Source organism: Edaphobacter sp. HDX4 (assembly GCF_036877565.1).
Taxonomy (GTDB): Bacteria; Acidobacteriota; Terriglobia; order Terriglobales; family Acidobacteriaceae; genus Edaphobacter.
In genome coordinates this window covers 1-57,671 of the sequence record NZ_JAEDXW010000016.1, presented here as the reverse complement: position 1 = coordinate 57,671, position 57,671 = coordinate 1, and the positions used below count along the sequence as shown (strand labels likewise).

The 57,671-nt window shown below is 58.1% G+C and carries 47 protein-coding genes and 2 tRNA genes (1 of these 49 running past the window's edge); 25 read left to right on the top strand and 24 right to left on the bottom strand.

Annotation, left to right across the window (positions count from 1 at the left end; genetic code table 11):
* The 14 genes from JAO29_RS15590 to JAO29_RS15525 all read left to right on the top strand — a co-directional run.
* Nucleotides 1–112 carry the final stretch of a DUF763 domain-containing protein gene (locus tag JAO29_RS15590; RefSeq protein ID WP_334269170.1) on the top strand. It extends 1,109 nt beyond the left edge of the window, so only the last 112 of its 1,221 coding nucleotides appear in the window; the start codon falls outside the window, past its left edge; it ends in the stop codon at nt 110–112.
* A 192-nt stretch (nt 113–304) separates the two neighbouring features.
* Nucleotides 305–2,287, top strand: coding sequence for a DUF3857 domain-containing protein (locus JAO29_RS15585; RefSeq protein WP_334269169.1), 1,983 nt, complete (start codon nt 305–307; stop codon nt 2,285–2,287).
* A 31-nt stretch (nt 2,288–2,318) separates the two neighbouring features.
* On the top strand, nt 2,319–4,370 hold the full coding sequence (locus tag JAO29_RS15580; protein WP_334269168.1) for a DUF3857 domain-containing protein: 2,052 nt from the start codon (nt 2,319–2,321) through the stop codon (nt 4,368–4,370).
* 341 nt (nt 4,371–4,711) lie between these two features.
* Nucleotides 4,712–5,518 (top strand): c-type cytochrome, encoded by an 807-nt coding sequence (locus JAO29_RS15575; protein WP_334269167.1) that lies wholly within the window; start codon nt 4,712–4,714, stop codon nt 5,516–5,518.
* Nucleotides 5,515–6,501, top strand: coding sequence for an SMP-30/gluconolactonase/LRE family protein (locus tag JAO29_RS15570; RefSeq protein WP_334269166.1), 987 nt, complete (start codon nt 5,515–5,517; stop codon nt 6,499–6,501). The genes JAO29_RS15575 and JAO29_RS15570 overlap by 4 nt, the downstream gene beginning before the upstream one ends.
* Nucleotides 6,498–8,186 (top strand): pyrroloquinoline quinone-dependent dehydrogenase, encoded by a 1,689-nt coding sequence (locus JAO29_RS15565; RefSeq protein WP_334269165.1) that lies wholly within the window; start codon nt 6,498–6,500, stop codon nt 8,184–8,186. Before JAO29_RS15570 ends, JAO29_RS15565 begins: the two co-directional genes overlap by 4 nt.
* 313 nt (nt 8,187–8,499) lie before the next feature.
* Nucleotides 8,500–11,985: a TonB-dependent receptor gene (locus JAO29_RS15560; protein ID WP_334269164.1), complete on the top strand. Its 3,486-nt coding sequence runs from the start codon at nt 8,500–8,502 to the stop codon at nt 11,983–11,985.
* Between the two features lie 92 nt (nt 11,986–12,077).
* Nucleotides 12,078–13,442, top strand: a complete 1,365-nt coding sequence (locus JAO29_RS15555; RefSeq protein ID WP_334269163.1) for a hypothetical protein — start codon at nt 12,078–12,080, stop codon at nt 13,440–13,442.
* Nucleotides 13,443–13,639: 197 nt separating this feature from the next.
* A complete protein-coding gene (locus JAO29_RS15550) occupies nt 13,640–14,392 on the top strand; it encodes a gluconate 2-dehydrogenase subunit 3 family protein (protein ID WP_334269162.1) in 753 nt (250 codons plus the stop codon).
* Nucleotides 14,393–14,427: 35 nt separating this feature from the next.
* The gene (locus tag JAO29_RS15545; protein WP_334269161.1) at nt 14,428–15,999 is read left to right on the top strand and encodes a GMC family oxidoreductase; all 1,572 of its coding nucleotides are present in this window, start codon (nt 14,428–14,430) and stop codon (nt 15,997–15,999) included.
* 80 nt (nt 16,000–16,079) lie between these two features.
* Nucleotides 16,080–16,778, top strand: coding sequence for a cytochrome c3 family protein (locus JAO29_RS15540; RefSeq protein WP_334269160.1), 699 nt, complete (start codon nt 16,080–16,082; stop codon nt 16,776–16,778).
* Between the two features lie 1,026 nt (nt 16,779–17,804).
* Nucleotides 17,805–18,104 (top strand): hypothetical protein, encoded by a 300-nt coding sequence (locus tag JAO29_RS15535; protein ID WP_334269159.1) that lies wholly within the window; start codon nt 17,805–17,807, stop codon nt 18,102–18,104.
* Nucleotides 18,105–18,113: 9 nt separating this feature from the next.
* Complete coding sequence (locus JAO29_RS23570; protein ID WP_442886411.1) at nt 18,114–18,533, top strand: P-loop NTPase fold protein; 420 nt, start codon at nt 18,114–18,116, stop codon at nt 18,531–18,533.
* Nucleotides 18,485–19,219, top strand: coding sequence for a hypothetical protein (locus tag JAO29_RS15525; protein ID WP_334269157.1), 735 nt, complete (start codon nt 18,485–18,487; stop codon nt 19,217–19,219). The genes JAO29_RS23570 and JAO29_RS15525 overlap by 49 nt, the downstream gene beginning before the upstream one ends.
* Before the next feature lie 33 nt (nt 19,220–19,252).
* Here JAO29_RS15525 and JAO29_RS23565 read toward each other — a convergent pair whose 3' ends face one another.
* From JAO29_RS23565 to JAO29_RS15505, 5 genes are all read right to left on the bottom strand, one after another.
* Complete coding sequence (locus JAO29_RS23565) at nt 19,253–19,417, bottom strand: helix-turn-helix domain-containing protein (RefSeq protein ID WP_442886410.1); 165 nt, start codon at nt 19,415–19,417, stop codon at nt 19,253–19,255.
* 343 nt (nt 19,418–19,760) lie between these two features.
* The gene (locus JAO29_RS15520) at nt 19,761–20,162 is read right to left on the bottom strand and encodes a hypothetical protein (protein WP_334269156.1); all 402 of its coding nucleotides are present in this window, start codon (nt 20,160–20,162) and stop codon (nt 19,761–19,763) included.
* A 239-nt stretch (nt 20,163–20,401) separates the two neighbouring features.
* Nucleotides 20,402–20,905 carry a hypothetical protein gene (locus tag JAO29_RS15515; protein WP_334269155.1) on the bottom strand — a complete coding sequence of 168 codons (504 nt, stop codon included), beginning with the start codon at nt 20,903–20,905 and terminating at the stop codon, nt 20,402–20,404.
* Nucleotides 20,902–22,695 carry a hypothetical protein gene (locus JAO29_RS15510; RefSeq protein ID WP_334269154.1) on the bottom strand — a complete coding sequence of 598 codons (1,794 nt, stop codon included), beginning with the start codon at nt 22,693–22,695 and terminating at the stop codon, nt 20,902–20,904. Before JAO29_RS15510 ends, JAO29_RS15515 begins: the two co-directional genes overlap by 4 nt.
* Before the next feature lie 66 nt (nt 22,696–22,761).
* Nucleotides 22,762–23,052: a hypothetical protein gene (locus JAO29_RS15505; protein ID WP_334269153.1), complete on the bottom strand. Its 291-nt coding sequence runs from the start codon at nt 23,050–23,052 to the stop codon at nt 22,762–22,764.
* A gap of 462 nt (nt 23,053–23,514) precedes the next feature.
* Here JAO29_RS15505 and JAO29_RS15500 point away from each other — a divergent pair, with 462 nt between their 5' ends.
* Nucleotides 23,515–23,766 (top strand): hypothetical protein, encoded by a 252-nt coding sequence (locus tag JAO29_RS15500; RefSeq protein ID WP_334269152.1) that lies wholly within the window; start codon nt 23,515–23,517, stop codon nt 23,764–23,766.
* A gap of 433 nt (nt 23,767–24,199) precedes the next feature.
* Here the strand turns inward: JAO29_RS15500 and JAO29_RS15495 are convergent, their stop codons facing one another.
* The 6 genes from JAO29_RS15495 to JAO29_RS15470 all read right to left on the bottom strand — a co-directional run bounded on the left by JAO29_RS15495 (nt 24,200) and on the right by JAO29_RS15470 (nt 34,271).
* Nucleotides 24,200–26,890, bottom strand: coding sequence for a DEAD/DEAH box helicase (locus JAO29_RS15495; RefSeq protein WP_334269151.1), 2,691 nt, complete (start codon nt 26,888–26,890; stop codon nt 24,200–24,202).
* Nucleotides 26,887–28,611, bottom strand: a complete 1,725-nt coding sequence (locus JAO29_RS15490; RefSeq protein ID WP_334269150.1) for a site-specific DNA-methyltransferase — start codon at nt 28,609–28,611, stop codon at nt 26,887–26,889. Before JAO29_RS15490 ends, JAO29_RS15495 begins: the two co-directional genes overlap by 4 nt.
* 24 nt (nt 28,612–28,635) lie before the next feature.
* Entirely contained in the window at nt 28,636–31,497 is a 2,862-nt protein-coding gene (locus JAO29_RS15485) for an SNF2-related protein (RefSeq protein ID WP_334269149.1), read from the bottom strand.
* Nucleotides 31,498–31,585: 88 nt separating this feature from the next.
* Nucleotides 31,586–32,143, bottom strand: a complete 558-nt coding sequence (locus tag JAO29_RS15480; RefSeq protein ID WP_334269148.1) for a recombinase family protein — start codon at nt 32,141–32,143, stop codon at nt 31,586–31,588.
* 183 nt (nt 32,144–32,326) lie between these two features.
* Entirely contained in the window at nt 32,327–33,277 is a 951-nt protein-coding gene (locus JAO29_RS15475) for a hypothetical protein (RefSeq protein WP_334269147.1), read from the bottom strand.
* A 280-nt stretch (nt 33,278–33,557) separates the two neighbouring features.
* Nucleotides 33,558–34,271, bottom strand: a complete 714-nt coding sequence (locus JAO29_RS15470; RefSeq protein WP_334269145.1) for a uracil-DNA glycosylase family protein — start codon at nt 34,269–34,271, stop codon at nt 33,558–33,560.
* On the opposite strand from JAO29_RS15470, the gene JAO29_RS15465 reads away from it, so the two are divergent.
* Entirely contained in the window at nt 34,270–34,425 is a 156-nt protein-coding gene (locus JAO29_RS15465; protein ID WP_334269144.1) for a hypothetical protein, read from the top strand. The two genes, JAO29_RS15470 and JAO29_RS15465, sit on opposite strands and share 2 nt — an antisense overlap.
* On the opposite strand, the gene JAO29_RS15460 is transcribed toward JAO29_RS15465, so the two are convergent.
* The 3 genes from JAO29_RS15460 to JAO29_RS15450 all read right to left on the bottom strand — a co-directional run bounded on the left by JAO29_RS15460 (nt 34,400) and on the right by JAO29_RS15450 (nt 37,042).
* Nucleotides 34,400–35,764: an LAGLIDADG family homing endonuclease gene (locus JAO29_RS15460; protein WP_334269143.1), complete on the bottom strand. Its 1,365-nt coding sequence runs from the start codon at nt 35,762–35,764 to the stop codon at nt 34,400–34,402. The two genes, JAO29_RS15465 and JAO29_RS15460, sit on opposite strands and share 26 nt — an antisense overlap.
* 205 nt (nt 35,765–35,969) lie before the next feature.
* Entirely contained in the window at nt 35,970–36,719 is a 750-nt protein-coding gene (locus tag JAO29_RS15455; RefSeq protein WP_334269142.1) for a hypothetical protein, read from the bottom strand.
* A 71-nt stretch (nt 36,720–36,790) separates the two neighbouring features.
* Nucleotides 36,791–37,042: a hypothetical protein gene (locus tag JAO29_RS15450; protein WP_334269141.1), complete on the bottom strand. Its 252-nt coding sequence runs from the start codon at nt 37,040–37,042 to the stop codon at nt 36,791–36,793.
* A 15-nt stretch (nt 37,043–37,057) separates the two neighbouring features.
* Between JAO29_RS15450 and JAO29_RS15445 the strand changes: the two genes are divergently transcribed.
* The 3 genes from JAO29_RS15445 to JAO29_RS15435 are packed head-to-tail and all read left to right on the top strand — an operon-like array spanning nt 37,058 to nt 40,651.
* On the top strand, nt 37,058–37,357 hold the full coding sequence (locus tag JAO29_RS15445; RefSeq protein WP_334269139.1) for a hypothetical protein: 300 nt from the start codon (nt 37,058–37,060) through the stop codon (nt 37,355–37,357).
* A 37-nt stretch (nt 37,358–37,394) separates the two neighbouring features.
* On the top strand, nt 37,395–39,134 hold the full coding sequence (locus tag JAO29_RS15440; RefSeq protein ID WP_334269138.1) for an ATP-dependent nuclease: 1,740 nt from the start codon (nt 37,395–37,397) through the stop codon (nt 39,132–39,134).
* Nucleotides 39,131–40,651: an ATP-dependent helicase gene (locus tag JAO29_RS15435; protein ID WP_334269137.1), complete on the top strand. Its 1,521-nt coding sequence runs from the start codon at nt 39,131–39,133 to the stop codon at nt 40,649–40,651. The genes JAO29_RS15440 and JAO29_RS15435 overlap by 4 nt, the downstream gene beginning before the upstream one ends.
* Before the next feature lie 1,032 nt (nt 40,652–41,683).
* On the opposite strand, the gene JAO29_RS15430 is transcribed toward JAO29_RS15435, so the two are convergent.
* From JAO29_RS15430 to JAO29_RS15420, 3 genes are all read right to left on the bottom strand, one after another.
* The gene (locus JAO29_RS15430; RefSeq protein WP_334269136.1) at nt 41,684–43,069 is read right to left on the bottom strand and encodes a tyrosine-type recombinase/integrase; all 1,386 of its coding nucleotides are present in this window, start codon (nt 43,067–43,069) and stop codon (nt 41,684–41,686) included.
* A 147-nt stretch (nt 43,070–43,216) separates the two neighbouring features.
* A tRNA-Ser gene (locus tag JAO29_RS15425) sits at nt 43,217–43,309 on the bottom strand.
* A gap of 195 nt (nt 43,310–43,504) precedes the next feature.
* On the bottom strand, nt 43,505–44,068 hold the full coding sequence (locus tag JAO29_RS15420; protein ID WP_334269135.1) for an inorganic diphosphatase: 564 nt from the start codon (nt 44,066–44,068) through the stop codon (nt 43,505–43,507).
* Between the two features lie 134 nt (nt 44,069–44,202).
* Here JAO29_RS15420 and purS point away from each other — a divergent pair, with 134 nt between their 5' ends.
* From purS to hemG, 4 genes are all read left to right on the top strand, one after another.
* A complete protein-coding gene (gene purS, locus JAO29_RS15415; protein ID WP_334269134.1) occupies nt 44,203–44,448 on the top strand; it encodes a phosphoribosylformylglycinamidine synthase subunit PurS in 246 nt (81 codons plus the stop codon).
* A gap of 175 nt (nt 44,449–44,623) precedes the next feature.
* Nucleotides 44,624–45,727: a uroporphyrinogen decarboxylase gene (gene hemE / locus JAO29_RS15410; protein ID WP_442886407.1), complete on the top strand. Its 1,104-nt coding sequence runs from the start codon at nt 44,624–44,626 to the stop codon at nt 45,725–45,727.
* Nucleotides 45,724–46,737 (top strand): ferrochelatase, encoded by a 1,014-nt coding sequence (locus JAO29_RS15405; RefSeq protein WP_334269133.1) that lies wholly within the window; start codon nt 45,724–45,726, stop codon nt 46,735–46,737. Before hemE ends, JAO29_RS15405 begins: the two co-directional genes overlap by 4 nt.
* Nucleotides 46,737–48,128 carry a protoporphyrinogen oxidase gene (hemG, locus tag JAO29_RS15400; RefSeq protein ID WP_334269132.1) on the top strand — a complete coding sequence of 464 codons (1,392 nt, stop codon included), beginning with the start codon at nt 46,737–46,739 and terminating at the stop codon, nt 48,126–48,128. The genes JAO29_RS15405 and hemG overlap by 1 nt, the downstream gene beginning before the upstream one ends.
* On the opposite strand, the gene rbsK is transcribed toward hemG, so the two are convergent.
* The gene (rbsK, locus tag JAO29_RS15395; RefSeq protein ID WP_334269131.1) at nt 48,111–49,049 is read right to left on the bottom strand and encodes a ribokinase; all 939 of its coding nucleotides are present in this window, start codon (nt 49,047–49,049) and stop codon (nt 48,111–48,113) included. The two genes, hemG and rbsK, sit on opposite strands and share 18 nt — an antisense overlap.
* Nucleotides 49,050–49,219: 170 nt before the next feature.
* On the opposite strand from rbsK, the gene JAO29_RS15390 reads away from it, so the two are divergent.
* On the top strand, nt 49,220–50,152 hold the full coding sequence (locus tag JAO29_RS15390) for a tetratricopeptide repeat protein (RefSeq protein WP_334269130.1): 933 nt from the start codon (nt 49,220–49,222) through the stop codon (nt 50,150–50,152).
* A gap of 310 nt (nt 50,153–50,462) precedes the next feature.
* On the opposite strand, the gene JAO29_RS15385 is transcribed toward JAO29_RS15390, so the two are convergent.
* Complete coding sequence (locus JAO29_RS15385; RefSeq protein WP_334269129.1) at nt 50,463–51,617, bottom strand: acyl-CoA dehydrogenase; 1,155 nt, start codon at nt 51,615–51,617, stop codon at nt 50,463–50,465.
* 191 nt (nt 51,618–51,808) lie between these two features.
* Here JAO29_RS15385 and JAO29_RS15380 point away from each other — a divergent pair, with 191 nt between their 5' ends.
* On the top strand, nt 51,809–53,044 hold the full coding sequence (locus JAO29_RS15380; protein ID WP_334269128.1) for an MFS transporter: 1,236 nt from the start codon (nt 51,809–51,811) through the stop codon (nt 53,042–53,044).
* A gap of 170 nt (nt 53,045–53,214) precedes the next feature.
* Here JAO29_RS15380 and JAO29_RS15375 read toward each other — a convergent pair whose 3' ends face one another.
* The 5 genes from JAO29_RS15375 to alaS form a co-directional block, all read right to left on the bottom strand.
* Nucleotides 53,215–53,538, bottom strand: a complete 324-nt coding sequence (locus tag JAO29_RS15375; protein WP_334269127.1) for a GDSL-type esterase/lipase family protein — start codon at nt 53,536–53,538, stop codon at nt 53,215–53,217.
* A complete protein-coding gene (locus JAO29_RS15370; protein ID WP_334269126.1) occupies nt 53,523–53,855 on the bottom strand; it encodes a hypothetical protein in 333 nt (110 codons plus the stop codon). Before JAO29_RS15370 ends, JAO29_RS15375 begins: the two co-directional genes overlap by 16 nt.
* Nucleotides 53,856–54,127: 272 nt before the next feature.
* A tRNA-Arg gene (locus tag JAO29_RS15365) sits at nt 54,128–54,204 on the bottom strand.
* Between the two features lie 314 nt (nt 54,205–54,518).
* Complete coding sequence (locus JAO29_RS15360; RefSeq protein WP_334269125.1) at nt 54,519–55,112, bottom strand: hypothetical protein; 594 nt, start codon at nt 55,110–55,112, stop codon at nt 54,519–54,521.
* Nucleotides 55,113–55,362: 250 nt separating this feature from the next.
* Nucleotides 55,363–57,671: alanine--tRNA ligase (gene alaS / locus JAO29_RS15355; protein ID WP_334269124.1), on the bottom strand; the 2,309-nt coding region annotated here is incomplete at its 5' end.

Sequence of the window (57,671 nt, the reverse complement as noted above, 5' to 3'; positions counted from 1 at the left end):
GGCGCACGAAAGAACGATCTCTGCATCCCATGGCGGGAGGACGGTCTTCGACGACCAACGCGCAAAATCTCCCTCGAATCGAAAGGCACAGCTCGATCTTTTTTCTGATTAGCCGCGGGCAGCACGTAGTTTCTTCGGCCGGAACCTCCTCCACCGAAGTCCGAAGGCGCCAAAATTCCAAGTTGCCTTACTTTTTTCTTGAACACGAACATAGCCCGTCGTATAACAGCCTGACGCAGACAACTAAAGCACACCGGAGCAGAGACAGCTTCTCCGATTGGTGAGCCTGCGCGTAAGAGGCTGAATGATTTGGAACCTTAATTTTCTGCTGCGCAAATCGAACTCCAGGTTTGTCCTTTTCTGTTGTCTGCTTTCACCATTGTCGGCTCGCGCGAAGGAAAGCGTCCCGGAGTGGGTCAAGGCCGCTGCGACTCAGGTCCTTCCCGCCTATCCGCCCGACACGAAGGCAGTGGTACTGCTCGACGACACGACCTACACCGTCAATCTGGACGGTACAGCAATCGAGCACTCACGTACTGTAATCAAGATTCTTCGTCCACAAGGAAGAGATCAGGGGCTGGTTTTTGTTCCCTTCGACAAGGACAGGAAGATCCTTTCGATGCACGTATGGAGTATCGGCCCTAGCGGTCAGGAATACGCTCTTAACGACAAAGAAATGGTCGAGTTGGGGTATCCGGGACAGGGAAACCTGTACGAGGATGAGCGCATTCGCGCAGCCAGACCTCCCGGTCGCGATCCGGGTGGCGTAGTCGCCTATGAGTACGAGCAGCGCATGTTGCCTTACATTGCCGAAAAGACGTGGTTCTTTCAGGACTCCAGCCCCAGACTTCATCAGAGCTTCACGCTTGAGCTTCCCGCTGGCTTCAGCTACACCACCGTGTGGACCCATCACTCCAAGATTCAGGAGTCCGACCCGGAAGATCGCCGACGATGGCGTTGGGAGATCAATAACACTCCTGCCATCGATCTGGAACAGGTTCTTCATCGTCCGTCAGCACTCTCACTTGCAGGAAGAATGACAGTCAGGTTCGGCCCTTCGTCTGCGGTCCCAAAAGATGGCTGGCAAGGAATCGGAGAGTGGTATGAAGGCCTCTCGCACGATCGCCTGACAGCAATCCCGGAGATGGTAACCAAGGCCAGGGAACTTACGGCGGGCAAGACAGACTTCTACGATAAGACTGAGGCAATCGCCGAGTTTGTTCAGAAGGACGTTCGCTATTTCGCCATCGAGATGGGAATTGGCGGTTACCAGCCCCACTTTGCTGCCGACATCTATCGCAATCGATATGGCGATTGCAAAGATAAGGCGACCTTACTTTCTTCCATGCTGTCCACCGTAGGAGTTCACGCGGCACTCCTGATGGTCGACAGCCGTCGCGGGGTCATCGATCCCGACTCGCCTTCTATCGTGGGAAACCACATGGTTACTGCGATCGAGATTCCCCAGGGCTATGACTCTCCGAAATTGCGTAGTGTTTTCACCGCGAAGACGGGCCGCCGCTATCTCGTCTTTGATCCAACCTGGGAGAAGACGCCTTTTGGTCAGGTCGAGCATGAATTGCAGGGCGGCTATGGCGTTCTCATGGAGGGGCCAGACAGCCAGGTCATTCAGATACCCCTGCTGCCGCCTACGTTCAACACCATCTATCGGGTAGGCCACCTTCAGCTGGCGGCGAACGGCTCACTCAAGGGAAGGGTTACGGAAGATCGATTCGGGGACGTCTCGGATCGTCGACGTGCACTTTACACTCACGGCAGTGCCCAGGAGCAGAACGAAAATCTTGATCATGTTCTCGAACAAGACTTCTCCACGTTCAAGGTCTCGGATGTAAAAGTAGAGAACGCAGAGGCGCTCAATAAGAAACTGACACTCTCATACAACATTGACGTAGATAGCTACGCACGGGCTATGGGCCCACTTCTTGCAGTCCGACCGCGCGTTCTCGGCGAAGATGCGCCCGAAGTCGATCAAAAGGACCGCAAGGTTCCCATAGATCTACGCCAGACGATACAAGTCAACGACGAATACGACATCGAGCTACCCGATGGCTTTGCTGTCGATGAGACACCCAATGCCGTTGCCTTGGATGTCGGCTTCGCCTCTTACACAAGCTCCACCAGTGTCAAAGGAAAGACTCTTCATTACTCTCGCACCTACACCGTCCGTCAGATCGTCCTCACGCCTCAGAAATACGGGGACCTGCGAAAGCTTTCAAGCTTGATCGCTACCGATGAACAGAGCAGGGCCGTTCTGAAAAAGCAATAAAGCAGGCTGGCTAAAAAAAGGAAATAAGAAAGTGAATATTAGATCGCATCTCTTCTACGCCGCAATTCTAACGGGCCTTGTTAGCATCACCCCGCTGCTGTTCGCGGACCAGTGGACCACGCCTACGAAGGAAGAGTTATCAATGACTTCGCAGGACGGCTATCCCGGTATCGCCGCGGTTTATCTCGACCGTGACGAAATCACAGAAGACAAACTCCACGTTTGGAGTGTCTATGTGCGCCTTAAAGTTCTAACGGAAAAAGGCAAAGATTATGCCAATGTCGAATTAGATTACGGTTCTTCGAGCAACGGTGGTGGTTATACGGTAAACGACATCTCCGGACGCACCATTCACCCGGATGGCACCATCATCCCCTTCACTGGAAAGCCTTACGAGAAGCTCATCGAAAGGACACACGGAGCGGAAGGCTATAAGCACATGGCTAAGGTCTTCACCATGCCGGATGTGGAGGTAGGCAGCATCATTGAATATCGCTACACGTTGCGATATGACGACTACTGGTATATTTCGCCGACCTGGTATATCCAGTCCGACCTCTATCTTCGTAAAGGCCGCTACGTTTGGAAACCCACTAATAAACAACTGATCAGCAAGAGCGCTGGCCGCGAACACCTTACGAACAGCATCGGTTGGCTTCCTATCCTTCCTCCTGGTGCGGAGGTAAAGCAATCACGACTTCCACCTGTACAGTCAGAGGTTGAGGGCCAACTCATCTTGGAGCTCAATGTGCACGACATTCCTCCGGCCCCGCAAGAGGAATACATGCCTCCAATCGGCAGCTTCACGTATCGTGTGCGCTTTTACTATTCCCCGTATCGAACCACGGAGGAATTCTGGAAAGCCGAAGGGAAATACTGGGCGAAAGATCGCGACAAATTTATCGGCCCTGGCCCGAAAGTTGCTGCGGCTGTTCGTGAACTCTCTACGCCAGCCGACAGTCAGGATCAAAAACTCCAGAAGTTCTACGCTGCCGTTATGGCTCTCGAGAATACCGACTACAGCCGAGAACATGATCGTACTGAAGATCGGGCGGCTGGCTTACGTGAAGTCCACAATACCGACGATATCCTTGAGCGGAAACGCGGCACGTCGGATCAGCTCACCGAACTTTTTGTAGCGATGGCCAGAGCTGCAGGGATGAAGGCCTACCTCTTTGCGCTTACCCGTCGCGATCGCAGTATCTTTACCAACTACTACCTCAATCTGTCACAACTGGACGACGACATCGCAGTCGTGAATGTGGGCGGCAAGGAAAGATTCTTCGATCCCGGATCCAGATACTGCCCTTACGGACATCTTGACTGGATCCATACGTATGCGGGTGGCATTCGCCAAACAGAAGATGGAAGTGTGATCGCAACGACTCCCGGTGAAGGATATAGCTTCTCACGCACCCAGCGGATCGCTGACCTGAAGATGGATGATCACGGGGAAGTCAATGGAACCGTCAAGATCACCTACATGGGAGAAGATGCGCTCAGTTGGCGTCATCGATTGCTCAGGGGGGATAATCAAAGCCTTCAGAAAGAACTTCGCACCAATTTAGAGCACCTGTTTCCAGGCGGGATGAATGTACAAGTCACTTCGATCTCCCAACCGGAGGACTACGAGAAACCGTTGACTGTGGAGTACAGCGTCAAGGGTGCGATCGGAGCGCCAACCGGTAAACGCCTGTTTGTTCCCGCCGATATCTTCGTGAGTAACTCAAAGGCTGTCTTCCCTCATGAGAAGCGACAGCTTGCCGTTTACTTCCCCTACCCGCACATGCTGCAGGACGCGGTCCGTATCCATTTACCTTCCAGCATCAAAGCTGAATCTGTACCAGCAGCAGACAAACAAATGTTCGAGACGTCTGCACTGTACGTGCTTACGAGTGAGCAGAAGCCCGACTCTGTGACCATCCGTCGCGATCTCAGCCTGGGAGACTTCCTCTTTCCACCCAAGGATTATCCGAACCTGCGTTCCTTCTACACCAAACTTGAGACAAAAGATCAGGAGAATATCGTTCTGACGAACGCTCAGCCGATAGACCGGGCGAAGTCCATCTCTCCTTCGAACTGATCGTCTCTCCACCAACGTCCTCTGCAGTGCCAGATTTACCTTCTTTGACAAGGTGAATCTGGCAGCACTCCCCCAGGCACGCTGGTCGGTCGCAACTGCAGGTGCTAGGCTATTTGGCCTACAAAACACCTCGTCATCTGACCGATGTATTTCATCGAAATATAACATTCAATGAAGCCCATCAACTTTTGATGTTCAACCGCTCGCAGCTCCAACGCTCCAAAAGAGGAGTTAAGCTGATTGCGTGGCGGCGTTTCCACAAGTGACAACGGCATGGCAGGCTTGTCGAGATGACGAGTGAGTACATGACTACCGATTAAGGTCCGGCGGGCAGGGCTTCCATGAGATGGTCTCTACAGAACGGCACGGTCTTCCTTGCGTTGCTGGTAGGCGTGTCCTACCATTCGCCTGCCCAGAGCCCTGACGCGCAGGCGGGAAGTCGAATCTTCTCTACCAACTGTGCTGGTTGTCATGGATCGGACGGACGCGGTGGGGAGCGAGCGCCGAATATTGCCACCGCGCGGAATGTATCCGGACTGAAAGACGCAGACCTAGTCAACTTCGTTCACAACGGAATCCCCGGCGCGGGAATGCCCTCTTTCTCTTTCCTTGGGGATCGCGGTATCTCGGACGTAGTGGCCTATCTGCGTGTCCTGCAGGGCAAGACGGAGAACGTTGAAGTAACAGGAGATGCTGAGGCAGGGCATGCGCTTTTTTTCGGGAGTGCCGGATGCTCGAAGTGCCACATGGTGCACGGCGAGGGAGGATTCATCGCCTCCGACCTCACAGACTACGGCAACGGAACCCCACCAGACCAAATTCGCACGGCCATTGTCGAACCGGAGAAGGTAGTTGGTCGAAGGTCTGAGGTGGTGGAGGTACGTTCGTCTGGAGGAGACAGCGTACGGGGGGTCGTACGCGCCGAGGACAACTTCACTCTGGTTCTTCAAACGGAAGACGGGCAGTATCGCCGGTTCAAAAAAGACCGACTGGCTGAAGTTCACCGTACCGGCCAATCCCTCATGCCCAGGGACTATAAGGATCGCCTTTCACCCAAAGAACTCGACGATCTCGTCGGCTATCTAATTCGTGCCGCAACATCGATTGAGCCGAAGCCAGCCCGCAAGAGGCGTGGAGGCGGCCAATGAATCGCTCCGGTCTCGTGCGTACGCTTCTGGCTGGAGCGTTGGCATTGGCGAGTTGCGCCGATGCCCAGCAAAGGACCAGCGGTCACGAATTTGCGCTCAAGGAAGATTCAGCCAGCTTCTGGAATCTGATAGCCAAGGATACCGAGCTCAAGGTCATTGGCAAGGACTTCGGCTTCACGGAAGGGCCGGTGTGGGAGCCAGCTGGAACCCTGCTCGTAAGCGATGAGGGGAAGAACGAACTCTGTCGACTATTTCCCGATGGCCATCACGAGACCGTGATGAAGCTTGGGGATCCGGACGGAAACACTCGTGATGGCAAGCAACGGTTAATCGTCACCGCCAGCGTGCTTCGAGCGCTCATTCGCCTTGCTCCAGATGAGAGCCGATATGACGTGCTGGCAGATCGATACCAAGGGATGCGCCTCAACAGCCCCAACGACGTAACGCTTGGTCCGGACGGAGCTCTATACTTCACCGATCCGACATTGGATCTGGTGAAAGGCGAAAAACAGGAGACGCCCTTCCAGGGTGTCTATCGCCTGGATCGCCACGGCAAGTTGAGTTTGCTCATTCGCGATCTCGTGCAGCCCAACGGCCTTGCCTTCTCTCCTGACGGAAAGTTTCTTTACGTCGATGACACGGACCGCAGAACAGTCTGGCGCTATCGCTTTCATCACAATGGAAGCGTGTCCGATGGAGCACTTTTTGCCGAGGAGAAGAGCGATGGCGAGCGCGGTGTTCCGGATGGCATGAAAGTCGACAGGAAAGGAAATCTTTATGTGACCGGTCCCGGCGGAATCTGGGTCTGGAACCCTGATGGCAAGCGGGTCGGACGAATCCTGCTGCCCAGCGTTCCCGCCAACCTGACATGGGGTGGGAAAGATCGTTCGACGTTGTTTATTACGGCTGGTCACTTTGTCTATTCCCTGAACATGAAAGCAATCGGATATCTTCCCTACAGCGATCCGAAGGAGCGCAAATGAGTCACCCTCTCCGCAGCCTGTGCTGTGGTTTGATCTGGAGCCTTGTCTGCGTCAGTGGCACCGTAACGATCGGTCATGCACAGACCAGGCCAGAGCATGATCTGGTTAGCAGTGACGCGTTGCGAAAGACAGATCTTCTTGCGAACTGGCCATCCTATAACGGCGACTACACAGGTCGCCGCTACAGCAGCCTCAATCAGGTCACGCCGCAGAATGTTTCGCAACTTCAGGCCCAGTGGGTATTTCATAGCCATAATGCCGGCATCCTCGAGGCCACGCCTCTGGTTGTTGACGACATCATGTACATGACCGGATCGAACGACGCCTATGCGCTGGATGCCACGACCGGCAAAGTTCTATGGCATCACGAGCGGGCGGTAACGCAGGGCCTGATTGACGATGCTTCCGGCCATATCAATCGCGGCGTCGCCCTTCTTGGCACGCGTCTTTATATGGAGACGGACAACGCACACCTGCTATGCCTGGACGCACGCTCGGGGAACCTGCTGTGGGAGGTGTCCTACGCTCCGGGAAACAAAAACTATGGCGCCACCAGTGCACCCCTGGTCGTGAAGGACAAGGTACTCGTAGGAACCTCAGGGGGTGACGACGGGGTGCGTGGCTTTGTGGCAGCCTTCGACGCAAAGACCGGCAAGGAGCTCTGGAGATTCTGGACGATCCCAGCCCCGGGCGACGCGGGATCCGAAACCTGGCCAAAGGGAACCATCTACCAGCATGGTGGTGGAACAACATGGATGCCTGGCACCTATGACCCGGAGCTGAACACGATCTACTGGGGCAGCGGAAATCCCTCCCCGGACTTCGACGGCAGTGTCCGTGAAGGGGACAATCTCTATACCAACTGCGTGCTTGCGCTCGATCCGGATACAGGCAAGCTGAAGTGGCACTTCCAGTTCACGCCCCACGACCTGAACGACTACGACGCGACCGAGACTCCCGTGCTGGTAAATGGCACCTATAAGGGCCAGCCGCGCAAGCTGATCCTTCAAGCCAATCGCAATGGGTTCGTCTACGTACTCGATCGCCAGACTGGAGAATTCCTCACGGCAACACAGTTTGCTCTTATGCAGAACTGGGCAAAGGGTATCGACGCAAAAGGCCGCCCAATCCGCACCGACCTGATCCCGAATGAGAGCGGGACACGGATGTGCCCCAGCTATGCCGGAGGAACGAACTGGTACTCCCCCACCTATAGCGAAACGACACACCTCTTCTACTTCATGTCGCTCGAGGACTGCAGCGTCTTCAAGGCACACACCGAGGAGTTCGAAGAGGGGCATGCGTATTACTCGACCGGCGCAGCGCACCTTGCCACAGAACACAACAAGAAGTACCTGAACGCCTTCGATCCAGTGACGGGCAAGTTCCCCTGGCGGTATCCACAAACCGGAGACGCTCATTCCTTCGCCGGAACAATGAGCACAGCCAGCGGCCTGGTCGCCTTTGGGAACGACGCCGATGAATTTGAGATCGTTAACGGCTCGAGCGGGGCCTCCCTGTGGCACTTCAACGTCGGTCAACAGGTTCACGCCTCACCTATGAGCTACGCCGTAGATGGGAAGCAGTACTTCGCCGTCGCAGCAGGAAATGATCTGTTCACCTTTGCTCTCCCGGAGTCTCCGGATGGGGGAAACACAGCACGCCCTCCCCGAAAGACCCATTGACTGTTTCGCGAAGGTCGACTGACTGACGCGATTACAGTCTGCACTTCTTCTATCTCCCGCAACATCCATTCGGAGCCATGACTGCTCCATCGACGCGCAAGCCGCGCTCATTTGCAGTCCCTCCGTATGCCGTTCGAGTGACGGGAAGGTGAGGAGTCTCTGTAGACCGACTGAAAGGAAGATCGAAATGAACTAGCAGACCTGTCCGATGCCCGCCTGGACCAACCACAACAGGGAGAACTCCCTCCCCCAGACCGCAGCAAACGAAATCAAAGTTCGTGATTTACCCGTTTCGAACAATAAGGAGAACATCATGCTTCAACACATTCGCGGAATTCTGTTTGCATGTCTCGTGCTCGTCCTGGGGGCGACCACTATGCATGCAGCAATCACGGGATCTATCTCCGGACACGTTCTTGACCCAAGCGGCGCTGCCATTCCAGCGGCTCAGGTCACAATCCGGAACGAGGCCACTGGCATCACGCAGATTGCAACCGCCGACAGCGTAGGCTTCTACACGTTTCCGGCGCTCAATGTAGGGGTCTACACGGTATCGACTTCACCAAGCGGCTTCCGGCCCTCTCAGACAACAGGGATTAAGGTGGATGCAAACTCTGCAATCCGCATCGACATAACGGTGCAGATAGGCTCAGCCAACCAGGTGCAGGAGGTTACCGCCAACGCCCTGCAGGTTGAGACACAGACGACGCAGCTCGGCCAGGTGATCGAGAGCACCAAGATGACTTCGATGCCTCTCAATGGACGCTCGTTCACCGATCTGCTTTCGCTGCAGCCCGGTGTGTCGCCGTACAAGGGAACCTCTGAGGCCGGTCGCACGGTCTCAGGCGACCTCGATCCCGGCAACGTATCGATCAACGGCGGCCGCGAGGCCTCCAACGGCTACATGATCAACGGCGCCGATGCCAACGAGGGCGTCTACAACGGAGCCGCGATCATTCCTAACCTCGACTCCATCGCCGAGTTCCGCATCCTGACCAATAACTTCGATTCCGAGTACGGCAACTTCAGCGGCGGTGAGATCAACGTCGTCACCAAGTCCGGCACCAACAAGTTCCACGGCAACGCCTTCGACTTCCTGCGCAACACCGACCTCGACGCGGCGAACTACTTTGCACAAGGACAGCGCGGCGTCTTCATCCAGAACATCTTCGGCGGCACGATCGGTGGCCCCATCCACAAGGACAAGGCCTTCTTTTTCGCCGACTACCAGGGGACGAAGCAGATCAAGGGCGCCACACAGAACTTCCAGGTTCCGACCGAGGCCAACCGCAACGGCTACTTCGACACCAGCGCGACGTCTCCTCTGGTCGGCAGTACAGTAGCCGGAACCGGGTGGGCGCAGGTGCTTACCAATCGTCTTGGCCGTCCGGTCACAGCTGGTGAACCCTACTACTCTCCGGGTTGCACGGCGGCGACCTGCGTCTTTCCGAATGCTTATATTCCGCAGTCGGCGTGGTCACCGGCGGCCTCGCACCTGCTGCAATACATTCCGCAGGCCAACTCGGCGAACAACTTCTTCGCGACAGCGGCGGCCTCGGCTAATCTGACGGACAACAAGGGAGGTCTCCGAGGCGACCTGAACACGCGCTTTGGCAATTTCTTCGGCTACTACTTCATCGACCAGTTCTCTCAGGAAGATCCTTACGGCAGCGGCGTCAATATCCCCGGTTTTACCTCTGCCAACCAGGGCCGCGCACAGATGATCAACCTCGGGCTGACCTCCACCGTGCACGGCACTTCGGTCAATGATCTCCGCTTCACCTACATGCGCGTGGTCAATCACCTTGGCAACCCGGTTGGAGGTACCGGCGTTTCGTTATCGTCGCTGGGCTTTACGACGCCATGGGGGGACACCGGCGGCTTGTCGAACATCAACCCAGCTCTGACCGGCGTGCCTTCGATCGGTCTGAACAACTACAGCTTCGGTACGCCGGTCGACACGCTGAACCAGTACAACAACATGTTCCAGGTACTGGAAACTTACGCTCAGACCATCGGCCGCCACAACCTGAAGTACGGCATCAACTACCACTACGACCAGATCAACGAGCGCAACTACTACGCCGCCAACGGGCAGTTCGGCTTCAATGGGCAGGAGACGGGCAGCGACTTGGCCGATCTGCTGGTCGGCGCACCCAACTACTTCATTCAGGCCAGCCCACAGATCCTGGACTCGCGCAGCCACTACTTCGGTGCCTTTGGGCAGGATTCATGGCGGCTTATGGACAACCTCACCATCAACTACGGCCTGCGGTACGAGATCTCCACGCCGTGGTACGACACGCAAAACAAGCTGGAGACGCTGATCCCCGGCGAGCAATCCGTCGTCTTCCCCGGAGCTCCCAAGGGCTACCTGGTGCCAGGCGACCCCGGTGTTTCGCGGACGCTGGCTCCCATTCGCTACAACAACTTCGCTCCTCGCTTCGGCTTCAACTTTTCGCCGTCGACATCGGAGGGATTCCTCGGCAAGATCACCGGCGGCCCCGGCAACTTCACCTTACGCGGCGGCTACGGCCTCTTCTACACCAATATCCAGGATGCAACGGGCTTTATCGAAGTAGGCGACGCGCCGTACGGCCTCTTCTATTACAGCCCAGTGCAGCCGATGCTGGAGACTCCCTATATCGACCGAGCGACGGGGAACAACGAAGGACAGCGCTTTCCCTTCAACTTCCCGCCAACCAACGTTTCGAAGGACAATCCGGATACCACCTTCAATTGGGATCAGGTCAAGCCCATCTCCGGCTCCGCGCTGTTTGATGTGCACAACGTCTTGCCCTATGTGCAGAGCTACTATCTTGGCTTCCAGCGCAGCATCGGCAGCCGGACAGTAATGAGCATGAACTACGTGGGCAACGTCGGCCGTAAGCTCATCACGCAGGAGGAGTCCAACCCCGGCGATCCTGCACTCTGCCTCTCGCTGCAGGGTTCAGGTCTCGCAGCCGGTCAGACCGACTGCGGACCAGGCCTTGAGAGCCAGGAGTACATCAAGGCCAACGGCACCGTTGTTCCAGGTACACGCGTTCTTGGGCTGGACTTCGGTTCCAACCCCTTCATGCGGACCACGGCCTCGTCGAGCTTCAACTCGCTGCAGGCCTCGTTGCAGCACTCCAGCAAGCGCTACGAGTTCCTGCTGGGCTATACCTTCTCCCGCTCCTTCGACAACGCCTCGGCGCAGTCGGATAAGACCAATGTCATCAACCCCGACCTCAGCCGGGGTCTGTCGAACTTCGACGTGACCCACAACTTTGTGGGCAGCTACACCATTCAACTGCCCTTCGACCTGCTCACCCCCTCGCACTCGGGAGTGGCGTACTACATCGCCAGAGGATGGGCGCTCTCCGGCATTACTTCCTTCGCCACTGGTCTTCCGGTAACGATCTCGGAGAACGACGACCAGTCGCTGACCGGGACCAGCGCCGACCTGCCCGACTACACACCGGGCAAGCTCATCGTCAACAAGGACCCACGCAAGGGCCTGCCGTACTTCGACACCACGCTCTTCACACAGGAGCCGCTGGGGCAGTTCGGCAATTCCAAACGCCGGTTCTTCCACGGACCAGGCATTAACAATACTGATCTGGCGTTGCAACGTAAGTTCGACTTCACCGAGTCGATCTACCTGCAGTTCCGTGCCGAAGCATTCAATGTCTTCAACCACACCCAGTTCAACGGTCCGTCGGGTAACTGGAACGCCTCCGGTGAAGGCGGCTTCGGTTATGTCACCTCAGCTCGCGATCCGCGCATCATGCAGGTCGCGCTCAAACTCTACTTCTAAGCAATCCCTCTGGTCCTCGCTACGAACTCCCCTGTTCGCGGCGAGGGACCAGTCTCTTTTTCATCCCCGTACAAAGAAAGATTGGCTCCGGCATGAAAGCGCTCTTTGCCACTATCGTCGCTATCGCCCCCACGCTATTCTCTGCATCGCTTGCTGCGCAGGTAAAGAACGAGGCATGCACCGTTAAGACAGGCACGTATCTTGGCTGGAAGGCCGAACGCGTCACCAACCCCTGGGTGACACTTACCTTCGTTCCCCAGCTGGGCGGGCGCCTGATGCAGGTCGAATTCAACGGCCATCCCTTCCTCTTTGTGAATCCGCGTTTCCGGGGCAAATACATCTCCCCTGACGAAGCCAAGGGAGACTGGATCAATTACGGAGGAGACAAGATCTGGCCAATGCCCGAAGGCTCGCAGGACGAGAACCACTGGGTCATCCAGTCGACGGCCATCGATGATCTCCCCTACCGCTTCGAAGTTGTTTCGCAGGGCAAGCAGTGTGTCGTCCGGCTCACCGGACAGCCGGACAACATCACCGGCCTCAGAATCGTCCGTACCATCAGCCTTGGCGCGGCATCTCCCGAGATACGCTTCCACGCCGTTATGGAGAACGCAACTGCGCACCCGATCACGTGGTCGATACAGTCCGTGTCCCAGTACGATCTGGCCAATCCATCAACGCCCGACGACTACAACCACGATCTCTGGGCATTCACGCCGCGCAACCCTGCATCTTCGTTTCCGGATGGCTATCATGTGCGCTATGGTCTGGCGGAGTATCCTGCGTTTTCTGTCGCCGACGACATGTTTCGCCTGCACTGGACCTACTTCGGCAACGAAGTATGGCTGGACACCACTGCGGGATGGCTTGCGGTTGTGGATAAGATGAGCCACTACGGGATGGTAGAGAGCTTTGACTTTAACCCTGGCGGAAAGTATCCCGGTAACACCACGGTGATCTTTTACCAGAACGGGCCTTCGGTGCACTTCGATAAAAGCGGCACTGCCACAATCCCGCCGACGACTCCACTGGCCACTCCCTTCTACATGGAGGCAGAGGTCAATTCCCCCATCGTGACGCTCCAGCCCGGTGGAAGTCAGGCATTCGACACAGTCTGGCATCCCATCGCAATTTCAGAGCAGCCACAGGAGATGCGTGCTCCCGGCGTCGTCGTCGAACAACTGAAGGCGGTGCACGGAAGCCAGGGAGTAAGCCTGCATGGAAGCTTCTCCGTCTTCTCCCCGGGAACGTTGATTGCTTCGTTCTTCAACCAGCATGGTTTGGAAGTAGCCCGGAAAGAAATCGAGACCGTAGACCCGGCAAAGGCGATAGCGCTAGACACAACCGTCCCCGCAGAGGACAGTGCAGTGCGGGTCTATCTGGTTGTGAAGGGCACCTCCGGAGAGGATGAGGGCATCCTGGCCAAGGCAAAGATAGAACCCGCGCAAACTCGCTAGCGAACCCCGGTATCTCCGCAGACGCCACCGAGTGCAGCTAGGGTTATAACGCCTTCATCTTCCGTTCCAAAGCAGAGGCGGCCTGCGCCGCTTGGAACGCTTACCAGCTGTCTCGTCGTACTTGAATCTCCTTGCTTTTACAGCAGAAACTGATCGGTAATTGACTGTTTCTATTGAGAACCCGTAGCATTTCGCCCATGAGACGCCGCGATTTTGTAAAGGGCCTTGCAGTCACTACGGCAACGGCCAGCACTGCACTTGGGCAAAAAGCTGCACCTCAGGCGCAAAACCCACCCCCTGCTCCGAACGCGACAGACCAGGGCACAATGGCGGTACAGCCTTCCGCCGCATCCAGTCCCAAGGCAATGTCTCGTGTGGAGCAGATGGCGCGGTTTCACACGCCCAACATCCCTCTCTCGCAACCTGACATGGTCGCCCTCACTGAGGCGCGCTACTTTACCCCTGCGCGGTACGCCACTCTGGTGCAGCTCTGTGACATCATGATGCCTCCCGGCGAAGATCATCCCAGCGCCATGAAGGCCGGCACACCAGAGTTCCTGGACTTCTACATCGGCGCTTCGCCCGTTGAGCAGCAGACCATGTACAACAACGGACTCGATCGCCTGGACGCCGACTGCATGAAACAGTTCAACGTGCCTTTCGCGAAGGCGGACGCCAAACAGGCCGACAGCGTCATCCGCCCCTACCTGAAGGGATGGATGAACGATCATCCGCCGCGAGACGGCCACACCCGCTTCATCAACCTGGTCCACCACGACATCCGTACAGCCACCATCAATTCGCCTGCGTGGGCCATCGCTGCTGAGGCTTCCGGAGATCGCAGCCCCGGCGTCGGTCTCTACTGGACCCCTATCGAACCCGGCATTCAAACGTGGGTTAAAGAGGGCTCCGTGGAGGCGACACCTACTCCAAGGCATAAGCATTCCTAATAAATTTCCCCTTCACAGAAGGAAGCAGAGAGCGAATGGCACAAAAGAAGGTTGACGTGCTGATCATCGGGTCAGGACACACAGGTGGGATGGCTGCAAAGATTTTGACCGGGAAGGGCATCTCCTGCACCATGCTGGACGCAGGTCCGATGCTCAATTTCGAGAAGTACCGCGAGATGAAACCGGTGAACGAACTCCCGTTCCGCGGCTTCGACGCTCCCGGACGTCTGCCGCACGTCTTTCAGGCGAATGAATTTAACGCGAATCAGTGGGTCGATGAGAAGGTCGTGCCTTACTATCACCCGCCTGAGGCGCCTTATAACTGGGTGCGCGTACGAAGCGTGGGAGGACGTTCTCCCTTCTGGGCACGCCAGTCCTTTCGCCTCAGCGACTACGAGTTTAAATGCAAGGACCACGATGGCTTCGGAGAAAACTGGCCCATCTCTCTCGAGGAGATCGCTCCGTTCTACTCCCGCGTAGAAGAGATCTTCCGTGTTACGGGCCATAAAGATGGCCTGCCCCAATATCCGGACGGCAACTTCGTCGAAGACAATTCCCCGTGGTCCGGAGCGATGCAGCGCTTCGTCAATGCCGGTCAGAAGCTCGGCGTCCCCGTCACCAAGCCGCGTTCGTCTCTTGGTAAGGATGGACTCGCGTCGTCGCTCAACCTGCTCATCCCGGATGCAGTCGCTACCGGCAAGCTGACCACAATTCCAAACGCAATTGTGCGGCAGATCACGGTGGACAAGAACACGGGCCTGGCGGATGGTGCCATCTTCATCGACCGGCACTCTCACCGCGAGATGGTCATCAAGGCTCGGGTCATTGTTCTCGCGGCCGGCTGTCTGGAGTCAACACGCCTGTTGCTTCTCTCTGATATGTGTAACTCCAGCGGCGCGCTCGGTCATTACCTTTCAGACCAGATCTACGGCGCCGGCATCATCTGCTCGGTTCCCGAGGCGCGCGATGGCAAGGCTGCGCCTCACCTCATGGGAGGCGGGGCCCTGATCCCTCGGTTCCGCAATATCAAGACCAAGGCCGCTGACTTCATCCGGGGCTACGCTGTCAATGTCTCCTGCAGCAACGGCCCCTTCGAAGCACGAGCTCTTCCCTTCTACGGCAAAGAACTGGAACAAAAGCTGCAGAGCTACAACGGCAGCGGCTTCGCCACTAACATCATGGGCGAGGCTCTTGGACATTACGAGAACCACGTAACGCTCAACAAACAGGTTGTGGATGCCTGGGGCATCCCTACGCTGAATATCTATACGAAATACACCAGCAACGAAACCAACATGGCAAAGGATTATGTCGATACCATGGCTGCCATGGCCGAGGCCGCCGGTTTTGACATCCTTGTGAAGAACTACGAGTTCAACCCGCCCGGCTATTCCATCCACGAGCAGGGGACCGCTCGCATGAGCGACGACCCGAAGGAGGGTGTCGTGAACAAGTGGAATCAGAGCCACGATACGAAGAATCTCTTCGTCGTCGACGCCAGCGTCTTTGTGAGCGCCGGATGGCAGAATCCCACCATCACCATGTGCACACTTTCCATGCGTGCATGCGAATACCTGGCAGAGGAGATGCGCAAGGGCAACGTCTAAGGTTCTCGCGTAATCTGAAACTCATCGATAGGCGCTCTCCTCAGGAGACGGCGCTCTGGTTCTAAGGAGAGAGGTTCCGAGTGCAGAAGTTCGTGCTGATGCTTGCCATACTCTTCGGGTTCACTGTCGCAATCCATGCGCAGACCGCCGGTTCACCTTCATCGAAGCCGTCTGCTTCCGCGTCCGATCCTTCTGCATCGGCTCCGGCGCAGCCAATCGCCTTCAATCACAAGCTGCATGTACAGACAGCAAAGATGACCTGCAACGAATGTCATGAGCCACGCGGCGACGGCTCGAATCTGGCCCTGCCGCAACCGGCCAAGTGCATGAGCTGCCATGTCTCCATTGCGACGAACAATCCCGATATCAAACGAGTCGCTGAAGCCGCGAAAAACGAAGACCCCATCCTCTGGGTTCGTATCTACCGTGTCCCCTCATTTGTCACCTTCAGCCATAAGACTCACGCCGGCAATACCTGCGAGGAGTGCCACGGTCCTGTGGCCGAGCGGACCGCCATCGCCCAGGAGAAGGACACCACGATGGGCAGCTGCATCGCCTGTCACCAGGCCAAGGGAGCCCCGACAACCTGTGACACCTGCCACGCACTTATGTCGACAAAGAACCGCTCGCCCTTCGACCTCGACCCCAGGGTCCTGGCGCGGCTCGGTATTCCTCCGGCAGGCAAATCCGCTCCCTCGATATCGGCATGGCACGTAAGCCTACATGCCAACCCGGAACTTGCCGCCATCAGCATCTTCCTTCACGCTCCCACACTTTAGGCGCGCCATCCAAGCCGCTCACCCTGCCGGAAGCTCAGCCGGAAATACCAGAGGGTGGTCTCTACCCCGGATGGGCCACTCTAGTCACCCGGTCTCGGGAGTGCGATAACACTGCTCGGGAGCGATACTCAATTCAAACAAGGACAGATTGCCGAGGCCGACGATCAGCCTCGGCCTATTTTTTTGCCCACGCCAGTCGAACAGAAACAGTCCCGCGCCACGACGCGCAAGGCACCGCTTCATAGGTAGCTAATCAAATTGTGAGGGGAATTCTGGCGGAGAGTGGGGGATTCGACTCGCGCGTTCTATCTAAATTTCGCTATATCAGCTACATAATCGCTAAAGTCAATGATGACGCTAGTATCAGCGATATTGAACTACATCGAAGCATGTTGTTCTATGTCGTCCGATGTATCCAAAACATATCAAAACGGGTAGCAATTTGGTAGCAGGTTAAGACAGCCGCCTTGATATCAAGATCGTCCGTTGAGTGAGGACGATTCAGCCAATCTCTCGTGGACCCGGTGTGACGACCAAAAGCGACACCTAAGACTCTTAACCCTTGCCTCCGTCCTTGCCAGTTCTCGAATCGGCGCAACCGCGCTTTCAGATAACCGATCCGACACCGAACTGCTAGCCGAGTAGCCTCATCACCTCCACGTTTCGATTAAGCCATCAAGCCCCCTTTCACCGACACCGCGTGATTTCCCTCTTTCCTGTTGCAACCGCTAACGATAAGCTGATCCCCACAAGCCAACCAGTACCTCCCGGGCCAGCAATTTCTCCAGGACGCGCCATGCCGAACCCCTCGCAGTCCGAGACCCTACCACACCTCGCCACATCGAGGACTGGCTCCCCACCGACAAGCAAGGTCGAGCAAGCTGGCCGTCTTCGGCCTCTATCTTCTCCTACTTGCGGCCGCCACATTCGTTGCCCTGCGCCAGCAAACGCCCCACAGTTCGCCGACCATCCCTCATTCCCCGCATGGAGATGGTGGACACTTCCAATCGAACAAAACCCCGATCTTTGGCCCCAGCGATAAGAGAGGGTACCCTACTTAAATCCGTTACCTTCGTCAGCCCTCAGTCAGGATGGGCCGTCGGAGACAACGGCAAGTCTCTCGGACTCACCGGCCTCATCTGGGTTCTCCTCCAGTCCCTACTTGCCTTCAAAAGCGACCCCGAGAAACTCATCGACCGCGAAAGCAAGAGCCTACTTCGTGCATTGAAAGACCTCCTCACGTTGCCCTCGCTCATCGGAGAGTCAGACCTCCGCCGCGAGTTCGCCGTCAACCTCACCGACGTCGTCGAAGCCCTCCGCCCCTAGCGCCTCGTCATCTTCCTCGATGATCTCGACCGCTGCCGCCCCGAGCAGGTCGTACAGATCCTTGAGGCCATCAACTTCCTCAGCTCCGACTCCTCCTGTTTCATCATCGTCGCGCCGACTACCAGAAGGTCGAAGCCCTCGCCTCTCAGCAGTTCGAGTCCATTGCCGTTCAGGAGTTTGAAAACGATCATGCGAGCGACACGGCGCAACGCCCCGAGCCAGACAAGGTGGCCCTCCGGGTCGAATACGCCCGTAGCTACCTCCGCAAGATCATCAACCTCCGCCTCAATCTCCGCAGCCCACAGGCCCGCGACTACCTCGAATTTCTCCGGCGTAAGCCACAAGAGGTCCGTAGCCTTCGGCGTCCTCTTCAACGCCTCATGCTCGTCATCGCTCTGCTTGCCGCAGCCTCGTGCTACTGGGCGGTAGCAACTCATCCCATCTCAGAGATGATCTCTGGCGCTCCGCTTGGCGCTGTTCCCGGAGTTGCGCCCCCGCTCTCGAACCCCACCCCTCAGCCCACGAGCACCGTCACGCCGCAAGGGATAAAAACAAAACCCGCCACAACTGCCAAACCGCCCCAGGAAGCCCCCTCGGTGCTCTACGACAGGGACAAGATCGGCGCATCTGGAGGACGATGGCTCGCCATCATCCTCTCTACCGCCGTTGCCTTCATCTTCCTCGTCTACCGGTTGAGCCGTCCCCGCCGTCCAGAGGAGGCGAAAGATCCAGAGACCTTCTCCAAGGCCCTCCAGAGTCACTCGCAAGATATCTTCGACACGAGCAAAACGACCCGAGAGGTACGCCGCTTCCTCAATTACCTTCGCCTTGTCGCCACCCCCACCAGCGAAACTTCCAAAGATAGCATTCAGGACCTGCGCGAAAACATCCCGAAGTTCGACGAGCAACTCGTCGAACTTGCGACCGGCGCCAAAATTCCAAAGGTCAATGACTGGGTTTCTGACTTCTACCGAAAACAATGCGAGCTCTTCGTCCTCGATCCCACAACCTTCCGTCCGTTAGAGGCGATTACCTCCGATCTCTCTTCAAGAGAATGCAAGCCTCAAACCCGGATGGCAATTCTTCAGCGGAAAGCTGAGAACGGGACGTTGTAAGCCCTCGCTTAGGCAGGCCATCCTAGCAATTTGCTATCCGTTGGAGCGACTGGCTATCCACGCTCGGATCGCCGCTGAGTTGAACCGGTACGAGTTGTCCGGCATCCTTAGGTGTGGAATAAGCCCCTTGCGGCAGTACCCGCAAAGCGTTGCTCGTTTGATTCGAAGCAGAGCCATAACTTCCGAGGAGGTCCACATAGGCGATTCCGGAGTCGTATCGCCCTGAGTCGTTACATTTTGTACTTTGAAATGTCGTGCCATGAGGGGTAATACTCCCGGTCGGGCGCGGACCCCCATTATCTGGCCCGATAAAATCTCAGTTCCCAAACCTCCAACGAAGATCGAGCGCCGGTCAGCAGCGTCCCGGACCTGGGCGACGGCGGATGGAAGATCAGTTGACGATCAACCTTGGGACACTGCTCGAAGTCCTCGGAGTATAGGGTCGCGTAGGTGTCGGAATCGAACTTCCCTTCCCCCGACTCCAGGTGCTCCAGCTAGAGCTCTTCATCGTCGCCTTGTAGAGACGCTCAAACTCCTGCTCCTATTTTCGACGCGTGTCACGTCGATCACGCCACCCCAACGCCTGATCATCGACGCGAGATCCGGATCCGTTCCGGCTCGCCCAGATCGACATGGAGGGACGGCGTCCGGTGGAGTCGCGGAGATGGCGTAGGAGCTCGGCGAAGGTATGATCGGCGCAGTCGTCCGAGAAGCACTTGAACCCGATCGAGTCGGGGCGGAGGAGGATTGTCGTCTTCCCCTGTCCCACGAACTGGTCCCGGTGAGGGCGACCAGCGAAGGGGCACGAGGCGAGGGCGAAGTAGATGACCGCGCCGTCCCGCGAGACGCCGCTGAGCTCGAGCTGTTCGGGGTATTCGGCGATGAGCTTGTGCACGCCCCCCTCGTCAATGAGCAGGGTCGGCTCCTGTCCCTTCGTCTTCACTGACCTGGCGTACTGCGATACGTACCCGTTAGCGCTCGCGAGTCGTGAGATGTGGGGGCCGTGTTCAAGGGGCTTCCAGGTGGATGGATAGCTGAGAACGCGGGCCTGGCGGTGCGGGCGCTCATCGGTGCTCTCCCCCTTGCGGTTCCAACTGCCCGGGAGCCGGGAGATCCGGGACGCGTTGAATACGGACGTGTCGACCTTCGCCTCATCCGTGTCGAACTTCGAGGCCAGGGCCTTCAGCACGAAGCGCCAAGCACCGGAGGAGGCGCTGCATCCGTCACCCTTATAGGCAGGTGGTATCCGTTGCCCGATTCGATGAAGATCGGCTCAGGCCAACCGCGCTCGCTGAGGTAGGCCCGGATCTGAGTGATCACCTCGAACGCGGCGGCCTTCTCTTCATCGGTCGAGCAGGTACCAGACGGGCGAACCGGATCGATGTCAATGAGGTAGAGGTCACGCCGGAGCACCTGAGCGTCGCGAGTAGTGCGGCGGGGGCGCATTGAGACCCGGTTCATCTGCTGATCTCCGATCAAAGCGGCATCCTCGGGCCGTATCGAGTTCAGGGTGAAGTACGCGGCGGTGGCCCCATAGTGATTCTGCGCAGCCAGGGCGTGCCGAGCCATACGTTCAGGATCATCGAACGTTCCGGCCCAGATGTAACCGTTCGAAGTGAAGAGGCGGAGTTCACGGATCTCGCCGGGTCCGGAGACGTAACGGAGAAACTCCTCTGCGCGGGTCACTTCAGCGGCTCCCTTTTTGATGGGGCGTGGGAGTCGATATCGTCGAGGTCTCCGGGCCCAGGCTCTGGCATCAAGTACGAAGACGACGGGCGCGGCGAGAAAGCGCCGACCGGACGCCGCAAGATGGCGGAGCGTAGATCGGTATACAAGCGCTTGCACAAGGCCAGTTCGTCTGCCGACGGATGGAAAACATAGTCTTGGTTTCCGCGAGTGGGTACCTCGGAGAACCCGATTGTGCGGAGCGAGGTCCGGTGCTTGGCGACATTGCGCCCGAAGGCCGATGGCGATTTGTAGGTGAACACCTGTTCGAGATCGGCGAAGATCGTCTGGAGTTCGGTGAAGAGCGTGGTCGGCGACACCTGACGCCCATCGTTGCCCCCCTTTCCCAACCAAAGACGGACCGCGTGGACGAGGGGATCGGTCTCAGTGATCGAGCGCCGATACCGCTGCATATAGGATGCCCAAAGGTTCTTCGTCTCGGAGAGGCGCTCCTCAAAGGCGGAGCAGACGTACGTGAACTTCTCGTACTCCTTCATCTTAGTCACCATGTGGAACTCGGCTGCGCCATGCTCGTCATGAGCGCGGACGATGTTCTGGAGGCGGAGAAGAAGCTCGGCCAGCATCGGGGCGCGGTCGGCGAGAAAAGCCCTGACGAGCGCATCCTTATCGGGACCGTCCTCGGTGGGAGTTGCCATCTGGAGCTCGATGGTCCGGCGCATCACATCGTCGCGATCAAAGGGGTTCACACGGCAGGTGAAGAAGGTGTGTAGGCGGAGGCGATAGGTGTCGAGGACGTTATCGTTGAAGAGGCGAGCAATGCTGATCTTTGCTCCTGTCGAAGCCTGACAGATCAAATCGTTGACCGAGGACCGGTCAGGGCGGTCGAGGCCTGCGCCGTCAACGTTGTCCAGCGCGGCGATCGACGACTTGGTGAGCAGGGCGACGAGGGAACGTTCCTGCGATGGGAGGCTCTGGAGGATAGTGGGCTCGCCGACGAGCAGGGAGAGCAGGAGCTCAAAGAAAGTGGACTTGCCCGAGCCACCTTCGCCGGTGAGGAGAAGGATGGGCCAGGTCGAGTACCGGCTGGCGGCGAAGATGAAGGTGGCGCGGGTGAAGGCCATCTGCCACTGCTGTTCAGCGTTGAGGAGGCAGTCGTCAGCCCAACGCGTCGTCAGCTTCGCCAAAGGGAGGTCGGGGCGGATCTGCGTGCAGGTGGTTCCCATCTGAGGGCGGAGAGACTCAAGGTAGGGCTCGAGCTCGGCCAAGGAAGGCCAGTCGCCGAGGTCATCGGCGATCAGAATCACGTCATCCGTCCCCAGAGGGACCTCGGTGATGTCGGTCGCGGTGACCTTGAGCATCGTCGTTTCAGTGGCGCGAATGTAGATCGCATCGCACCCGAAGAAGGCCAGCCGATGGACGGTGCGGTGCTCGGCTGAGTTGCCGATATCCGCCAAGGCTCGGGAAACAAGCTTGGTGTGCGGTTCTGTGGGGAGAAGGCCGAGTTCGCGCAGGAGCTGGGCAAGATTGGCGTCGCCCTCGAGGAGCCGGATGAGGCGGTGATCGATGCGGTCGAAGTAATACGGCTGAGGTGCCGCGAAGATTTCTCCTCGTGCTTCAAGGTGGGTATGGACGACATTGAAGATGTCCCGGTTCACAAGGTGCGCGGGACGACGAATCTTCTTCATCGCGCCATTGGCGTCGGTGATGATCTCGAAGCCAAGGCGAAGAGAATCCAGGTAAAGGCGAACCTGCTCGCGATCCGCGTAGTTGATGGTCGATGCTTCGCTCATAAAACGCAATTCTCCAGTCCGCCTGAATGAGGCGGTGATGATCGGGGCGATGGCCCGGTGGTGGTGCTAGCTCGCGTTGGGCGTGTAGGGCAGGTATGCAGCGATTGCGGCACGGCCTGAATCAGTCAACGTAAAGATAGGAAGGTTGGAAGACTTGTCGATGGCGATATAGCCGTTGTACGCAAGGCGGATGGAGAGCGTATGGAGCGAGGGAATCTTCAGGAGGAGGAGGGTGCAGACATCGGTGAAACCGAGCGGCCCATGGAGGTGAAGCAAGAGCAGGAGCAAGTACGCGGTGGTGGTCAGGTGGCAGGAAAGGTGTTTCGTCGTAGTCGTGGTCGTAGTCAGAGTAGCCATAGGGGGTAATACCAACGGCGGGCGTCGGAGGGTGATTACTAATTCGAGATTTTTCGATCTTCTCGAGGCTCACATGGATAAATGCTCCCCTGGGGAACCGAGAGGCGGGGGGTGGGATTTAGTGCACCACGTAGGGACGGGGAAGTAGAGGACTGGTGATTGAGGCGAAGGGACGTTGGTTGCAGGGGTTTGCAGGGCTAGTGCAGGTCTGAGGGAGTCGCAAATCATCAATGATGACATTGGTTTGCAGGACTAGAAGGACTAGCAGGGCTCTTTACGGCAGAGTCCCACAACCCCGAATCACGAGCTCTCATAGCGCACTAAAAGTCGGTTGTCCGAAATTTCCCTGCTAGTCCTGCAAGCCCTGTGCGGGCAATAACGACATGGGTTCTCGCGTCACGCTTGCCTCTGCTAGCCCCTGCATAACCCATGGGCCCACCGCGCGTAGTGATACGAGGACCGATGTACTTGCTGGCCGGACCGGCGGTGAAGATCACGGGGGGACAGTCGATCTCGTCGGCCCTTGTGGACGGCCATCTCGGCATCCTCCCAAGAATTCAGGTCGATGTAGGTGACCTTGACGCCATTGCCATACTCCTGAAGAGCGGCCGCCGTGGCCAGGTTGCGGTGGATGAAGATGACGTGTCCGGCGGCCTTAAACACAGCGATCTTCATCTCTTCGGTCCAGGCGTTGACGAAGGAGTGTCGACGTAGCGATCCCCGGCGATCGAACCAGTTGTGCAGGGCGAACCCGCCGTGCACGATACCGGTGACCGAAGGGGCGACGTAGGTGCAGCTGTTCCCGGCCTCGAGGATGCGGCTGTAGAGTGCCTTCTTAGGGATGTCGAAGCAGCGAGCCGCTTGAGTTGTCCAGATCGACCCGGGTGCGGTGCTTGAGCCGCTGGACCTCCCAATCCCCCAATCAGGACCACGGAGAGCTCGAAGCCAGAGCGTCGGCGAAGAGCATGTAGAACGTGTTGGAGCTGGTGGTGCGCGTGCAGAGCGACTGCTGTTCTGCAGTGAGGCGGAGGTGAGGGAACATGGCGGCCCGAGGCGGTCATGCTGTCAACGCCTCCGGCGGAGTGAACACCCGAGTGGAATCAGGATAGGCCAAACTCCATGATGGAGAGACCAGCTTTTGTCAGCCTCAGTTTGCCTGGTGGTAGAGGTCGACCAATCCCTTGAGCGTCCGGTTGTCGCCGATAACATCATGGGGAATCAGAGCGTACTTCCATGGCTTCCCACCGGTATCGGTTGCGTACTCCGTAGCCAATGCGCACCACTTCACCGCGATTTCGCACTTGAGCTTCACCTCGGTGTCATCGAGATCACCTCTGGCCTTTGGTTCCAGCATGTAGATGCAGTCATTGGTCTCGGCAACGAAGTCCGGTTGGTACTCCCGATGATCGGAACCCCATCTATAGAACAGCTGGAACTGACCCTTGCGCGGCTTGAACCACTTGACCTGCTCCCGCTCCAGGATGACGGCCAGCTTGCGCTCCGAGTCCGACTGAAACTTTTCCTCGGCGTAGAGGCAATGCTGGAAGCCGCCGAATAGATACCGACCGATATTGTTCTTGTCCTCTGGAGAGATTCGGTAGTCCCGAATCTGCTCACTTGCGGACATCGTGTAGGCGCTCGGCTTCAGCTCGGTGAACCCTTTCGTCACCTTGGTCTCGTAACCGGTCGCCTCTTCCCAAAAATGCTCCTGCATCTGGGAGTGGATGAAGCGGGAAATCTCGCGCTGGTAGCAGCGGAGAACCTTACCTATCTCGGTGTCGGAGAGGTAAGTCTGGAAATGTCTGACCGTCTGAGAGGCGAGATCGTAGAGCAAATCCGCGTGATCGTCGTAGGAGACGTCGTCGAAGTCGACCAGACCGCTGACGACATAGTCCTCGAGCCTCTTTTCGGAGGTACCTCGTGTGCCGACCGACAGGATTTCTCGCTCGCCGGTTCGGAGATACTGGCTCCAGAGGTCCTCTGAGGGTGCCGGATAGCGCATTGCATCCAGGTTGAGAGTGAAGGGATGGAAACCAGACTTCACCTCGCCGGTGGGAACCACGAGGATGCGTGGGATGTCGATCGTCTGCTTCTGCACCAGCTCGGTGGTCTTCGCCACGATCGCCGATATGTCCGGTCGCTCGACAACTCCTTCGAGGTCCATCTGAGGGCTTCGGTACTGCTCTTCGACGAGCCTGACGATCTCTTGGCGGACAGGGATAGCGCACAAAGCCGAAACCGATGGGACTCGCTCCGGCTGGCTCTCGAAGGTCTTTATAACGTCGTATGTGATCTGCGCGATCCGCTGCTCCTCCGGATTGGTAAAAGTCGGCGGCGCTGTCGGAGTCGGGACCATGGTCGTGGTGGTCGTCTGGGTGGGAGTAATACCGAGCCGTGTGGCGAGCTGCGATTGCGATACCACCGTCACAGTCTTCTGCTGCAGGTCGTTGTTATGCAGGACGATGGCCTTGAGGTGGACCGGGGAGTCGGCCTTGTTGGCCTCCTCGACGATCTCCTGAAACCGGTCATGAGCCACAATACTTAACGTATCGACTGCAGCCACCCCCGTGCGTTTGCCGTAGGGGAGCCTGAGTCCGCGCCCGATGGACTGCTCGATCAGCACCCGGGCATTCGCCGCGCGAAGCGGGACGATCGTGTAGAGGTTAGTGACGTCCCAGCCCTCCTTCAGCATGTTCACGTGGATGACGATCTCTGTGGGCTCGTCTGTGCGCTCGACCTTCAGGAGGCGGGTGATCATCTCCTCCTCTTCGGCTCCGCTTCTGCTGGAGTCGACTTGGATGACCTTCTCCTTGTACGCCCCCTCGAAGAAGCTGTCGGACTGGATCAGGTCAAGTAGCTCCTTGGCGTGTTCCGTATGGCGGGCGATGACGAGGACGAACGGCTTGACGATCTCGCGGGAGTTCTCCCGGGCATAGGTCTCTAGTTGGACCTTGACGCTCTCATGCAGTCTCACGCCATCTTCGAGCTTGAGTCGCTCGATCTCCTCGGCGGACATGCCTATCGGGTTGAAGTCCTTGCGGGTGACGACGGCGGGCTCCTTCACGAAGCCGTCCTCCATCGCGCGACCCAGTGGATAGTCGAGGATGATGTTTTTGAAGTTAGTCATGCCTCGGGCGGACTCGACGAACGGCGTTGCCGTCAGCTCGAGCCCGAGCACTGGCTTCAGCTCGTTGATGGCCTTGATGCCTGCAGAGGCGCGGTACCGATGGGACTCGTCCATCAACAGGACAAGGTCGGGCAGGTTCGCCAGGTACTCAAAGTAACTTGCGCCGATGTACTCGGAGAGGCGCTTGATGCGGGGGGCCTTGCCGCCTCGAACCTCGGAGTTGATCTTGGAGATATTAAAGATGTTCACGTTGCACCGGATCGTAGTGTCGAAGAGCGTGGACGCCATAGACTCGTAGTTGTCTCCGGTGATGATGGCGGGGGCATCGGTAGCGAACTCCGAGATGCCCTTGAAGACATACTTCGGAGTGTTCGGGGTGAAGTCAGTGATTAGCTTGTTGTAGATGGTCAGGTTTGGGGCGAGGACGAAGAAATTGTTGATGCTGTGTGCGAGATGAAGATAGCTGATGAAGGCCCCCATCAGGCGAGTCTTGCCGACACCGGTCGCCAATCTGAAGCAAACCGAGGGGAAGTCACGCTCGAAGTCGGTGACAGTACCGTACTCAGACTGGATTGCCGAGAGGGCGGTTTCGACGTCCGTATCCTTGCGCGGCGGAGTTATCTCGGTGATCCGGTCCAGGATTTCGAGGGAGTGGCGTTGTGGTGGACGGAGGCTCAGGCGACCGGCAATGGCATTGACGTGACGGTTCATTCCCCCACCTCCTCGGCGAAGAGCGCCTGTTGACCAAGTTCGGGCGGAGCTTGTGGCAGATTCTCTACCTGCAAGCTGTAATCGTCGCGGCCCCACTCGCAGCGTGAGAGCACCTGCTTGGGAATTTTCTTGATGGTTAGGTTGCCGAAGCGGTCTGCCTTGCCTCGGAATGCGGTGCAGAGAACAAGCAGAGTGCGTTCTGGGCCGACCTCGTCGCTCAATTGCTGAAGTTGTTCCGGCGTGAGGTGGGCGGTGGTGACGTATAGGAAGTCGCGCTCGGTGGAGTAACCCTGCTGCCAGTAGGTCGTGTCGCTGGGAGCGTAGGTGAAACCCTCCAGTTTGCAGACGGCTTCGGCGAGCATATCCGCCTTGTATTCTTTGCTGATGACCCAGTTGCCCCACTTGTCCTGTGTAAGCAACGAAGGGGCAATACAGAAGTAGCGGAAGCCACCGCCACCTTTCCAAGTGACCGCTTTCGTTATACCGCTTTGGTCCTCGCCGCCGATAACCTTCTTCAATCGTGGCAACAGGTGGGTATTGCAGTGATCTCGCAACTCAATCATAATCCAGCGACGATTCATCTTATGAGCGACGGCGCCTGTGGTGCCAGAGCCCGCAAACGAATCGAGAACTAGATCGTCCGGGGAGGTTGCCAAGCTCAAGATCCGCTGAAGGAGAGCTTCTGGCTTCTTGCCGTTCGGAAATGCCACTCCGCCTTCGGCATGAAGATTGTTCGAAAGCAAATCGTCCCAAATTGTTGATGCTGGCAGAGCCGTAACCCACTCGCCATCAATCTGCTTCGCTTTTGTCGAGTAGAAGATCAACTGTTCACCATTCAGAAAAAAGTAATCGTCACGGCCTTCACGATGTGAGCAGAACACTCTGTCTGGAGAGCGTCGCGAACTACTCAGTGCCTCCCTAGCGTTTTCATTCACGTCCTTTGGCGCAACCCGAGCTGTCCTTACGACCCTACTCGGATCACTCAAAACAAACTTGGTCAGTTCCTCTTCGAGTTCTTCTCCAAAAGTTTTATTGAGATCCTTCACTGGAACGCCGGTTTTCTTGCTGAAAGCCTCTCTAAGGGGGATCGTCCGCCACGATGCAAAATCTTCCTCCGAGTTGACGATGTAGCGGTTATATCTATCGTCTCTTTCGGTTGACTGATAGACACGGTTTGGTCTCCATGCCGTCTTGTCCTTTGCGTAATACAGTATGTAGCTCGCGGTGCTTACAAGACCGGGGTTAACGGCCTTGGGGCCAGATGTTGAACTCTGTTTGAACGTTATTACCGCGATTCGGTTCTTCCGAAAGAACACTTCATCGGCGAGCGCGATTAGATACCCTAGTTCGTTATCGTCGATATGAATGAAGATTGAACCCTCATCCGAGAGGAGCACTTTTAGGATCTCAAGGCGATCTCTCATATTCGACAGCCAAATAGAATGCTCCATTCCGTCGTCATAGTGTTCGAACATTTCACCGGTATTGAAGGGAGGATCGATGTAGACGCACTTTATCTGGCCGGTAAACTCTTGCTCCAACGCCTTGAGCGCGAGCAGGTTGTCCCCGAAGATGAGGCGGTTGTCGAAAATGTCTTTGTCGGTGACTCGATGCGCGGCGTGGTAGCTCTGTGCGGGGTCTTCGAGAAGGATGCGCGGTTCCAACTTTGGCCGTTTTTCCTTACCAATCCAGGTCAGTTCAAGTTTCTGCTTCTTCGTCATAAGCTTCTTCAGGTCCAATAGCTGTTACTGCAGGCTCCAGCGGATGAGGAACAACGGCTGTGTCGATACTTTCTGGCTGAGCTTGCCTTCAAGTTTTGCGATGAGTGAATCGCGTTGCTTATCCACTGTATCCTGCGCGTCAAAGAGAGAGCGGCGTTTGTCGTTCCGTTGTGATTCCAGTACGCGAATTTGCTTCTGGCCCGCGAGCTTATCCTGCAGCGACAACGCGGTCGTGGCCGCGCGGCGGGCCTCCTTGATCTGGCGATCCAACTCCTTGATCTCGCGCTCCAGGCCCAGCTTGAGGTCGTCGGCCCAGCCGTCGAGCTTATCAGCCTCCTCTCCGAAGAACTGCGCGTTCCGCTCTGAGATGTCCCGCTGAATCTTGGTTTGGCGTTCACTGGCTTGGGTAGCCAAGGCGTCGGTGATCGAGGTGGGAGCAGTTTGCACCGCTCCGACGGCGCCAGGGAGCCTGAAGAGCCGGGCCGCAGTTTCCTCGTCAAGTACTACGCCGAGGTCAGTTATCCCGGCGAAGATCAGATAGTCCTCGGCTTGGTCGAGCGCCTCGACGGAAAGCTCAGATAAGGCCAGCCATCCGGACTTGCCCACAAGAGGTTCGAGCAGCGAGACCTTGCCCGTACGGCTCGCGTAGTCGAAACGAACTTCAGCCGAGGAGAGTTCTCGGTCCTTCGCTTGCTGGAGGACTGCTTCGGCGAGTGGATGATTGAGCCGGTAGAGGTGTGCCTCACCGGAACGACGGGGGAGCTCGTACAGTCCGAGCGGAATGTCGGCGTTGCCCGCTGGGAATGGTGTCGTTTTCAGCCGGAAGGCCGAGTCGCCCATGAAGTCGGCGTGGCCGTTCAGCTCGTGCTGAGTCACCTCCATCAAAAGCCGCTCGAACCGATTGAGGAAGGCTTTGGAGGCTTCGTCGCGAACTCGGAGCTTCTCGCGTACCTCGTCGTCGAAGTTCTCCAGGAGCTTGCGGCCCGTTGATGTCATTGCCTCGTTGATTTCGAGACTGAGCTCAAGCTGGAGCTTGTCGAAGGCGGCTTTGATCTCTTTCGGCTGACGGCAGTCTTGATAGATTTCGGCGATGCGCTTCTCGAAGTCGACCCCGGACCCGATCGCGCCGAGCACCTCGTCGCTGGCCCCGAAGACGCCTTCGAAGAGCTGGAACTTCTCAGAGAGGAGCTGAAAGACACGCTGGTCGGCGGCGTTGTTGCGGTTGAGGAAGTTGACGACCACGACGTCGTGCTTCTGCAGGTACCGGTGGCAACGTCCGATGCGCTGTTCGATCCGCTGGGGATTCCAGGGTAGGTCGTAGTTGACCACGAGGGAGCAGAACTGGAGGTTGACCCCCTCCGCACCTGCCTCGGTGGCGATCATGATGCGACCTTCCGCACGGAAGTAGTCCACTAGCGCCGAACGCATGTCTGCTGTTCGGGAACCCGAGACACGATCCGTCCCCTGATGCTGTTGAAGCCAGGCGGCGTAGATTTCCTTGGAACGATCGTCCGTGTTCGAACCATTGAAGAGGACGATCCCTTCGGAGAACGGGCTGTCGGCTAGCAGGCGCAATAGGTAGCTCTGTGTGCGCCGGGATTCCGTGAAGATGATCGCCTTTTCCGCCGCGCCGATATCCCGCGCCTTGGCGAAGGCGACGTCCAGAGCTTTGAGGAGAGCCCTGCCCTTGGCATTGTGCTCAATGGAGGAGGCAAGCTTCGCAAACGCTTCGAGGTCCGCAATCTCCTGTTCGAGGGCAACCCGGGCGGTCTCTGAGAGTTCCTCCTGGACGAGGTCGTCGTCCCACTCCTCAGCGGTCTCGTCCAGTCCCTCGTAGTCCTCGTTCAGGTCCTCTTCGAGTGAAGCATCCGGCTGGCGTTGCACGAGTCTCAACCGGAGCCGGTTGGCCATGGAGGTCAGGGCTCCGGCAATCGCGAAGGTGGAGGACGCGAGCAGCTTGCGCAGCACGAGGGTCATGAGGGATCGCTGACTTGGGGGCAGCGCCTGCAGGTTGGGGCGAAGTAGATAGTCAGAGACGGCGTGGTAGAGACGGTCTTCGCTCTCTTCTGGAGTGAAGCTTTCCACGAGGGGCAGACGCTTTGTGTAAGAGATGTAGCCCGTGACCTGACGGCGCAAGGTTCGATGGCAGACTGGTCTCAGGCGTGACCTGAGCGTCTCAAAGACCTGCTGCTGATTGAGATTGACGAACTGTTCGCGGAAGCTCTTGAGGTCGCCAAAGGTGTGCTCGTCGATGAAGCTGACGAGGCCAAAGAGCTCCAGGAGAGTGTTTTGCAGCGGCGTCGCAGTCAGTAGCAGCTTCGGAGTGTTGCCGAGCGCCCGCTTGAGGGTGTTGGCGATGACGTTGGTTGGCTTGTAGACGTTCCGGAGTCGGTGAGCTTCATCTATGACGACGAGGTCCCATGGCGTGTTGGCAACGTCCGCCGCCTTGCTGCAAGCGAACTGATAAGAGCAGATGACGAGTGCGTTGGCCTCGAAGGGGCGAAAATCACCCTGCTTGATCGCGGCGTTATATGACTTGGCCTCAAGGATCTTGCAGGGCAGGAAAAACTTCTCCGTGATCTCCTGGAACCATTGCTTCCGCAGATTCGATGGGGTGATGACGAGAATCCGGCGTTTGCGCTCCGCCCACTTCTGCGACAGAACGAGTCCGGCCTCGATCGTTTTGCCGAGCCCGACCTCGTCGGCGAGGAGGGCACCTTTCGCCAGGGGGGAGTTGAAGGCAAAGAGGGCGGCGTCGACCTGGTGGGGATTCAGGTCTACCTGGGCACTGGCCACGGCTCCGGCGAGCTTCTCGGCACTGTCGGAGGAGCATCGCCTAGTCAACTCGTGGGCGAAGTACTTGGCCTGATAGGGGGTTACATTCATACTGGCTCAGGATAGTTCAACACACTCTGAGTTCGGTCGCACTGCCCCTTTCGGCTAAGAAGCCTGTATTGGGTGTGAAAGTGGATGCTCAAGCAGCCTTTAGGTGAGTGTCCAGGGTTTGTCGACTGATCCCCAACTCACGTGCGAGAGCGGCCTTCTTTTCCCCGGCTCCTAACCGATCCCTGAGAGCTGCCACCTTGTCCGGTGTGAGCACAGGTTTGCGTCCTTTGTAGACCCCGGCCTTCTTAGCCAACGCTATCCCTTCCCGCTGCCGTTCCTTTATGAGTGACCGCTCGAACTCAGCGAACGCACCCATGACGGAAAGGAGCAGGTTCGACATCGCGTTGTCTTCGCCGGTGAAGGCAAGCGATTCCTTTATGAACTGAACCTTCACCCCACGCTTCGTAAGGCCCAGGACTATCGCACGGAGATCGTCCAAATTTCTTGCGAGGCGGCACATGGAATGCACAGCAAGCGTGTCGCCCTCGCGTAGAAATTCTAGTGCCGCCTGTAGCTGCGGACGCTTTGTGTCCTTACCGGACGCTTTGTCTGTGAACACCTTGTCCAGCTTGACGCCGTCTAGCTGCCTGAGTTCGCGTTGATCAAGGGTACTCACCCTCTTGTATCCAATTATGTGTCCCTGCACTGATAACTCTCCATTATGTCCAAATAGACTTTAGGACTATAGTGAGCATGAGTCAAGAAATTATCATTCACACTCTAATTGGACTTAATCAGAGGCGTAACTGGACGCTCATCTGGGGTATACCCCAAATAGACGGTTTAGCCACAAATGTCTAAGGCACTGTTTTTTCAGGGTGGTTTTGATCTAGTCCTCTCTAAATCGCCGACCAGTCTTACGAACCGGCGATTCAGGGTGAAGTTGCAGTTGCTCGGGACGGGGAATCACTTTGAGCACCTGGAGGATAGTATTTCTCTGAACCAACCGGGATTTTTGCTCGACCTTCCACGCCAGTTGGACCACGAGCGTGTCTCCTTCACCGAATGTCACCGTCCGCTCATGGACCTTCTTCCAGAAGTCGTCATCCTCTATCTTTGCAACCACCGTCGCGCCTTGCTCAAAGAAGGTCCAGCTGCTTGTCTCCGTGAAGGATAGTTTTGAGACCGTGAGTGCTGCCTGTCGTTTCCCGCTCAAAGCGGGAGAGGTCGGCAGTTCAGTCAGAGGCTCTGTATTGAAGTAAGCGACCTCGGATTTGTCTAACGAAGCCTGTTCGACTCCATCTTTGACTAATGAGATGCGATCCACTTGCGCCCCCGCCAGAGGCTTCACAAAACTGCTCAAGCCCTGCCGGATGGCATCATCTCCATACAGATTGAAGATATTGTTGGTTACAGTCTTTCTGTTCTCACCAATCGTAAGTTCCGTGCTCTCCCCAATCCTCGTCACGGCGTCCGGCTTCTTTCCTTTTAGCCACTTGTAAAGCTCTAGAAGCCCATCCTTTATTTCTCCTTTATGATGCCAAGCAAAGCCCAGAGCCGACGTTATTCCGGTGGCATCGAGGATCGGATGGGCTGTGATCAATTGCCTTCCATGCTCAGTGATTGTCTGCACTAGTTGCAGGTCAACAATGAATGACCCTTTGCGGAATCCGGCTTCTACGAATACGCCCGCCTCGCTTTCTTCCCCGTTCAGAATCTCGTTCGCTCGGTTGAATGTGTGGCTATAGCCCGCGAGTGAATCTGCAAGCAAAGAGGCATCTATCAACCCGTTCTCGACTCCAGGCCCATCGAAGACTAACTCCACTTTTTCTGTACTCACCAATGCCCCCTATCGTTCCACCTATACTAGTAGAAGTCGAGTGGGTAAGGCTTTGGTTTTCATGGTGTTCCAGTGGTAGTCTCCGGGCATACTCTTACGGAGCAAGACGAGACACGTGCTTATAGATTGGATTGCGGCGTTTTCTAAGCGCTCCGGGATTCCCACCCGCCGAAGCTGGTATCCCGGCAGACGGCTCTTACGAAGAAAAGTGGTCCGCCCGAGGGCACGACGCTGGCGGAATGCGCTGACCAAGGAGAGCTAAGCGACAGGTCTCTGACAGCTACGCCAGCGCAGCCCGGATGAGGTCAGCTTCGGTCATGGGGATGCGCATGTTCTTCATCCGACGCCCTTGATTCGCCGCTCCGAAAGACGGATGCAAGAGAGCGACCACGTTCGTCCGAACTCTCGCCGCAGGAACCTCGACGTCGCGTGCTGAATGGCCGATGCTGCTCCGGTCAATATCAGTCCACTTCTCGGCATCCCGCCAGGGCATAAGTGCGGGAATCAGACTGTAGGCGCGACTGGCAACCTCAGGGCCGAGCAGAAGTATCGCCGTCGGCTTGATCTCGCGGATCTGCTTCAACAAGAGCGAAAGACATGCCTGCTCGTACTCATGGTCAGGCTTTCGAAGGAAGCGTCCGGTCTGCTTGCTGCCGGGGAGAAGGCCGACAAACCAGTTGGTGCGAAAGCACTGAGCGGGGTTGGAACCGGCTTGAAGGAGTAGAGCGTCCAAGTTCCGCCACGTTGCTTTGTCGTCTTCACAGCCTGCTGACTGAATCTCGTTGCGGTAAGCCTGGCAGCCGAAGTTGTGCCCGATGGCGATGATCGTGGGGTGGTCATTCCGAACCATTGCCACATGACTCAGGCCGAAACCCTCGGGAAAGAATGCCGGGCCGGGGAGTCCTCCCACACCCGGTAGGCGGTCGGTACCCGATGGCGGCGCAATCGCCAAGGACTCTTCCTGCCATCGCGCGATCGATGCGAGCAAACTCATGAAGCCACTCTACGCGATGAGGGCCTCCATCTTCTCGACTATGCAGTGGATTCGGGTCTACGTCATCAAGACAAGCGGAATAGCCCGGCACGTGTTCAAGGAGCAGGTGCCGGGCAATATCAGCTTCATCAACGGTTGGTGGCACCACGGCTGACGACGCCGTTCAATACATATGAATTGGTCAACGGCATCGTGAAGTCGAAAGTGGGTTCTGCAGGCATAGGAGTGACCGAAATCACTTCGTCGTAGTAGTAATCAGCCACATAGATTTCCCGTAGCCGCTCGAGCGCAAGGCTTTTTGCCCAACTTTCCGCAAGAATTTCTGCCAGACGCTGGTACGTGAGCTTGGCATTCGGCGTTCGATCACAGGTGTTCCGATTCATGTAGTCCCGGACCTTGTAGTAAAGTGCACGATCTACCTCGGACGAGTTGCACACAGCACTGATAAGACCGCCGACGTTGGGAATGGAGTCAAGGTTCGGGTTCCGTTTCACACCCCGGAGTCCATCACAGGCCTTCTTCCGGATCTCACTGCGGAACCCTACGTTGGTCAGGAACGATTCTGCCTCAGCACCGTAGAGCATCAAGCGCCAGTATTCTTTTTCCGGGTACTTCGAAACACTCTTTTCCTTCAAGATACTGACGATTCCAAAGTGAACCAGCAATGCAACTTTAACTTCGGAGAGGAGCTTCTTCGACGCCGACGATACTTCGATGACGGAGCCATCGATAGAACACTCACAGTCAAAGTAGCCCTGAAGGACCGCACGGATGCCGTCACGGTTGAGACGACGCAGAACCGGTCCCAGAACCTTACCTGCGGCGTTGCAGCGCTTCCATCCGAGCAGTTCATAGAGCCGCTCAACGCCGACCTTCGAGTTGAAATAGTACCCCAAGGACTTCGTCTTCCCTGGCCTTGCGTAGATCCTGGGTTCCTTCCCGATGAGTGCAGTTCCAGAGTTGACGATGGCGCTCTGGACGACGGGGTCATCATTGCAGAGGAGAATGCGGTTCCATCCAAGGTGGCCGTCTGCCAGCGTTACCCCGACGAAATAAAGCTCGTCGTAGGACAGATCGGCGACCACCCCGATGCCTGATCCATAACTACGGTTGACCGTCAAATGGTGACCGGGGGTGATGTCTGACAGCTTCTTCCACACCCACCATCCGGCTTCGTCGATGGTAAGAAGCTTCTGGCTTGCGGTGGCCTTGATGTCAAGCCCTGACCGCGTGACGACATGGAACAGGGAACGGGAGCCGTTGTTGGTTAAGGCTGAGGTATGTTCGGCCTCGCCGTGACGATTGAACAACGGATAACGCATCGGCGTGTTCTTGTTCGTGCAGGTGGCGCCGATGCCGGTTTCAGTAAAGATTTCCCCAACATACTTCAGACCATGGGAGGAGATGATCAACTGATCAGCAGCAATACAGTGGCTTAAGGTGGGCCCGGGTTCAGGCTGGACGATGTTCTTCGGTGGGTGTTTAAGGGGCACTTTTGTTGTTCTCCGAGTGGTATATGCGGGGGGTCGTTAAACCTCCACTCGGGGTAATACCGTCGCGGGGACCTGAATCCTGAATTCGTAGGATCCTTTACTTTATTCGGCGCGTAGCGGGTCCAGTACTCGGGGCGATGAAGGATTCCCTTGGTGCGTGTGCGCTGATTGCGTCCCGCTCCCACGACCTCGACGGTGGCGTTCGTCAGAGCGATGAGGAACCGCTCAGGAACGTTCTGGGGATGCCGAGCAGGATCGCAGCGCTATAACGGCCCATGATGGCCATCAGCACAGCGTCACAAGCATCGGTATCGAGGTTGTGATACTTGCCCAGGTCCAGATACTCGTAAGCCTTGCCGACGTTCTCGACCTTGTTCTTATTGCCCGTCTTCTTCAATCCCATGAGCGAGCGCAGAGTAGACGCGTTGGTCATCTGCACCTGGGTCCTACCGAAGTCGGTCAGCAGCGAGCTCGAATCGAGCAAAACAAGATGCAGAATGCGGCTGATGCTGGTCAAAAAGTCGTTCCCCGGGGTGGGGGCCTCGAGCGAGATGATGAGACCAGTGCGCTTGAGAGAATCTAGGTGGTGCTCACTCCTTGCGAGAGAAGCCACAACCTGATCCAACATCCGCTTGAGCGTGAGAGCGATCGCCTTAGAACGGATCCACACCGGCACGCTGGCGTCGTCGGGCTTGAGGCTCCCCACGTCCAACCAGCGAGCGGTCTGTCCACTCGGACCGTTCTCGACAAGCATGAAGGCGTATCCGGTGCGGGACAGGGAGGGATCGAGGCCCAGGACGAGCCAACGATCGATCGAATCATCGGGAGGGATGATCTTCAGCTCGGGAGGCGCAGGCGGGGCCTTGGGGGTCCGCTTCCGCTTGATCTTCACTCCATCAGCAATCTGATCGAGCATCTCCGAGTTGTCCTTCCGCACTGCACGCGCTCTTGCCACAACGACTCCGTCTATCTGGGTTCAGGGACAAAAAGGACCGGAGCTACCGAAGCAGCTCCGGTCGCGAGGGACTACAGGTCGTCGAGGTTCTCGGCCTGGAGCTTGGCTCCGGAACCGGAACCGGCGGCGGAATTGCCAGAGAGCACAGCCTTGAGGTCGAGCTCGGTGACAACCTTGCCGAGCTTCTTCTTCAGCTCAGCTCCGTCAGCGAACTTGGCAGCCTCTTCGAGCACAGTCTTCTCGAGCTCGGGGTTGGCACGGAAGCGGGCCTTGTTGGACACGCGAACGTACTTGAAGCCGATCCCGTTCTCGCGATATGCCATCGCGAAGTCGAAGGAGTGCGCACCGGCGTCATCCTAGGACACGAGTTCCGAGATGCCACGGAAGCCTGCCTGCGAGAGCTTGATCCAGCCGAGCTCCCAGAGGATCGCGTGGTTGGGATCCTTGGGGTACTTGCCATCGGCGGGGTTCGCGTTCTTGTACTTGACCGCGAGTACAGCAAAGTTCAGCTGCGCCTTCTGGTCATCGTCATGGTTGAGCTTCCTGCAGCAGGGAGCGAGTTCGCCAATCCCGATTCAATTGAACCAAGTAGACTCCGGCTTCCGCGTACGAACAAGAATTCTCAATGGGCGCACTAGAGGAGTCGCTCTATGATGGATCAACCGCACGAACACCATGAACGCACCCGTCATCTACCGCCTTATTATCGAGCGCTTCCGTTGTATCAAAAGCTTCACTTGGCAACCCGCCAAGGGCGTAAATGTCATTTTGGGGGGAGGCGACGTCGGAAAGACCACCATCCTCGACGCCATCGCGCTTTTGCTTAGCCCTACTAACCCCGCAGCGCTAGCCGATACCGATTATTGTGCCAGGGCCATCGACGCAGGTTTTGTAATCGAAGCAGTCGTCTCGCTGCCGTCGCAAAGCGGGATCAACGGTCAGACCAAGCCTTCCTGGCCGTGGCAATGGGACGGCAAAGATATCAAGGTACCGACCATCACAGGAGAAGCTTCCAGCGGCGAACCAGTTTATCGATTTCGTCTGCGTGGAACGGAAGAGCTGGAGCTCATTTATGAAATCATCCAGCCTGACGGCACGGCCGACAGCCTATCCGTTGCGCTGCGGCGTAGCATTGGCCTTGTGCGCCTGAGCGGGGATGACCGGAACGACCGTGACCTCCGTCTCGTACAGGGCTCGGCGCTGGAGCGACTAATATCGGACAAAGCATTGCGCTCCCGACTTACGACCGAGCTGGCCAAAAGCGATGTCGCCAGCCAGCTTGAGCCGGAAGGACGGATCGCGCTCGAGACATTGGATTCTGTTTTCAAGGCAAAGAATTTGCCTGACAATCTCGACCTCGCCCTCACGGGAGGGCAGGGACTGTCCATCTCGGCATTGATCGGGCTTACCGCGAACCGTGACGGCGTGCAGCTACCGCTGGCCAGCTGGGGTTCTGGAACGCGACGATACGCAGCGCTTGCAATTGCAGAACAAAACCAGGGCGAAGCTCCCATCACAATTGTCGACGAGGTGGAGCGCGGCCTTGAACCTTACCGGCAGCGCGTCCTGATAGAGAATCTTCTAGGCGGTCCGTCGCAGGTCTTTCTCACCACCCATAGTCCGGCCGCTATTTCGGCCGCAGAGGAAGCAAGCCTCTGGTATGTCGATCACAACGGCAGGATAGGTGGTCTGGCATCGGCAAGTGTGGCGCGGCAGCGCAAGCACGATCCCGAATGCTTTCTGGCCCGTCTGGCTATCGTTGCTGAAGGTGTCACCGAGTTTGGCTTCGCCTCCGCTCTGCTCGAAAAAGCCTTTGGAACTGTCCTGCAGAAGCATGGGGTGCATATAACGAATGGCGGTGGGCATGAATCTGCGCTCGGACTCCTCGAAGCGCTATCAGTCGCTGGCCTCCGCTTCGGCGGGTTTGCCGACGACGAAGGAAAGCATCCGGAACGTTGGGAACGGGTATCGGAAAAGTTGGGCACTCTTCTCTTCCGCTGGCAATCCGGTTGCCTCGAAGAGAACATCATCGCCGCGTTGCCGGACGATAAGTTGGAAGCGCTGCTCATTGACCCAGAAGACCAAAAAACTGGGATGCGCCTGCGGACGCTGGCCGATCGGTTGGGAATCCGGGAGAAGGATTTTGTAACAATTAAGGCGACCGCCGACACGGAGCTCCGCACACTTATTCTCTCGGCGGCCTTGGGCACTGTACCGCAGGATAAGACCGGGGAGAAAAAACAATATCAATCCCACAGCCAGACTTGGTTCAAAACGCTAGACGGCGGCCGTGAACTCGCGGAGAAGATCTTTAGGCTCGGCGTTTGGCACAATCTGAAAAATCAATTGCTGCCTTTCTGCAACGCCGTCCGGAAGTCGGTTAATCTCGATGAAGTTCCGGATTTGAACACGTGAGTGATGCCAGCGTTTATGCCGCACTACGATCGGATATGCCCCTCGTAGTGGTGGAAGCACCTGCCGGATGCGGGAAAACCACCAGTGGCGCCGACTACGCACGTGAGATTGCCGTCGCCAGCAAAAAACCTCGGCTTCTTATCCTGACGCACACCCACGCGGCCTGTTCCGTTTTTTCTGAGCGCACGAAGGGCGTCGGCGCCAACATTGAAATCCGAACCATCGATAGCGTCATTGCACGAATAGCCTCCGCTTATCATCTGGGCCTAGGCCTTCCGTCCGATGTATCTTCTTGGGTCCGCCAGCGACGGGATGGGTATCGAGAACTCGCGCTCACTGTCTCGGCGCTTTTGCAGCGGCACCCGATGATAGTCGCCTCGCTAGCGCAGCGGTATGGCATCGTGATCTGCGACGAGCATCAGGATTCCAGCGGCGACCAGCATTCCATTGTTATGGCGCTTCAGTCCCAAGGAACGAAACTTCGAATCTTCGGCGATCCGATGCAAAAGATATTCCGGGAGAGATCGCGGGTGTGCACCAGCGTCGCCTGTGACTGGGATACCATTACCCGACAAGCACACGCATATGAACAGCTAGATCATCCGCACAGGTGGACGAACGGATGCACAGAGCTGGGGCAATGGACTCTCGCCGCACGAAGTGCCCTCAAATCGGGGGGGACCATCAACCTGCGCACCGGTTTGCCTCGCTCCGTCACGGTTGTATTCGCGGAAAACCGGTCTCGAAGAAACAGGGAATATCAGCTCTCTTCGCAAGACCGACGACCGATCGACACCTTTGAACGTATGTACTCGTCTCTGTTAATCTTGACCCGTCATAACGACGCTGCCCGCTCGCTACGCGCGTTCTTCAATCGCCGCATCACCTTGTGGGAAGGGCATACCCGCACTAGTCTAGAAAGACTCGTCGATGGGCTTTCAGCCGGGCGAGGCGACGCCATGGCCGTGGCATCGGCCACTGCCGCGTTCGTCAGCGAGACTGGCAAAGGATTCAGTCCATCCGCCTTTGGCAACCGATTCGAGCAAGAGATACGCGACGGCTGTACCGGTTTGTGCCGTGGCAAACCCGCAGCCATTCAAGGCCTCGCGCGTTTTCTGGTAGACGAGCCTAATCACTTCGGAGTGGCCAAGATGCTCCGTCGACTATCTGAACTTGCTTCCAGCAACCAAAACTTCGCCGACATCAAGATTGACTGCCATCGAGAGTTTTGGGAGGCGACTCGTCTGGGCGACTTTGACAGTGCGGAAAACGCGTTTGCTGAGATTACCCACCGCCGGGTTTATTCTCGGCCTATCCCTGCGGAGAGGGCTATCAGCACGATACATAAAGCGAAAGGGCTGGAGTGCGGAAGCGTGATTGTCATGCCCTGCGATGCCCAAATGTTCCCCGACAAAGAGGACGCCCGCTGTCTACTGTACGTCGCGCTCAGCCGTGCAAAGAGTCATCTGATGCTCGTGGTTTCCCGTAATAACCAGAGTCCACTGCTTACGATCTGAAATTCTCGCAATTCATTGTACGCCGGGTACGAAGGCGAATCAGGTCGTGAATACTCGATTAGGAGTTTGGCCTGGCATGCGCCGGATCAATCTCGACGGTTGAAGCGGTCGATTCTAGAAGTCGGATTGGCGTCGTGAAGCAGCGCACGGGCGAGACGCATTTATGGGTACCCCGTGACCCGGCCTTCGAAATGGGTTTGTCGCCTTTCTGGAATTGCACAAATGACTGTTCAGGTGCAGAGATTATGTGTATGGAACAGCCAACAGAACAAGCAGAAAGTAGGTACGTTGAATTGTGGGTACTACTTCGACATCTCGACGCCATGAGCCGCGGCCCCGAGCAATGGGCCGGTTTACCGCTAGCCCCATCCTTCGCGACTTCCGAGGGAGAAATACAAAAGTACATACTGCTTGGCTACTCAAACCCAGACCCGACGAGCCTGCCTAACGCGCTTATATACCTCGTGCCGATAGAGCGGTACCACGCCTCCGACAGTAGTCGGCCAACGTTATTGTGCAGCATCGGGCTTGATTTACTCGTCCCCTTATCGAAGAGTCTCTATTGGTCGGGTGATCTGCTCCACTACGATCAGCTGGAAGATCTCGCTCGCTTTTGCGGGCCGCTGATGAAGCAGTTGTCCCAGCCGGTGCCGGTTCCGTTGTCGTGTCGCCCTGGCACCTCCCAAAAAAGTAAGCCGGATACGGGCGGACAGACAATGGACGGTATGACGTACAGGGATGCGCTATATGCGCTACTCGCGAAGTGGTCGGGGTCGAGACAGCAAGTGCAGAACGCGATTTGGCGCACCACACCAATCGCGTGATCACCACACAACCAGTGCTCAAGTTTCTGGCGTTTCGATGGCTGCTTTGAGCCAGCCTGAGCGAGGTGATAGAACTATCGCGCAAATCTTATCTTGGAAAAGGTCTAGGATCACTATCAAACCGCCAAAATGCTGTGGAAGGTAAAGCCGCGGTTACCCATTGGGCTTGTCGTCGCTCAAGGAAGAATGCCCTGACATGAAGAAGACTTCATTCCTTATTCCTCGGATAGCTCTCGAAGCCTTGGAAGGTGCTGTTGATCGTCTTCCGGATCGTATCGTCGTCCGCGTCGGCGATATAGGTTAGGGTCGTGCGGAGATCACTGTGCCGGAGGTACCGCTGAACCGTCTGTGCCGGAAGTCCCTTGTGGTGGACGAATGTCGCAAAGGTCTTCCGCAGTTTGTGCAGTACGAACTGACTGCACACTGGGTATGTCATACACGACTTCTGCTTCTTCTTGTTGCCACATTGGCCGCAGTTCAACCCAGCGCGGAGAGCGAGACGCTTGACTATGCGAAGTGCATGTCCGTTTGGCTTACCGCTCTTTCCCGGGAAGATCAGACGCGTCGTCGGATACCGTTCCCGCCGAGCTTTAAGGACACACACGAGAACATCCGGGATAGGGAGTGAGCCTTCCTCCTTGTCCTTGGGCTGATACCCCAAATCGAGGTGTTCGGTGACCGTATACGTCTTGAGTCCCAGATCTACGTCGGTCCAGCAAACGAACTGTGCGTCCCGTTCACGGGCACCGGTACAGAGGAAGAATTGGAGCAGATCGGCTTCGTCCTGCGTCGCCTCGGCGAAGAGTTTGGCGAGCTGACTCGGATTGTATGCTCGAGCCTTCTTCTCTGTGAACTGGGGCAGATCCTTACCCTTCAGCAGCGACGGGAGGCCATAATGGTGAAGGAAGATTTGGAAGAAATCGATGCGGTTGCGACGAGTGCGAGGAGCGCTACCCTGTACGTCCTTCAGGAAGGACACATAGTCTAGTAGGTCCTTACGAGTGAGGTCTGCAAGTGGCTTGTCCGGGAACCGACGGTTGATCTCACCGGCTTCCTTTATCGCTTTGCGTTGGGATGCGGTGACCGGTACGCCGTCGATCTGAGCTTTCTTGACCGCTTCCGTCGCCGCTTCCCTAGCGACTTCGGGACTGAATAGGTAGAGCGTCTTCCTGTAGGCTGCGTAGGTCTTCGCAGACTTGTGTGTTTCTACTTCGGCCAAGTACTCCTTGATCGCATCGTTAAGCAGCAACCGAGTCGTAGACTGCTCTGGGATCCGAAGAGTCTGAGATGCGACCTCGGCAAGAATCTGGCACTTGATGTCCACGGCAGCGTCGCTGACGTGTTGGAGATCGCGAATCTTCTGCTGTAGTCGTGAAAGTGCGAGTGAAGGCTCCCTGCCGACAGGTTCCCATACCCGCTTACCCGCGTTGCGATAGCGGAGATGGTATGAAGCGTCGGGGAACTCGGTGGCTCTGTCAGAGTGGATGGCGTGATGAGGACGAAGGCGACCGTTCGCGGCGAACGCTGCCTTCAGATAGCGGTAGGATCCGTTCGGGAGACGGACACGGAGATACAACTGCGCGGGTGACTTCACGATTAGCCTCTTTGGGCTAATACCGTCGTCAGGTGCCGTTCAGTGATTATGGGAGTTGGTCAACCTTACAGATCGGGTAGCAACTGCTGGTAGCAGTGCGTTTCGACTGGTTCATAACCGTTGATGTAGAGGGGGTTGTAAGATTTCTGGCGGAGAGTGGGGGATTCGAACCCCCGATAGAGCTTTTGACCCTATAACGGTTTAGCAAACCGCCGCCTTCAGCCACTCGGCCAACTCTCCGAACCCTGCTTTGCTCGGGCTTTCAGGTGATTATACCGTGCCGCTCCCGGAATCTCGTCATCAATCTAAAGAACTCTTCGCTGAGCAGCACATTCTGCTGAGAACCGGGCGTCTCAATGACAACAAGCAGCTGAAAAGCCGGAAAGCGCTGACCTTGCGCTCTTCCCGGCTTTCTCGATGGATCTTATCAACCGTCTACTTGGCTGCGCCAATCTTGACGTCTTTCTCTTTCTCAGGCTTGGTATCGATGAAGCGCTGTTGCGCCTCAAGAACCTTCGCCCGGGCGAAGGAGGCGTCACGCCATCCCTTCACCTCAACCCGCTTGCCTTCCAGATCCTTATAGATTGCAAAGAAGTGGGTAATCTCCTTCAGCATGTGAGGGTAGATCTCCGAGAAGTTCCACACATCCTTGTAGCGAGGATTACCCTTGCCGACCGCCAGAACCTTTTCATCGCCCACACCCTGGTCACGCATCTCGAGCAGGCCTATGGGACGGACCTCCATGACGCAGCCAGGAAAGCTCGGAGCATCCACCAGAACCAGAACATCCAGCGGATCCCCATCGTCACCGAGAGTCGAAGGGATGAAGCCATAGTCGCCGGGGTAATGTACGGGGGAGTAGAGATTGCGGTCCAGACGGAATACGTGGAGCTCTTTGTCGTATTCGTACTTGTTGATTCCCTCTAGTGGGATCTCGATGACCGCGTTGATCACCTCGGGCGACTCAGGGCCCACAGGAAGCTCAAGGTAGTTCGGCATAAAGTTCAATTCTCTTCTCTTCATTCGAAAATTAGTGGCGTGCACTGGGGGCCAACGCGGCCATGGATGATCGAGTGCCTTTCAGATCGAGGAGCATAGGGCTGAAAGTCGCGCCATGTCTATAATCAAACAAGATGAAGGCACATGTCTATGTCACGTTGAAACGAACCGTGCTGGATGCCCAGGGGCAGACAGTCGCGGACGCGCTGCGCAGAATGCAGTATCGCGGAGTGGCCGATGTCCGGCAGGGGAAGTATTTTGTGCTCACACTCGACGATGGACTGGAGCGCGCCGAAGCCGAGGCCGAGGTAGCCCGCATCGCGCGCGAGGTTCTCACGAACCCCGTCATCGAAGAGTGCACCTTTCGCCTGGAAGACTGAAGCGAAAGCTTTTACCCGCCGCGAAAGGTTCGTTTCCCTAACCTTCCAGATAGACCGGCGTATTGATGCCCTTGGATGGTCAGAAGCATCTTCGAGACGTGCATCGTACTATCGCCCTCGCTCGCTGGAACCCGCGTGGCTGCGGGTGCTACGCTCATGAAAGAGGAGTCAAGCGTTGAGTGATGCATCCCTGGAAGCGGGCAGCGAAGCCGTCATTGAAACATCTCACGTGCGCGGCACCAGCCGTTTTGTAAGAGCTTGCCTGCGCCAGACGGTGGATCGTACCCCGGTCTGGCTGCTGCGCCAGGCTGGCCGATACATGCCGGAGTATATGGCGGTCCGCAAGCATCATTCGCTGCTTGAGATCTGCAGAACCCCCGACATCGCCGCCGAGGTCACAATCACAGCCGCCGAAAGGCTCGGCGTCGATGCCGCCATCATCTTCGCCGACCTCCTTCTACCCTTCACCCCGATGGGTGTCGACTTTGAGTTCCTTGCCGGTGAGGGGCCGGTTGTTCACACGCCCGTGCGCACGCTCGAACAGGTTCGCGCCGTTCGCACTGATCGTGTCGACGAACTGGGATATGTCGCCCAGGCCATCGAGAAGGTGGCGCACCACTTCTCTGCCCCTCGCGATGACGGCGACCAGCTGGGCATCATCGGATTCTGCGGAGCCCCATTCACGCTGGCGAGCTACATGATCGAGGGCGGCTCCTCACGCAACTACATCGAAACCAAGCGCATGATGTACAGCGACCGCGCCGCCTGGCCGCTCCTGATGGAAAAGCTCATTGACGTGTTGACCTGTTACGCCGCCCAGCAGGTCCAGGCCGGTGCCGATGTTATCCAGATCTTCGATAGCTGGGCCGGTGCGCTCGGCGTGACCGACTACAGCGAATACTGTCTGAAACCGACGATCGAACTGGTAAGGCGCGTCCAGGCAATGGGTGTTCCGGTCATCTATTTTGGCGTCGATACCGCCTCGCTTCTTCCGACCATGCGGCAGACCGGAGCCGATGTCATTGGGCTCGATTGGCGCATTCCGCTTGCGGAAGGCTGGAAAGCTCTTGGCGAGAACTGTGCCGTCCAGGGAAACCTCGATCCCATCGCGCTCTTCGCTCCTCACGACGTGCTCCGTTCGCGAGTCCATGAGGTGCTCGAAGCTGCCGCCGGTCGTCCCGGTCACATCTTTAATCTCGGCCACGGCATCGTTCCCGGAACCCCGGTTGAAAACGTCATCCAGACCGTGCAGTGGGTCAAGGAGTTCGGGGCACGATGAGCCACGCTGTCCTCCTGCTCGCTCATGGAACTCCCAACGCTCTTGGCGAGATGGCCGAATATCTCAGCAAGGTAACCGGCGGCCGTGCCCTGCCCAACGAAGTGGTCGAGGAGTTGAAGCATCGCTACGCTCAGATCGGTCTGGGCGACGCACCCGGTACCGAACCGCCGCCTCTGACCAAGTGGACGCTCGCCCAGGGACATGCTCTCGAGCAGGCACTTGGAGACACCCGCGTCTACATCGCGATGCGGAACTGGTCGCCATATATAGCAGACGTGGTCGCGCAGATGCGGGCCGACGGTGTCACTAAAATTCGCGCCATCTGCCTGGCTCCGCAGAACTCACGCACCAGCGTCGGCCTCTATCGCCGGGCGCTCATGGCAGCCGCGAACGAGATCGAGGTTGAGTTCGTAGCCGGTTGGGCTGAAAACCCTCGTCTGGTCGAGGCGTTCGCAGAGAAGCTTCAGCCCGTCTGGTCCGCTGCCAGCGCTGAGCTTGGAACCAACGCCCCAGTCCTGTTCACCGCTCACAGCGTTCCCTGCCGCACCATCATGACCGGAGAAGCATCCATCGCAGGAGCGCGTCCGGGAACTCCCATGCAGGACACACCCGATCCTTATCCCGTTGAGGCGAAGAGGACAGCAGCACTGGTCGCTGAGCGGCTCAGCGCAGAGGGTCTGACCGGAAGCGATTGGTATTTCGCCTTTCAGAGCCAGGGTGTCAGTGGCGGACCGTGGATCGGACCGACCGTCGAAGATACCCTCAAAGCGCTCAGGGCCGCCGGTCACACCGGCGTCGTCATGCAGCCGGTCGGCTTCGTCTGCGATCACGTCGAGGTTCTCTACGACATCGACATCGCGTTCAAGGAACTAGCCGATGCGCTGGGGCTGAAACTGTGGAGAGCCGACAGCCTCAACGATTCTCCAACCTTGACCCGCGCTCTCGCCGAAATCGCACGGCGCGAACAGCAGGCCGAGACAGGTCAACTCACCGCAGCAAAGGTTGGTTGATGCCTCAACCGGGACGAATCGCGATCATCGGCGGCGGAATTGCAGGTATAACCGCGGCCTACGAACTGGCGAGACAGGCAGAGGGCAGAGAGCCGCTGCACGTTGCCCTGTTCGAAGCCTCGTCGCGGCTCGGCGGAATCGTCGAGACCACTCGCGAGGGCGGATTCATCATTGAAGGCGGACCCGATGGCTGGGTCAGCGAGAAGCCCTGGGCGCGTGATCTCGCCGTTGAGCTGGGGCTGGGCGATGAACTGATCTCTTCCAACGACGAGCAGCGCCGAACCTACGTGCTCATCGACAACATCCTGAAGGCCATGCCCAACGGCATGCGCATGATGGTTCCGGCGGATCTCGCCGCTGTGGATGCATCGGATCTCTTCAGTGTGGATGCCAAAGAGGCCTTCCACCGCGAGATCGCGCGAGCCGAAGAGCTGAAGACGCAGGCGCCCGATCAAGACGAGAGTGTGGCGCAGTTTGTGCGGCGGCACTTCGGCGACGAGGTCCTCGACAAGATCGGAGCACCACTGTTGAGCGGCGTCTTTGGTGGCGATGTTACGCAGCTCAGTGTCCGCGCCGTTATGGCTCCTTTTGTCGCCATGGAGAGAGAGCACGGCAGTCTGATCGCCTGCCTGCAGGCACGCGCAGCCAAAGATCGCAAGACAGCTTTGTTTACTACCCTCCGAAGCGGACTCGGTACGCTGATCGACCGGATGGTTGCGGCGATCCCTCAGAACTGGATTCACCTCGGGGTCGAGGCGACCGCTCTGCTGCTAGAGAGGGATGGCTGGCTCCTGACGACCGACAAAGGAGAGCAGAGCTTCGACGCCGTCTTCCTGGCGGCTCCCATCCACGCCGCGCGCGCCCTTCTGCACCCGGTCGATACGCGTGCAGCCGAGCTGATGCAGATGGACGCCAGCTCTGCCGTCGTCGTTGGATTCGGCTTCGACGACGCATCCCAGGTTCCCGTGCCGCCGGGATTCGGATTTCTCGTACCGCCGGACTCGCGCAGTCTTCTCCTGGCCTGCACCTTCATGGATCAGAAGTTCCCGGATCGCGTGCCCCCCGGCGGCCGTCTTTTGCGCGCCTTCTTTGGAGGACGCTCCGCCACACGCGTGATGCAGTGCAGCAACGATGAGACTGCTGTCATCGCGCGGATGGAGCTGGCGCGAATCCTCGGACCGCTGCCCGAGCCGCGAGTGACGGGGCTGCGACGCTGGCCGCACTCGCTTCCGCAGTACGCCGTCGGCCATCTGGAGCGAATGGAAGAGCTGGACCAACGTGTCCGAGGGCTCGACGGTCTGTATCTGCTTGGCAACGGTTATCGCGGGGTCGGCCTCCCCGATCTGGTTCGCGATGCGCGTGCCGCAGCCCGGTCAGCGATCGAGCGCTGAGGCGAGAACGGCTTCAATCTCTTCGCGGCGCGGCATCGAGGGCGCGGTCCCGGCTCGTGTGACCGAGATACCTGCGGCAGCGCAGGCGAAGCGTGCCGCCTCTTCCAGTCCCCTGCCTTCTGCCAACGCGACTGCGAGGCCGCCGTTGAAGGCATCTCCCGCGCCTGTCGTCTCAAGGACCGGGCCTGCATCGATTGCAGGCAGGTGAGCAGTGAGCTCGTGGTTCTTCAGCAGGACACCGTTGGCGCCAAGCGTGATGGCGATGTTTGCCACTCCGCGATTGAGCAAGGCCTCCGCGGCCCGCTCCGCCGCATCTACGTCTTCCACCTCAATCCCGGTGAGAGCCGCGGCCTCCGTCTCGTTGGGCGTGATGTAGTCGCACAGGCCGTAGATGCTGTCGGGCAGCGGCATTGCCGGAGCCGGGTTCAGGATGGTCCTGACTCCGTGTTTGCGTGCGAGGCGCAAACCGTGTTCGACGACCGCGACCGGAAGCTCAAGTTGGGCGATAAAGATGCTGGAGGCAGCGATGGCCTGCTCGGCGCGGGCCACCTCTTCGGCGGTGAGTTCAAAGCACGCACCGGGAACGATGATGATGGCGTTCTCTCCGCGTCTCTCATCCAGAATGATCGCCGCCGCACCCGTAGCCTGCGATGTACTGGCGATAAAGCTCGCATCGATCCCCTCATCACGATAGAGGCTGCGAGCCATCTCTCCGAAGGAGTCGTTCCCCAGCTTCGTGATGAAGCAGACATCGCCTCCGGCACGCGCCGCGGCGACGGCCTGGTTGGATCCCTTGCCTCCGGGCCCGATGACGAAGGAGGAACCCATGCGGGTTTCGCCCCAGGCAGGAAGTGCGTTGACGTGAAACGCAAGGTCGGCGACAAAGCTTCCCAGCACGAGGATGCGGTTGTTTACGGTCAAATCTGACTCCCGATGCAAGCATAGCCGAGAGGGCCGAATCCGATTTGGTACACGTTATCCACGGAAATTTAACCTCACAGCCTTCAAAAGGCTTGATGGGCGCAGGGTTTCGAAGGATACTCCAACAAGAAGTTGTGGCCTTCGAAGACGGTTGCCACCGAGACACCACCGTGACCCGATATAGCCGTCAAGACGTACTTCGGATCCTGCACCTGAACCCGCGGCAGTTGATGTCGTGGGAGCGGGCCGGACTTCTCTCTCTCAAAGAACAGTACACGTTTGAAGACCTGGGACAGCTTCGTGCCCTGCGCGATCTTCAGGCCCATGCGGCAAAGACGCGGACGCGCATCTCAGCCAAGAGCATCCGCGCGTCTGTGGATGCGATGCAGCGAGTCGCGGGGATGCAGAATCCCCTGCTCGAGAGCTCGGCCGTACGCCACGGATCGCACCTTGCGTTCCGCCTGGGCGGCGTTCTGGTCGATCCGCTGACGCAGCAGCTTGCCTTCGACTTCGACGCCTCGGTCCGTTCGCGGCAGGAGATCGTCTACAACACCGAACTTCGCACGACCAATCCGGCCCAGAGGACGGCAGCGCTGCAGGAGATGTTCCTTCGCGCCGTACAGATGGAGGAGAAGCCGGCGACGATTCCCCAGGCGGCCACGCTGTACGAAGCCATTCTTGCCGCCCAGCCGAATCATGCACCGGCGCTGATCAACCTGGGAACGATCTACTACAACCTGCGCCAGTTCGAACTGGCCGAGGGGCTGTATCGCCGGGCGACGATCGCCGACCCGGAGTATGCCCTCGCGTTCTTCGACCTGGGCAACGTGCTGGACGAGATGCAGCACCTGGATGAGGCGACGTTGGCCTACCAGAAGGCGGTCACACTGGTTCCGCAGTATGCGGACGCTCATTACAACCTGGCGCTTGCCTACGAGCGGCAGGGGCACAAACGGAGGGCTCTGCGGCACTGGCTGACCTATGTGCGGCTGGATCCGACTGGGCCATGGTCCAATCATGCGCGGGAGCAGGCTCGAAAGATTCTCAAGTCAGAGAAGCTGTCGATCGTGAGCCGACGTGGAAGACTGGTCCGCGCCGGGTAGCCCATCCCCTAATATTACGCAAAATCCTCAAACAAGACGACTTAGCCTTGGATCTCCTGTCCTTGCAATTGCGTAAATCATTGAAAGCGCTAGCCGATGTAGGCGAGAACCCTGCAAAATCCTGAATCTGAACGAGTTAGGTTGATCACTTAGGGAGATCCTGACGCAAATTCCCCTGGTCACCTCGATCGCTACTTGATCCCTGGTTAAAGGATAGAAGAATGGAAGGGGAGAATCGGCAGGTATATCTACTTCCAACTCTGCAGCTTACAGAATCTGGCGCTTGACAGCCCTGCGGTGAACCAAGCCTCTAGAGGATCAGCTTTGCGATCGTCGCGAGCTGCATGAAGGAGGTCCCTTCATAGATCTTGCCGATCTTTGCGTCACGGTAGAGCTTCTCGACGGGGTAGTCCTTGACGAAGCCTGAGCCGCCGAAGACCTCCACCGCCAGTGAGGCGACGCGCTCGGCTACCTGCGAGGCAAAGTACTTGGCCATCGCCGCCTCCTTGAGGAAGGGCTGGCCCGCGTCCTTGAGGCGGGCGGCGTTATAGACCAGCAGGCGGGCGGCCTCGATCTCGGTCGCCATCCCGGCGAGCTGGAATTGCATGGCCTGGAAATCCACGAGGGCCTTGCCGAACTGCTTGCGCTCTTTCGCCCAACGAGCGGCGTGCTGCCATGCTCCCTGGGCGAGGCCGACCATCTGGGCACCGATGCCGATGCGCCCTTCGTTGAGGGTTTCGATCGCAATCCTGTATCCCTTACCGGGTTCTCCCAGAACGTTGGCGGCGGAGACGCGGCAGTCGCGAAAGACGAGCTCGCAGGTGCTGGAGGCGCGGATGCCGAGTTTGTCTTCCTTTTTGCCAAGAGTGAAACCGGGGGCGTCCTTTTCGATCAGAAAAGCCGTGATGCCCTTGTAGCCGGCGTCGCGATCGATGGTCGCGAAGACGATGAAGAGACCGGCCTCCTTTGCGTTGGTGATCCAGAGCTTTTGCCCGTTGAGAACGTATTCGTCTCCGTATCGTGTGGCGCGGGTCTCGAGGGCGAAGGCGTCGGAGCCGGAGGCGGCTTCGCTGAGGGCGTAGGCACCGATGGTGTCGGCGGCGAGGCGCGGAAGGTAGCGCAGCTTCTGGTCTTCGTTGCCCCAGCGCACGAGAGCATTGATGCACAGCGTGTTCTGCACGTCGACCAGAACTCCGACTGCGGGATCGACCGCAGAGACTTCTTCGACGGCGAGGATGGCCTCGAAGAAGGTGCCTGCGGCGCCGCCGTATTGCTCGGGCACCTCGATCCCCATCAGGCCGAGAGAGAAGAGCTGGTGGAGAAGCTTTGGGTCCATCTGCTGCGAGTCGTCCATGGAACGGACGAGGGGTGCGATCTCTGCGGCGGCAAACCGGCGAACCGTGTCGCGAAACATGCGCTCGTCGTCGGTGAGCTGGGTTAGGGCTGCGGGGCTGGTTTGAACCATGTGGTTGTGACCTCAGAGAAGATGCAAGTGGTGAGTTTAGCCGGTGGATGGGCGATTGAGAAACGGAGAGGAGTTCGAGGATGGAGACCGCAGATCTTTCGACTTCGCTGCGCGCAGGGTGACCCCAGATGAGAAAGGCGACGACTGTGACTGCTTAAAGGTTTTAGACTGGTACTTAGTTCATTTTGCTGATGACCAAGAAACCGAACCCGCAGCGAACTCCCCTTCCCTTCCTCGGCGTCGCATGCGCGGTCGGGGTTTCTACGATGTATTACAACCAGCCGCTGCTGGAGGAGATTGGCCGGACGTACGGCGCAACGGCTGGACGCACGGGGTTTATCGCCGTGGCGACCCAGGTCGGCTATGCGCTGGGGCTGCTCTGCTTTGTTCCGCTGGGAGATGTTCTGGAGCGGCGCGCCCTCATGATGCGGATGTATGCCGCGGTCGCTGCCGGGCTGCTGCTGGTAGCCTTTTCTCCGACGCTCAGCTTTCTGATTGTGGGTTCGGTGGTGATTGGACTGCTGGCCTCGGTGACGCACATCGTTCTGCCGATTGCGCCGGACCTTGTCAGCCATGAGGAACGTGGCCGCGCTATCGGCACGGTGATGACGGGGCTGCTGCTGGGGATTCTGCTGGCCCGCACCTTCGCGGGATGGGTGAGCCACATCTCGGGCTGGAGATACGTCTTTGGCGTGGCCGCAGTGATGAATGGGATCTTCGTTCCGCTGTTGTGGCGGGTGATGCCGAAGCTTCCACCGAAGCAGAAACTCAGCTACGGCGATGCGATGCGATCGCTGTGGACGCTCTACAGGACGCAGCCTCTGCTGCGCGAATCGAGTGCGATCGGAGGCTTGGTGTTTGCCTCGTTCAGCTGCTTCTGGACGACGCTGGCCTTTCTGCTGGAGAGTCACTACCGCCTGGGCGCAGGTGTCGCCGGAACGTTCGGACTGGTGGGAGCCGCAGGAGCGCTGGTGGCTCCGATGGCTGGCCGAATGGCCGACAAGCACGGTTCGCGCTGGGTGATCTCGGTGGGAATGGCGCTGCTGGCGTTATCGTACGTTGTGCTCTGGGGGCAGGAGCGGCTGCATATGGCGACGGCGCTGCACCTGGTGGCGCTGGCCCTTGGGGTGATCGTGTTGGATGTGGGAGCGCAGATGTGCCAGGTGGCAAACCAAACGAGGATCTTCGGGCTGGACCCTTCGGCGCGCAGCCGGTTGAATACGGTTTACATGACCCTCTACTTCACGGGAGCTGCCGCAGGGTCAGCACTGTCGACGATGGCGTGGGTCCACTGGCGATGGAACGGCGTATGCGGACTGGCGATTGTGCTGATTGCGCTGGCTGCGCTCCGCCATTCGTTTGGGTGCCGCAGCACCGACCAGGACCTTTGCCACCCGACGAGAGAAGATGAGTTGATGGAGGCCTGAGGGCTTCGTTTTTTGCAGAGGAGAGACAGCCCGCGCAGAGGTTTGGTAGGCGAGGCAGGGATCGAACCTGCGACCCGAGGGAGAAACGGTCACGCTGTTAGGTTTCCGCGACTCTCTCGAATAGAGAGGATGGTTTCAGGCGAACCAATCCGAGTCGATTTTGCAGTGATTTAGGGCAGATGTGCCTCGACGAGAGGTTGCATCACAGCGAAGCCCGCCGGGGCCGGGTGAACTCCATCACTCGTCATCCCTTCGGCATAGTGGAGCCCGTCAGTGCTCGTAAGCGCCGCGTGATAATCGACAAGGGTAATACCCTCGTCAGCGGCGAAAGTCTTCAGCCACGCATTGAGCTGCGCGATTTGCTCGTATCGTAAGGCTGTCTGATCAGGAGCGGATGAGCCGCACATGGAGTCGCTGTAGCATCCCCAGGGTGGAATTGTCCCGATTACCACTTTGATCCCATAGCGCTTGGCCATCCTTACCATAGATCGCATACGGGAGCATGTGTTCCGATCGCCTTTGCAAAGGACCCAGCCCGGGTAAATGTCGTTCGTCCTGCCAGGATAGGGACGGTGCCGGGGTGAAGAAGCAGGACATCACGCTCGAATCTACCGGCGATTGCACTGGAAGTTTGCCCCGGGATGCCTTTGTTGATCCAGTTCTTATGAGCTTTGAAAGCAGCTTGCTCTCCCCAAAGCTCGGTGATCGAGTCCCCTATAAAAACCACATCGTTCGTGACAGGCAGTATGACGATTCCGCTACCACACGCCTGGACAAGGAGTAGAGGCAGAAGCAAGAAAATGCGTTTCATAGTCAACGGATTCTTAGTTTATCCAGAACGCGATTTATACCGTATGTGAGATGCGAAAATTTCGATGAAGTGCTTATCCCTGTTGTATGCCGATCAAGAATGATGACGCGCAGCATCTGTAAATGTGGGTGCTACGAGAGAATACTTCAGGGGTTGTTAGAGGCCCTGACTTCCCCGGATGAATGAACATGGGGCTTCAGTCGCGGGGTGAAGGATTTTTCAGTCCTGGAGTCAGAGTCTGGAGGAATCTTGCGACTTATTAGTTGTGAGGGTGGTAGGCGAGGCAGGGATCGAACCTGCAACCCCGAGCTTAGAAGGCTCGTGCTCTATCCGATTGAGCTACTCGCCCGCGCGTAATTCCTTAAAGCCGTGCTCTCACTGGAGGGCGTGACTACACTTATTGTAAACGGGGCAGATGCGGACTTTGCTTAAAAAGATCTGCGCCGTGCGGCGGGGTCACGTTTATACCGGAAGCTGGCGCTACATGGAGGCCGACCTGAAGAAAGTGGCTGGGGGAGATTCAGAACCAGCATTCTCTGAATGCGGTTTGGCGAGGCGGTCGAGTTTGCAAGTCCGCGGCGTTTCTTGCCTCAGATGAGGTTCCATTTACCGTGGGCGGCGAGTTGCTGGCCGATGGCGGGCTTCGCTGTAGCGTGGCTTCGATCAGGCGGTCGCGAAGGCTCGGGTGCGCAGCAGGCTGCTGACCTCTTCAAGAGCCGCGCCCCAGCGTGCTTCGGCGGCTCGATCGTCATAACCGAGCGCCTTGACGTACAGGCTGATGGCGAAGCCTTCCTGCGGACCGGCGAGATCGACCAGCGCGGGGCGGAGAACGCACTCCAGCATGGCGTAGGGATGCTGCAGCGGAGCTGCGAGACGCGTGATGCGGTGCAGCAGCTGCTCATGCTGGTGGAAGGAGACGAAGACGGAGCGCTCGCGCCAGAGAAGATCGATGTAGCTGATGAGGCCGGAGGGTCCGTCCTCGGGGATGAGATCGAGTTCATGGAGGAGTGGCTCGCGTTCTTCCGCACTCATCTTCCAGACGTCGCATTTGGCAGTGAAGACGGGGGAGCGGGTGGCGTTGAGAGCGCGCAGGGAGTGCAGCAGTGAGGGGTGCTGCGATGCTTCCTCAAGCCAGTCGAGGTCGTCGGGATTTTCGCGAAGATCAATGAAGTGCCGGGATCGGTCGTCGGGATCGGACCAGGGGACGACAAGGACCGGGTCATCCGCGCCGCATTCGACCGTCCATTCGCAAAGCATCTTTCTATCTTAGCGGCATGGCGCGGAGAGACGTCGGAAGGATGCCGTCCGGCCAGGCATATAGCTTCCTGCACATCGGAAGGATGCTTGTATTGTGCCCGCGACACCATCGACGTCATGGGCGAAATACAGGGATCCTTCGCTTTCGCTCAGGATGACGGCTCTATGGGAAGACGATGGCTTCCAACGGGGATTCCTTGCGTCTCGGAAGATGACGGCCTTCTAGTGAGCGCTTCGTGGGGAGAGCTGATTAAGAGAGTAGGCCCTCGACGATGGAAGGCGCTTTGGAGAGAGCGCTATCGAGCGCAGCGGGATCGCTTCCTCCAGCTTCGGCGAGATCGGGCCTGCCGCCTCCCTTGCCTCCGACGAGAGCGGCAAGCTGGCCGACGACCTTGCCCGCCTGCACGCGCGAGGTGAGGTCTTTGGTGATGGCTACGATGAGCGAGACTCGACCGTCTGCAGCGGCTCCGAGGACGACGATGCCGGAGCCGAGCTTTCCACGCAGTTCGTCGGCCAGATTGCGCATCTGGCTCTTGTCGAGAGCGTCGACGCGCTGCGCGAGCACCTTGACGCCCTTGACCTCGACCGCAGTGGCCGCCGCGTCGGAGACGGCAGCGGAGGCAGACTTCATGCGCACCTGTTCGAGCTCGCGACGAAGCTTCTTCATCTCTTCTTCCTGCACGGCGATGCGGTGACGCAGGGCATCGGCAGGAGCGAGCTCGGTTGCGCCGACCATCTGGCCGACGACACGGGCGACTTCGAAGCCGCGACGGAACTCCGAGAGCGCGCCGGTTCCGCTGACGGCCTCGACACGCCGGACGCCGCTTGAGACGGAGCCTTCGCCGACGAGCTTGAGCAGACCGATCTCTCCGGTGGCGCCGGTGTGGGTTCCTCCGCAGAGCTCGGTGGAGAAGTTGCCGATCTTGACGACACGCACGCGCTCGCCATACTTTTCGCCGAAGAGCGCCATCGCGCCGAGCTCGTTGACGGCGACATCGATCGGGACATCGACCATGGTCTCGACGGGAGTGTTGGCGAGGACTTCGCGGTTGACGAGATCTTCTATCTGGGCCAATTCCTCGTCTGCAACTCCAGCAAAGTGCGAGAAGTCGAAGCGCAGACGCGACTGGTTGACGAGCGATCCGGCCTGCTTGACGTGCTTGCCGAGGACCTCGCGCAGAGCGGCGTGGAGAAGATGGGTTCCGGTGTGATTGCGCTCGGTGGCGAGGCGGTATGCAGCATCGACGACGGTATCGACGGTGTCGTTGACGGCGAGCGTCTCGCGCGCCCTGACCTTGTGGGCGAAGACTCCCTGGACGGGCCTGGTCGCGCCAAGGACATCGGCGACCACGGTGTTGTGATCGTCGGAGTAGAGCCAGCCGATGTCGCCGACCTGGCCGCCGGAGTCGGCGTAAAAGCTGGTGGCGTCGAGCACGACTTCGCCCTGCTCACCTGCTTTCAGCTCTGGGACACCGGCACCGTCCTTTACCAGCGCGAGGATCTTTGCGCCTTCGACCTTGAGGGCGGAGTAGCCTTCAAACTCAGTCTTGGCGATCTCACGATAGACGGGGGCAGCAGACTTCTGCGAGCCGCCCTTCCAGGAGGCACGGGCGCGGGCCTGCTCCTCGGCGCGAGCGCGTTCGAAGCCGGCCATGTCGAAGGGAATGCCAGCATCGCGTGCGGCGTCGACCATGAAGTCCAGCGGCATGCCAAAGGTCTCGTAGAGATGGAAGGCGGAAGCACCGGAGCGCAGCGTCTCCTCGTTCATCTGGCGTAGCCCAAGCTCGAGCGTACGGGCGAACTGCTGCTCTTCGGCGAGCACCACCTTGGCTACCCGGTCGGCGGATTCCTTCAGCTCCGGGTAGGCGGCGGCCATCTCGTCGCGCACGGCGTAGACCATCTCGTGCATGAAAGGCTTCTCCTGCCCGAGCAGGCGGCCGTGGCGGATGCCGCGCCGCATGATCTTGCGGAGGACGTATCCGCGGCCCTCGTTTGAGGGAAGGACGCCGTCGGAGATGAGGAAGGTGGCGGCGCGGGCGTGGTCGGCGATGATGCGCAGGGACGCCTGCGAGCGGGAGTCGATCTCATGATCGGGCTCGACCTTGTGGCCGGTGAGTTCTTCAGCGCGCTTGATGAGCGGGGTGAAGAGGTCGGTCTCGAAGTTTGAGAGGACGCCCTGCAGGACGCTGGAGACGCGCTCGAGGCCCATGCCGGTGTCGATGGAAGGCTTGGGAAGCGGCGTGAGGAGCGGGCCGCCGGGGGTGACGGTGCGGTCGAACTGCATGAAGACGAGATTCCAGATCTCGACGTAGCGCTGCTCGTCCTCGCCGAAGGGCTTGTCGACGGAGGGATCTTCGCCCGCCTCTTTGCCGAGGTCGTAGTAGATCTCGCTGCAGGGACCACAGGGACCGGTGTCGCCCATCGCCCAGAAGTTATCCTTCGCGCCGAGTTCGAAGATACGTTCGGCGGGAACACCGGCGTCGAGCCAGAACTGGTAGGCCTCGTTGTCGCGCGGCACGCCCTCGTCGCCTTCGAAGATGGTCACGTAGAGCTTCGCGG

What these genes read in the sequence shown, in the direction of transcription:
- JAO29_RS15465 (WP_334269144.1), top strand. Translation starts at nt 34,270, where the DNA reads ATGAAGCCACTCTACGCGATGAGGGCCTCCATCTTCTCGACTATGCAG.
- JAO29_RS15490 (WP_334269150.1), bottom strand. Translation starts at nt 28,611, where the DNA reads ATGACGAAGAAGCAGAAACTTGAACTGACCTGGATTGGTAAGGAAAAA.
- JAO29_RS15525 (WP_334269157.1), top strand. Translation starts at nt 18,485, where the DNA reads ATGCTCGTCATCGCTCTGCTTGCCGCAGCCTCGTGCTACTGGGCGGTA.
- JAO29_RS15405 (WP_334269133.1), top strand. Translation starts at nt 45,724, where the DNA reads ATGAGCCACGCTGTCCTCCTGCTCGCTCATGGAACTCCCAACGCTCTT.
- JAO29_RS15385 (WP_334269129.1), bottom strand. Translation starts at nt 51,617, where the DNA reads ATGGTTCAAACCAGCCCCGCAGCCCTAACCCAGCTCACCGACGACGAG.
- JAO29_RS15495 (WP_334269151.1), bottom strand. Translation starts at nt 26,890, where the DNA reads ATGAACCGTCACGTCAATGCCATTGCCGGTCGCCTGAGCCTCCGTCCA.
- hemG (WP_334269132.1), top strand. Translation starts at nt 46,737, where the DNA reads ATGCCTCAACCGGGACGAATCGCGATCATCGGCGGCGGAATTGCAGGT.
- JAO29_RS15360 (WP_334269125.1), bottom strand. Translation starts at nt 55,112, where the DNA reads ATGCTTTGCGAATGGACGGTCGAATGCGGCGCGGATGACCCGGTCCTT.
- JAO29_RS15585 (WP_334269169.1), top strand. Translation starts at nt 305, where the DNA reads ATGATTTGGAACCTTAATTTTCTGCTGCGCAAATCGAACTCCAGGTTT.
- purS (WP_334269134.1), top strand. Translation starts at nt 44,203, where the DNA reads ATGAAGGCACATGTCTATGTCACGTTGAAACGAACCGTGCTGGATGCC.
- JAO29_RS15450 (WP_334269141.1), bottom strand. Translation starts at nt 37,042, where the DNA reads ATGGCATATCGCGAGAACGGGATCGGCTTCAAGTACGTTCGCGTGTCC.
- JAO29_RS15375 (WP_334269127.1), bottom strand. Translation starts at nt 53,538, where the DNA reads ATGCGATCTATGGTAAGGATGGCCAAGCGCTATGGGATCAAAGTGGTA.
- JAO29_RS15380 (WP_334269128.1), top strand. Translation starts at nt 51,809, where the DNA reads ATGACCAAGAAACCGAACCCGCAGCGAACTCCCCTTCCCTTCCTCGGC.
- JAO29_RS15470 (WP_334269145.1), bottom strand. Translation starts at nt 34,271, where the DNA reads ATGAGTTTGCTCGCATCGATCGCGCGATGGCAGGAAGAGTCCTTGGCG.
- JAO29_RS15440 (WP_334269138.1), top strand. Translation starts at nt 37,395, where the DNA reads ATGAACGCACCCGTCATCTACCGCCTTATTATCGAGCGCTTCCGTTGT.
- JAO29_RS15505 (WP_334269153.1), bottom strand. Translation starts at nt 23,052, where the DNA reads ATGGCTACTCTGACTACGACCACGACTACGACGAAACACCTTTCCTGC.
- JAO29_RS15575 (WP_334269167.1), top strand. Translation starts at nt 4,712, where the DNA reads ATGAGATGGTCTCTACAGAACGGCACGGTCTTCCTTGCGTTGCTGGTA.
- JAO29_RS15555 (WP_334269163.1), top strand. Translation starts at nt 12,078, where the DNA reads ATGAAAGCGCTCTTTGCCACTATCGTCGCTATCGCCCCCACGCTATTC.
- JAO29_RS15370 (WP_334269126.1), bottom strand. Translation starts at nt 53,855, where the DNA reads ATGAAACGCATTTTCTTGCTTCTGCCTCTACTCCTTGTCCAGGCGTGT.
- JAO29_RS15545 (WP_334269161.1), top strand. Translation starts at nt 14,428, where the DNA reads ATGGCACAAAAGAAGGTTGACGTGCTGATCATCGGGTCAGGACACACA.
- JAO29_RS15510 (WP_334269154.1), bottom strand. Translation starts at nt 22,695, where the DNA reads ATGAGCGAAGCATCGACCATCAACTACGCGGATCGCGAGCAGGTTCGC.
- JAO29_RS15550 (WP_334269162.1), top strand. Translation starts at nt 13,640, where the DNA reads ATGAGACGCCGCGATTTTGTAAAGGGCCTTGCAGTCACTACGGCAACG.
- JAO29_RS15570 (WP_334269166.1), top strand. Translation starts at nt 5,515, where the DNA reads ATGAATCGCTCCGGTCTCGTGCGTACGCTTCTGGCTGGAGCGTTGGCA.
- JAO29_RS15420 (WP_334269135.1), bottom strand. Translation starts at nt 44,068, where the DNA reads ATGCCGAACTACCTTGAGCTTCCTGTGGGCCCTGAGTCGCCCGAGGTG.
- JAO29_RS15485 (WP_334269149.1), bottom strand. Translation starts at nt 31,497, where the DNA reads ATGAATGTAACCCCCTATCAGGCCAAGTACTTCGCCCACGAGTTGACT.
- JAO29_RS23565 (WP_442886410.1), bottom strand. Translation starts at nt 19,417, where the DNA reads ATGTGGACCTCCTCGGAAGTTATGGCTCTGCTTCGAATCAAACGAGCA.
- JAO29_RS15565 (WP_334269165.1), top strand. Translation starts at nt 6,498, where the DNA reads ATGAGTCACCCTCTCCGCAGCCTGTGCTGTGGTTTGATCTGGAGCCTT.
- JAO29_RS15560 (WP_334269164.1), top strand. Translation starts at nt 8,500, where the DNA reads ATGCTTCAACACATTCGCGGAATTCTGTTTGCATGTCTCGTGCTCGTC.
- JAO29_RS15500 (WP_334269152.1), top strand. Translation starts at nt 23,515, where the DNA reads ATGTACTTGCTGGCCGGACCGGCGGTGAAGATCACGGGGGGACAGTCG.